At 66.7% G+C, this 54,958-nt stretch carries 61 protein-coding genes and 6 pseudogenes (2 of these 67 cut by a window edge); 22 read left to right on the forward strand and 45 right to left on the reverse strand.

Annotation, left to right across the window (positions count from 1 at the left end; translation table 11 throughout):
- The 4 genes in view from ACQ86A_RS00925 to ACQ86A_RS00940 are tightly spaced (at most 22 nt apart) and all read right to left on the reverse strand, a layout consistent with a single transcriptional unit that may run on beyond the window.
- Window positions 1-487 carry the beginning of a flagellar hook protein FlgE gene (locus ACQ86A_RS00925; RefSeq protein WP_431278779.1) on the reverse strand. Its footprint begins 683 nt before the window's first position, so the window shows 487 of its 1,170 coding nt (coding positions 1-487); it begins with the start codon at window positions 485-487; the stop codon falls past the left edge of the window.
- 22 nt (window positions 488-509) lie between these two features.
- Window positions 510-956: a flagellar hook assembly protein FlgD gene (locus tag ACQ86A_RS00930; protein WP_431278780.1), complete on the reverse strand. Its 447-nt coding sequence runs from the start codon at window positions 954-956 to the stop codon at window positions 510-512.
- 19 nt (window positions 957-975) lie between these two features.
- Window positions 976-2,466: a flagellar hook-length control protein FliK gene (locus tag ACQ86A_RS00935; RefSeq protein ID WP_431278781.1), complete on the reverse strand. Its 1,491-nt coding sequence runs from the start codon at window positions 2,464-2,466 to the stop codon at window positions 976-978.
- Window positions 2,463-3,146 (reverse strand): C40 family peptidase, encoded by a 684-nt coding sequence (locus ACQ86A_RS00940; RefSeq protein ID WP_431278782.1) that lies wholly within the window; start codon window positions 3,144-3,146, stop codon window positions 2,463-2,465. Before ACQ86A_RS00940 ends, ACQ86A_RS00935 begins: the two co-directional genes overlap by 4 nt.
- A gap of 215 nt (window positions 3,147-3,361) precedes the next feature.
- On the opposite strand from ACQ86A_RS00940, the gene ACQ86A_RS00945 reads away from it, so the two are divergent.
- The gene (locus tag ACQ86A_RS00945) at window positions 3,362-3,535 is read left to right on the forward strand and encodes a hypothetical protein (RefSeq protein WP_431278783.1); all 174 of its coding nucleotides are present in this window, start codon (window positions 3,362-3,364) and stop codon (window positions 3,533-3,535) included.
- A gap of 40 nt (window positions 3,536-3,575) precedes the next feature.
- On the opposite strand, the pseudogene ACQ86A_RS00950 reads toward ACQ86A_RS00945, so the two are convergent.
- The 12 genes and pseudogenes from ACQ86A_RS00950 to ACQ86A_RS01005 form a co-directional block, all read right to left on the reverse strand.
- Window positions 3,576-4,903 (reverse strand): annotated as a pseudogene (locus ACQ86A_RS00950) (FliI/YscN family ATPase).
- Between the two features lie 8 nt (window positions 4,904-4,911).
- Window positions 4,912-5,508, reverse strand: a complete 597-nt coding sequence (locus ACQ86A_RS00955; RefSeq protein WP_431278784.1) for a FliH/SctL family protein — start codon at window positions 5,506-5,508, stop codon at window positions 4,912-4,914.
- Complete coding sequence (fliG, locus tag ACQ86A_RS00960; protein WP_431278785.1) at window positions 5,498-6,514, reverse strand: flagellar motor switch protein FliG; 1,017 nt, start codon at window positions 6,512-6,514, stop codon at window positions 5,498-5,500. The genes ACQ86A_RS00955 and fliG overlap by 11 nt, the downstream gene beginning before the upstream one ends.
- A pseudogene (gene fliF / locus ACQ86A_RS00965) lies at window positions 6,511-8,108 on the reverse strand (flagellar basal-body MS-ring/collar protein FliF). Before fliF ends, fliG begins: the two are co-directional and overlap by 4 nt.
- Entirely contained in the window at window positions 8,108-8,422 is a 315-nt protein-coding gene (fliE, locus tag ACQ86A_RS00970; protein WP_431278786.1) for a flagellar hook-basal body complex protein FliE, read from the reverse strand. Before fliE ends, fliF begins: the two are co-directional and overlap by 1 nt.
- Complete coding sequence (locus ACQ86A_RS00975; RefSeq protein ID WP_431278787.1) at window positions 8,422-8,814, reverse strand: flagellar basal body rod protein FlgC; 393 nt, start codon at window positions 8,812-8,814, stop codon at window positions 8,422-8,424. Before ACQ86A_RS00975 ends, fliE begins: the two co-directional genes overlap by 1 nt.
- Window positions 8,814-9,155 (reverse strand): flagellar basal body rod protein FlgB, encoded by a 342-nt coding sequence (locus tag ACQ86A_RS00980; RefSeq protein ID WP_431278788.1) that lies wholly within the window; start codon window positions 9,153-9,155, stop codon window positions 8,814-8,816. The genes ACQ86A_RS00975 and ACQ86A_RS00980 overlap by 1 nt, the downstream gene beginning before the upstream one ends.
- 393 nt (window positions 9,156-9,548) lie before the next feature.
- A complete protein-coding gene (locus ACQ86A_RS00985; protein WP_431278789.1) occupies window positions 9,549-9,869 on the reverse strand; it encodes a hypothetical protein in 321 nt (106 codons plus the stop codon).
- Complete coding sequence (gene fliS, locus ACQ86A_RS00990; RefSeq protein WP_431278790.1) at window positions 9,856-10,314, reverse strand: flagellar export chaperone FliS; 459 nt, start codon at window positions 10,312-10,314, stop codon at window positions 9,856-9,858. Before fliS ends, ACQ86A_RS00985 begins: the two co-directional genes overlap by 14 nt.
- A complete protein-coding gene (gene fliD / locus ACQ86A_RS00995; protein WP_431278791.1) occupies window positions 10,311-11,693 on the reverse strand; it encodes a flagellar filament capping protein FliD in 1,383 nt (460 codons plus the stop codon). Before fliD ends, fliS begins: the two co-directional genes overlap by 4 nt.
- A gap of 92 nt (window positions 11,694-11,785) precedes the next feature.
- Window positions 11,786-12,619: a flagellin gene (locus tag ACQ86A_RS01000; protein ID WP_431278792.1), complete on the reverse strand. Its 834-nt coding sequence runs from the start codon at window positions 12,617-12,619 to the stop codon at window positions 11,786-11,788.
- Window positions 12,620-12,709: 90 nt separating this feature from the next.
- On the reverse strand, window positions 12,710-13,525 hold the full coding sequence (locus ACQ86A_RS01005) for a sigma-70 family RNA polymerase sigma factor (RefSeq protein ID WP_431278793.1): 816 nt from the start codon (window positions 13,523-13,525) through the stop codon (window positions 12,710-12,712).
- A gap of 392 nt (window positions 13,526-13,917) precedes the next feature.
- On the opposite strand from ACQ86A_RS01005, the gene flgN reads away from it, so the two are divergent.
- The 4 genes from flgN to ACQ86A_RS01025 are packed head-to-tail and all read left to right on the forward strand — an operon-like array spanning window position 13,918 to window position 17,107.
- Entirely contained in the window at window positions 13,918-14,409 is a 492-nt protein-coding gene (gene flgN, locus ACQ86A_RS01010) for a flagellar export chaperone FlgN (protein ID WP_431280500.1), read from the forward strand.
- 9 nt (window positions 14,410-14,418) lie between these two features.
- A complete protein-coding gene (gene flgK, locus ACQ86A_RS01015; protein ID WP_431278794.1) occupies window positions 14,419-15,843 on the forward strand; it encodes a flagellar hook-associated protein FlgK in 1,425 nt (474 codons plus the stop codon).
- Between the two features lie 2 nt (window positions 15,844-15,845).
- The gene (gene flgL / locus ACQ86A_RS01020) at window positions 15,846-16,730 is read left to right on the forward strand and encodes a flagellar hook-associated protein FlgL (RefSeq protein WP_431278795.1); all 885 of its coding nucleotides are present in this window, start codon (window positions 15,846-15,848) and stop codon (window positions 16,728-16,730) included.
- Window positions 16,727-17,107 (forward strand): flagellar assembly protein FliW, encoded by a 381-nt coding sequence (locus ACQ86A_RS01025; RefSeq protein ID WP_431278796.1) that lies wholly within the window; start codon window positions 16,727-16,729, stop codon window positions 17,105-17,107. Before flgL ends, ACQ86A_RS01025 begins: the two co-directional genes overlap by 4 nt.
- 42 nt (window positions 17,108-17,149) lie before the next feature.
- On the opposite strand, the gene ACQ86A_RS01030 is transcribed toward ACQ86A_RS01025, so the two are convergent.
- A complete protein-coding gene (locus tag ACQ86A_RS01030) occupies window positions 17,150-18,262 on the reverse strand; it encodes a serine hydrolase domain-containing protein (RefSeq protein ID WP_431278797.1) in 1,113 nt (370 codons plus the stop codon).
- 223 nt (window positions 18,263-18,485) lie between these two features.
- Here ACQ86A_RS01030 and ACQ86A_RS01035 point away from each other — a divergent pair, with 223 nt between their 5' ends.
- The 4 genes from ACQ86A_RS01035 (at window position 18,486) to ACQ86A_RS01050 (ending at window position 20,678) form a co-directional block, all read left to right on the forward strand.
- A complete protein-coding gene (locus ACQ86A_RS01035) occupies window positions 18,486-18,782 on the forward strand; it encodes a DUF2470 domain-containing protein (protein WP_431278798.1) in 297 nt (98 codons plus the stop codon).
- A gap of 99 nt (window positions 18,783-18,881) precedes the next feature.
- The gene (locus tag ACQ86A_RS01040) at window positions 18,882-19,295 is read left to right on the forward strand and encodes a DUF4383 domain-containing protein (protein ID WP_431278799.1); all 414 of its coding nucleotides are present in this window, start codon (window positions 18,882-18,884) and stop codon (window positions 19,293-19,295) included.
- Window positions 19,296-19,330: 35 nt separating this feature from the next.
- Complete coding sequence (locus tag ACQ86A_RS01045) at window positions 19,331-19,906, forward strand: hypothetical protein (protein ID WP_431278800.1); 576 nt, start codon at window positions 19,331-19,333, stop codon at window positions 19,904-19,906.
- A 124-nt stretch (window positions 19,907-20,030) separates the two neighbouring features.
- Window positions 20,031-20,678, forward strand: a complete 648-nt coding sequence (locus ACQ86A_RS01050) for a heme oxygenase (biliverdin-producing) (RefSeq protein WP_431278801.1) — start codon at window positions 20,031-20,033, stop codon at window positions 20,676-20,678.
- Window positions 20,679-20,691: 13 nt separating this feature from the next.
- On the opposite strand, the gene ACQ86A_RS01055 is transcribed toward ACQ86A_RS01050, so the two are convergent.
- Complete coding sequence (locus ACQ86A_RS01055) at window positions 20,692-21,048, reverse strand: FHA domain-containing protein (RefSeq protein ID WP_431278802.1); 357 nt, start codon at window positions 21,046-21,048, stop codon at window positions 20,692-20,694.
- A gap of 39 nt (window positions 21,049-21,087) precedes the next feature.
- Window positions 21,088-22,368 carry an ATP-dependent DNA helicase gene (locus ACQ86A_RS01060; RefSeq protein ID WP_431278803.1) on the reverse strand — a complete coding sequence of 427 codons (1,281 nt, stop codon included), beginning with the start codon at window positions 22,366-22,368 and terminating at the stop codon, window positions 21,088-21,090.
- A 90-nt stretch (window positions 22,369-22,458) separates the two neighbouring features.
- On the opposite strand from ACQ86A_RS01060, the gene ACQ86A_RS01065 reads away from it, so the two are divergent.
- Window positions 22,459-23,532 (forward strand): hypothetical protein, encoded by a 1,074-nt coding sequence (locus ACQ86A_RS01065; RefSeq protein WP_431278804.1) that lies wholly within the window; start codon window positions 22,459-22,461, stop codon window positions 23,530-23,532.
- Window positions 23,533-23,547: 15 nt separating this feature from the next.
- On the opposite strand, the gene ACQ86A_RS01070 is transcribed toward ACQ86A_RS01065, so the two are convergent.
- From ACQ86A_RS01070 to ACQ86A_RS01135, 14 genes and pseudogenes are all read right to left on the reverse strand, one after another.
- On the reverse strand, window positions 23,548-25,458 hold the full coding sequence (locus ACQ86A_RS01070) for a cytochrome c oxidase assembly protein (RefSeq protein ID WP_431280501.1): 1,911 nt from the start codon (window positions 25,456-25,458) through the stop codon (window positions 23,548-23,550).
- 252 nt (window positions 25,459-25,710) lie between these two features.
- Window positions 25,711-25,998: an HU family DNA-binding protein gene (locus ACQ86A_RS01075; protein WP_431278805.1), complete on the reverse strand. Its 288-nt coding sequence runs from the start codon at window positions 25,996-25,998 to the stop codon at window positions 25,711-25,713.
- Window positions 25,999-26,233: 235 nt separating this feature from the next.
- Window positions 26,234-26,539, reverse strand: a complete 306-nt coding sequence (gene rpsN, locus ACQ86A_RS01080; RefSeq protein ID WP_431278806.1) for a 30S ribosomal protein S14 — start codon at window positions 26,537-26,539, stop codon at window positions 26,234-26,236.
- A gap of 4 nt (window positions 26,540-26,543) precedes the next feature.
- The gene (gene rpmG / locus ACQ86A_RS01085; RefSeq protein ID WP_085367414.1) at window positions 26,544-26,711 is read right to left on the reverse strand and encodes a 50S ribosomal protein L33; all 168 of its coding nucleotides are present in this window, start codon (window positions 26,709-26,711) and stop codon (window positions 26,544-26,546) included.
- Entirely contained in the window at window positions 26,711-26,947 is a 237-nt protein-coding gene (gene rpmB, locus ACQ86A_RS01090; RefSeq protein WP_431278807.1) for a 50S ribosomal protein L28, read from the reverse strand. The genes rpmG and rpmB overlap by 1 nt, the downstream gene beginning before the upstream one ends.
- A 175-nt stretch (window positions 26,948-27,122) precedes the next feature.
- The gene (locus tag ACQ86A_RS01095) at window positions 27,123-27,509 is read right to left on the reverse strand and encodes a Fur family transcriptional regulator (protein ID WP_431278808.1); all 387 of its coding nucleotides are present in this window, start codon (window positions 27,507-27,509) and stop codon (window positions 27,123-27,125) included.
- Between the two features lie 9 nt (window positions 27,510-27,518).
- Window positions 27,519-28,442, reverse strand: coding sequence for a metal ABC transporter permease (locus tag ACQ86A_RS01100; protein WP_431278809.1), 924 nt, complete (start codon window positions 28,440-28,442; stop codon window positions 27,519-27,521).
- The gene (locus tag ACQ86A_RS01105; protein ID WP_431278810.1) at window positions 28,439-29,305 is read right to left on the reverse strand and encodes a metal ABC transporter ATP-binding protein; all 867 of its coding nucleotides are present in this window, start codon (window positions 29,303-29,305) and stop codon (window positions 28,439-28,441) included. The genes ACQ86A_RS01100 and ACQ86A_RS01105 overlap by 4 nt, the downstream gene beginning before the upstream one ends.
- A complete protein-coding gene (locus ACQ86A_RS01110; RefSeq protein ID WP_431278811.1) occupies window positions 29,302-30,216 on the reverse strand; it encodes a metal ABC transporter solute-binding protein, Zn/Mn family in 915 nt (304 codons plus the stop codon). The genes ACQ86A_RS01105 and ACQ86A_RS01110 overlap by 4 nt, the downstream gene beginning before the upstream one ends.
- Before the next feature lie 97 nt (window positions 30,217-30,313).
- A complete protein-coding gene (locus tag ACQ86A_RS01115) occupies window positions 30,314-30,736 on the reverse strand; it encodes a GNAT family N-acetyltransferase (protein WP_431278812.1) in 423 nt (140 codons plus the stop codon).
- Window positions 30,737-30,759: 23 nt separating this feature from the next.
- A pseudogene (locus ACQ86A_RS01120) lies at window positions 30,760-32,180 on the reverse strand (dihydrolipoamide acetyltransferase family protein).
- A 29-nt stretch (window positions 32,181-32,209) separates the two neighbouring features.
- A complete protein-coding gene (locus ACQ86A_RS01125) occupies window positions 32,210-33,175 on the reverse strand; it encodes an alpha-ketoacid dehydrogenase subunit beta (protein ID WP_431280502.1) in 966 nt (321 codons plus the stop codon).
- 416 nt (window positions 33,176-33,591) lie between these two features.
- Window positions 33,592-34,728 (reverse strand): pyruvate dehydrogenase (acetyl-transferring) E1 component subunit alpha, encoded by a 1,137-nt coding sequence (gene pdhA / locus ACQ86A_RS01130; RefSeq protein WP_431278813.1) that lies wholly within the window; start codon window positions 34,726-34,728, stop codon window positions 33,592-33,594.
- Window positions 34,729-34,732: 4 nt separating this feature from the next.
- Complete coding sequence (locus ACQ86A_RS01135) at window positions 34,733-35,842, reverse strand: histidinol-phosphate transaminase (RefSeq protein ID WP_431278814.1); 1,110 nt, start codon at window positions 35,840-35,842, stop codon at window positions 34,733-34,735.
- 87 nt (window positions 35,843-35,929) lie between these two features.
- Between ACQ86A_RS01135 and ACQ86A_RS01140 the strand changes: the two genes are divergently transcribed.
- Together ACQ86A_RS01140 and purB are read left to right on the forward strand one after the other, a co-directional pair.
- Window positions 35,930-36,319 (forward strand): phage holin family protein, encoded by a 390-nt coding sequence (locus ACQ86A_RS01140; RefSeq protein WP_431278815.1) that lies wholly within the window; start codon window positions 35,930-35,932, stop codon window positions 36,317-36,319.
- 87 nt (window positions 36,320-36,406) lie between these two features.
- On the forward strand, window positions 36,407-37,786 hold the full coding sequence (purB, locus tag ACQ86A_RS01145; protein ID WP_431278816.1) for an adenylosuccinate lyase: 1,380 nt from the start codon (window positions 36,407-36,409) through the stop codon (window positions 37,784-37,786).
- A gap of 34 nt (window positions 37,787-37,820) precedes the next feature.
- On the opposite strand, the gene ACQ86A_RS01150 is transcribed toward purB, so the two are convergent.
- Both ACQ86A_RS01150 and ACQ86A_RS01155 read right to left on the reverse strand, forming a co-directional pair.
- A complete protein-coding gene (locus tag ACQ86A_RS01150; protein ID WP_431278817.1) occupies window positions 37,821-38,120 on the reverse strand; it encodes a hypothetical protein in 300 nt (99 codons plus the stop codon).
- Window positions 38,117-38,704: an HdeD family acid-resistance protein gene (locus tag ACQ86A_RS01155; RefSeq protein WP_431278818.1), complete on the reverse strand. Its 588-nt coding sequence runs from the start codon at window positions 38,702-38,704 to the stop codon at window positions 38,117-38,119. The genes ACQ86A_RS01150 and ACQ86A_RS01155 overlap by 4 nt, the downstream gene beginning before the upstream one ends.
- Before the next feature lie 140 nt (window positions 38,705-38,844).
- Between ACQ86A_RS01155 and ACQ86A_RS01160 the strand changes: the two genes are divergently transcribed.
- Window positions 38,845-39,552, forward strand: a complete 708-nt coding sequence (locus ACQ86A_RS01160) for a Pr6Pr family membrane protein (RefSeq protein ID WP_431278819.1) — start codon at window positions 38,845-38,847, stop codon at window positions 39,550-39,552.
- On the opposite strand, the gene ACQ86A_RS01165 is transcribed toward ACQ86A_RS01160, so the two are convergent.
- Window positions 39,539-40,072, reverse strand: coding sequence for a hypothetical protein (locus ACQ86A_RS01165; protein WP_431278820.1), 534 nt, complete (start codon window positions 40,070-40,072; stop codon window positions 39,539-39,541). The two genes, ACQ86A_RS01160 and ACQ86A_RS01165, sit on opposite strands and share 14 nt — an antisense overlap.
- A gap of 105 nt (window positions 40,073-40,177) precedes the next feature.
- Between ACQ86A_RS01165 and ACQ86A_RS01170 the strand changes: the two genes are divergently transcribed.
- Complete coding sequence (locus tag ACQ86A_RS01170) at window positions 40,178-40,573, forward strand: nuclear transport factor 2 family protein (protein ID WP_431278821.1); 396 nt, start codon at window positions 40,178-40,180, stop codon at window positions 40,571-40,573.
- Window positions 40,574-40,616: 43 nt separating this feature from the next.
- On the opposite strand, the gene dnaB is transcribed toward ACQ86A_RS01170, so the two are convergent.
- The 7 genes and pseudogenes from dnaB to ACQ86A_RS01205 all read right to left on the reverse strand — a co-directional run bounded on the left by dnaB (window position 40,617) and on the right by ACQ86A_RS01205 (window position 46,869).
- A complete protein-coding gene (dnaB, locus tag ACQ86A_RS01175) occupies window positions 40,617-41,990 on the reverse strand; it encodes a replicative DNA helicase (protein ID WP_431278822.1) in 1,374 nt (457 codons plus the stop codon).
- A gap of 498 nt (window positions 41,991-42,488) precedes the next feature.
- Window positions 42,489-42,941 carry a 50S ribosomal protein L9 gene (rplI, locus tag ACQ86A_RS01180; protein ID WP_431278823.1) on the reverse strand — a complete coding sequence of 151 codons (453 nt, stop codon included), beginning with the start codon at window positions 42,939-42,941 and terminating at the stop codon, window positions 42,489-42,491.
- A gap of 11 nt (window positions 42,942-42,952) precedes the next feature.
- Entirely contained in the window at window positions 42,953-43,216 is a 264-nt protein-coding gene (gene rpsR, locus ACQ86A_RS01185; RefSeq protein WP_055897232.1) for a 30S ribosomal protein S18, read from the reverse strand.
- Between the two features lie 66 nt (window positions 43,217-43,282).
- Window positions 43,283-43,779 (reverse strand): annotated as a pseudogene (locus ACQ86A_RS01190) (single-stranded DNA-binding protein).
- A gap of 4 nt (window positions 43,780-43,783) precedes the next feature.
- Complete coding sequence (gene rpsF, locus ACQ86A_RS01195; protein ID WP_431278824.1) at window positions 43,784-44,173, reverse strand: 30S ribosomal protein S6; 390 nt, start codon at window positions 44,171-44,173, stop codon at window positions 43,784-43,786.
- A gap of 188 nt (window positions 44,174-44,361) precedes the next feature.
- Window positions 44,362-45,189 carry a hypothetical protein gene (locus ACQ86A_RS01200; RefSeq protein WP_431278825.1) on the reverse strand — a complete coding sequence of 276 codons (828 nt, stop codon included), beginning with the start codon at window positions 45,187-45,189 and terminating at the stop codon, window positions 44,362-44,364.
- A 255-nt stretch (window positions 45,190-45,444) separates the two neighbouring features.
- Window positions 45,445-46,869: a CCA tRNA nucleotidyltransferase gene (locus ACQ86A_RS01205; RefSeq protein ID WP_431280503.1), complete on the reverse strand. Its 1,425-nt coding sequence runs from the start codon at window positions 46,867-46,869 to the stop codon at window positions 45,445-45,447.
- Window positions 46,870-47,007: 138 nt separating this feature from the next.
- Here ACQ86A_RS01205 and ACQ86A_RS01210 point away from each other — a divergent pair, with 138 nt between their 5' ends.
- A complete protein-coding gene (locus tag ACQ86A_RS01210) occupies window positions 47,008-47,883 on the forward strand; it encodes a DUF6049 family protein (protein WP_431278826.1) in 876 nt (291 codons plus the stop codon).
- A gap of 148 nt (window positions 47,884-48,031) precedes the next feature.
- Here the strand turns inward: ACQ86A_RS01210 and ACQ86A_RS01215 are convergent, their stop codons facing one another.
- Window positions 48,032-48,334, reverse strand: a complete 303-nt coding sequence (locus tag ACQ86A_RS01215) for a hypothetical protein (protein ID WP_431278827.1) — start codon at window positions 48,332-48,334, stop codon at window positions 48,032-48,034.
- Between the two features lie 27 nt (window positions 48,335-48,361).
- Here ACQ86A_RS01215 and ACQ86A_RS01220 point away from each other — a divergent pair, with 27 nt between their 5' ends.
- From ACQ86A_RS01220 to ACQ86A_RS01250, 7 genes and pseudogenes are all read left to right on the forward strand, one after another.
- Window positions 48,362-49,036 (forward strand): DUF6049 family protein, encoded by a 675-nt coding sequence (locus tag ACQ86A_RS01220; RefSeq protein ID WP_431278828.1) that lies wholly within the window; start codon window positions 48,362-48,364, stop codon window positions 49,034-49,036.
- The gene (locus ACQ86A_RS01225) at window positions 49,003-49,176 is read left to right on the forward strand and encodes a hypothetical protein (protein WP_431278829.1); all 174 of its coding nucleotides are present in this window, start codon (window positions 49,003-49,005) and stop codon (window positions 49,174-49,176) included. The genes ACQ86A_RS01220 and ACQ86A_RS01225 overlap by 34 nt, the downstream gene beginning before the upstream one ends.
- Window positions 49,169-50,791, forward strand: a complete 1,623-nt coding sequence (gene murJ, locus ACQ86A_RS01230) for a murein biosynthesis integral membrane protein MurJ (protein WP_431278830.1) — start codon at window positions 49,169-49,171, stop codon at window positions 50,789-50,791. The genes ACQ86A_RS01225 and murJ overlap by 8 nt, the downstream gene beginning before the upstream one ends.
- 74 nt (window positions 50,792-50,865) lie before the next feature.
- A complete protein-coding gene (gene trxB, locus ACQ86A_RS01235; protein WP_431278831.1) occupies window positions 50,866-51,843 on the forward strand; it encodes a thioredoxin-disulfide reductase in 978 nt (325 codons plus the stop codon).
- A 13-nt stretch (window positions 51,844-51,856) separates the two neighbouring features.
- A complete protein-coding gene (gene trxA, locus ACQ86A_RS01240) occupies window positions 51,857-52,183 on the forward strand; it encodes a thioredoxin (RefSeq protein ID WP_431278832.1) in 327 nt (108 codons plus the stop codon).
- 131 nt (window positions 52,184-52,314) lie between these two features.
- A pseudogene (locus ACQ86A_RS01245) lies at window positions 52,315-53,636 on the forward strand (PLP-dependent aminotransferase family protein).
- A gap of 23 nt (window positions 53,637-53,659) precedes the next feature.
- Window positions 53,660-54,615 (forward strand): annotated as a pseudogene (locus tag ACQ86A_RS01250) (D-alanine--D-alanine ligase family protein).
- A 34-nt stretch (window positions 54,616-54,649) separates the two neighbouring features.
- Here ACQ86A_RS01250 and ACQ86A_RS01255 read toward each other — a convergent pair.
- Window positions 54,650-54,958: the end of a ParB/RepB/Spo0J family partition protein gene (locus ACQ86A_RS01255; RefSeq protein WP_431278833.1), read on the reverse strand. Its footprint extends 621 nt past the window's final position; 309 of the gene's 930 nt are visible here — the last part of the coding sequence; its start codon lies beyond the right edge, outside the window; the stop codon is at window positions 54,650-54,652.

Here is a 54,958-nt window from a genome sequence, read left to right on the forward strand (position 1 = left end):
CGGGGGCAACGGCCTTCAGCGGGATCGTCACGTCGCCGAGCGCTCCGCCCTGCTGCACGACACCGTTCACGGCGTTCCAGCCCTGGAGGATGGCTCCGCCGGGGCCGACGAGGCGGCCCTGTGCATCCGGGTCGAAGGATCCGTCGCGGGTGTACTGGGTCTGGCCGCCGACGTTGACGACGAAGAAGCCGTCGCCGTTGATCATCATGTCGGTCGGGCGTCCGGTCGCCTGTGCGGCGCCCTGGGTGAAGTTGGTCGCAATGCCGGCAACGAGAACGCCGAGGCCGATCTGCGCCGGGTTGGTGCCTCCCGTCTGAGCGCCCGGACCGCTGGCGCCCTTCACGAGCTGGGAGAGCGTGTCTTGGAACTGCACGGCGCCGGACTTGAAGCCGGTCGTGTTGACGTTGGCGATGTTGTTGCCCGTCACGTCGAGCATGGTCTGGTGCGAGCGGAGGCCGGAGATTCCGGAGTAGAGCGAGCGAAGCATGTTCGTGCCTTTCTGTGGTGGGTCAGACGGTGGTGGCCGGCGCGGGGCTCACCACGCCGGAGATCGAGTCGAGGGGGATCTTCTGGTCGCCGACGGTGACGACCGGAACGGATCCCTCATAGGAGACGGAGGTTGCGAGGCCGCTCTTCGTGGCGCCGTCCTTGTCGAGGTAGTTCACGGTGTGGCCGACGAGGTTGGCCGCGGCCATACGCATCTGGAGGGCGAAGTTCTCCGTGTTGGTGCTGTCCATGCTGGTCATCTTCTCCATCATCGCCAGCTGGGTCGTCTGCGCGATCATCTGGTTGGTGTCCAGCGGAGAGCTCGGATCCTGGTTCTGCAGCTGCGTCACCAGCAGCTTCATGAACGCCTCGCTGTCGAGGCTCTGGCTGGGCGTGCGGGTCGGCTGCGTCACGTAGATGCCGCTGGCGGCGGCGGTGTCGCTCGATCCGGATACGGGGTCGACGGCCATGGTTGCTTCCTTCTTTCGCCTAGACGACGAGGTCGATGGTGTGGACGGGCTCGCCCGGGCGGTGCGCCCGCGGCTGCGTCTGGTCGGGGTCGACGGATGCGCGGGGCGCGTTCTGCGCCCGGCCTCCGTTCGCGTTCTGCTGGCCCTGCGACAGCCAGGCCGGACGTTCTTCACCGTTCGGCGAGGGCTGGTTCTGCGACGACAGGTCGAGGGATCCGCTGAGTCCGGCACCGGACAGGTCGCGCCGGAGGTCGGGCAGGATCGAGCGCAGCGCATCCCGGCCGCCGTCCGTCGGCGCGAACAGCTCGACGCGCACCCCCTCGGCACCAACGTGCGCGCGAACGGTGACAGGCCCGAACGCTTCGGGCGTGACGTGCACGGTCATCACGTGGTCGCCGCGGCCGGCCGAAGCGAGGGTGAACAGCGGTCGTGACAGCTGCGAGGGCAGGTCGGGCGCGGTGTTCGCCGGCGCTGAGGCGGGTGCGGATGCGGCGGTCGGGGATGTAGGAGCGACCGGCTGCGCGGGCGCTACGGTCGGCGCGGTGGCGGTTGGCGCAGGAGCTGCGACGGTCTGTGTCGTTTGCTGCTCGCTGCGCGCTGCCGGGACGGGCTCCGCCGACATAGAACTGGACGCGGATGCAGACCCGCTGACAGCCGTCGACGTGGCGGAAGCCGCTGTCCCGTTGGCATTGGCGGAGGTCGTCGGCGCGGTAGCAGCGGCAGACACCGCAGCCGGAACGAGAGCCGGCGCGCTTGGCGCAGGCTTGGTCGCGGCGGATGAGTTCTGGTCACCGTCCTGTGCGCTCTGCCCGCCATTCCCGCCACCGGATGTGTCGCTCGACGCGGTCTCGGCGGACTGGAGTCGACCCGCAAGCGCATCGAGCCCTCCCGAGGCGCCATTCGTTGCGCTGGCGACAGGAGCGGTCGATGCAGTCTTGGCATCCCCCCGGGCGACCGCGGGAACAACCGCAGCGGGTGCGGCGGCAGCGGCTGCGGCGGCATCGTAGGGCACCGCAGGGATCGCGGTGCTCGTTGCCGGATTCGCCTGACCGGCGGCCGGCACCGAGGGAGCGGCCGCCTCGACAGCGCCGGTCGTCGACGGAACGGGCGAGGACGGCGAAGCGGAACCTGTTCCGGTACCAGCGATCGCCGCGGAGAGTGCAGATGCGGCCGCAGCCGCCGCGGGCGTCGCCGTGGCGGAAGCCGGCGCTTCCAGAGTCGGTGTCGCGTCGGCCGACGAACCGGCCGCGGCAGACGCATCCTGAACCGGCTTGTCGTCGCGTGGCGCGCCCGCCGACTGCGATCCCGTCGCCGTGTCGTGCGGCCGCTGCTCGCGGTGCGCATCCTTCACCGCAGGCTTACGCTTCTCCCCCGCCGCCGGACCCGACGGCTCTGACGCGCCCTTGAGGAACTCGCCGAACGAATCGCCTGCAGAGGCTTTCCGAGCGCCCGCCCCCGATGCGTTGTGCGCAGCGGGCGCTTGAGTCGGCGCCGATACCACGGGGCTCACAGTGAGGCTCCCGACAGCATCGATTGGAACAGCGACTGCAGCGCGCTCGCCTGAGCGTTCGACAGTCCGGACCCGAAGAGTCCCGAGGCGCTCGAAGCGGCAGCGCTGGCCGTCGCGGTCGACGCCTGCGGCACCACCCGGCGAATCGTGTCGATCTGAGAATCGTCCATGTACGCCTCCACCAGTCGCACGTCTTTGCCCGGTCGGGGCGCGTGAATCACCTTGTGATCTCCGGCGTAGATCAGGATGTGCTCCCCACCGCCCGTGACGATGAGGTCGCCGGGCTGCGCCTGCGCGAGCGACGGCACCTCCGTTCCGAGCTTCGCCTGGCCGGAGACCAGTCGCGGAACGTCGATGCCGAGGTCCTTGTAGACCCGCTGCACCAGTCCCGAGCAGTCGATGCCCGCCGAGGTCGTTCCGCCGAAGACGTATGGCACGCCGAGATACTTCTTCGCGTCGGCGACCACGTCGGCCCCGGTGACGGTTCCGTCGCCGAGCGTGCTGCTCGCATCCGTCGTGCCGAGGGCTCCCGCGAGCGCGTCCGCGAAGTCCGTCGCGCTCGTTCCGGAGGTCGCCGACGAGCTCGTGCTGCTCGTCGAGGCGACCTTGGTCGGGTTCTCCAGCTGCACCAGAGTGGACTGGATCTGCGCGATGCGGCTGAGCGCATCCGTGACCGTCATGCTTCTCCCCTTCGCGCTCGCGCACCCAGGCGCCCGTGGCGACCTCGTCGATGGCGGCCTGTTCCGTGGTCAGGTCGTGGGCGGTGACCCCGGCGATGTGCCGGGTCTCAAGCTTCTCGAGGCCGACCGCGCGCGCCTTCGCCGCGCTGAACGCGGCTTGCGCCTGCACCGCTTCGCCCTCGGCTCGCTCGCTCAGCGCCGCGAGATCCGCGAGCATGCTGCGACTGGATGCACGCGCAGCGGCCACCGCGAACAGCGAGTTCGCGTCGGTCGCCTCGAGCGAGACATTGTGCAGCGCGGCGATGGCCCGAGCCTGGCGCTCCCCGACGTCGCGACGCAACGCGTTGGCGGCGGCGAGATCGCTCGCCGCGTGGTCCTTCTCGATCTGACGCAGCCGGAGCAACCCGGCCAGCGGGAACGTTCGAGCCATCACACACCTCCGAGCTGGGCGACGAGCGCTTCGAGCCGGATCCAGGCGTCGGCCGTGTTCGCGGGGTCGCCGAGGTTCTGGCGCAGGAACGCGTTGATGGCGTCTTCGTGCGCAACAGCCGCATCCACTTTCGGATTGCTGCCGGGCTTGTACGCGCCGACGTCGAGCAGGTCCTGCGCAGCGACCTTGGCCGCCAGGATGCTCCGCAGCGCCACCGCCGCCGCTCGCTGCTGCGGTGTGGTCACCCGCGAAGCGAGCCGGGAGATCGAGCCGAGCACATCCACCGAGGGAAGTGTCCGACGACGGCCAGGCGCCGATCCATCACCACATGCCCGTCGAGGATCGAGCGCGCAGCGTCGGCGATCGGCTCGTTGTGGTCGTCGCCGTCCACGAGAACCGTGTACATGCCGGTGATCGAGCCGACCTCGCCAGTGCCGGCGCGCTCGAGCAGCTGCGCGAGGAGCGAGAACGTCGAGGGCGGGTAGCCGCGCGTGGCCGGCGGTTCGCCGACCGAGAGGCCGATCTCGCGCTGCGCCATCGCGACGCGGGTGAGGGAGTCCATCATCAGCATCGCGTGCGCGCCCTGGTCCCGGAACGACTCTGCGATCCGCGTCGCCACAAAGGCGGCGCGCAGCCGCATGATCGCGGGCTCGTCCGAGGTCGCGACGACGACGATCGAGCGAGCGAGACCCTCGGCCCCGAGGTCGTCTTCAAGGAACTCGCGAACTTCGCGCCCGCGCTCCCCCACCAGGGCGATGACCGAGACCTCGGCCTCCGTTCCGCGGGCGATCATCGACAGCAGCGACGACTTGCCGACACCGGAGCCGGCGAAGAGTCCGAGGCGCTGACCGCGGCCGACCGTCACCATCGTGTCGAGCACGCGCACGCCGAGGCCGAGCGGGGTCTGGATGCGAGCCCGGCGCATTGCCTCGGGGGCCCGGTGGTCGAGCGAAACGTAGGTGTCGGCCTCTATCGGACCCTTGCCATCGACGGGACGGCCGAGCGCGTCGATGACGCGCCCGAGCATCCCGCGCCCTGTCGGAACGAGCATGGGCGTGCGGACCGCACGCGCCGGTGCGCCTGCAGCGATGCCGGTCAGGCGTCCGAATGGCATGCACCGGATGCGGTCCTGCGTCGTCGCGACGACCTCGGCGTGCACTCCCGGGTTCTCACCGATCGTGACGAGATCACCGATCGCAGCGTCGATCCCGCTCAGCTCGGCGCCCAGACCGACGACGCTCGCGACCCGGCCGACGCGTTCGGGACGTGCGGCGGCCGCAGCGGCCGTGATCCGGCTACTGAAGACGGTCTCGACCTCTCTGGCCATGAGCGCAGTCATCCGAGGGCCTCACGGGCACGGTCGAGGGCGGTCCGGATGCGCGCATCCAGCCACCCTTCCGGCAGCTCGCCGATCGCATCGCCAGGAGCGAGCGCCGGGTCGGCGACGAAGCGGAGCTCGCCCTGCGGGACGATCGGCGACAGCACCTCGAGGTCGTCCGGGTTGAGCCGGACGACTCCGACCTCTCCCGCAACCTCACTGTCGAGCACGCGGGCGACCGCGGACCGGGCAGCGGCGAGCCGATCGCTCTGTGCGCTCCCGATCACGGCTTCAGCCAGCTCGAAAGCGGCGGCGATCAAGGCCTGTTCGGCCTCCGCAAGCACCGGCACGGTGCACTCGGTGAGGTCGACGGCGGCCGAGCGCAGCGTCGAGGCGACGTGCGCCAGACGAACCGTCGCAGCCTCGTTCTCGAGCACGCGCTCGGCCTCGGCCGCGTCCGCCCAAGCCGCCTGCTCGACGGCCGCGGCGCGCAGGCCGTCGGCATACCCCGCGGCGAACCCGCGAGAGCGGGCCGTCTCGGTGGCGGCATGCAGCTGATCCGTCTCGGCCAGAACCGGGATCGGCATACGTGCGAACACGACGTCATTCGACATAGGTGTCCTCGTCGGTGCGCTGCACGGTGATCGCGCCCTCGGCCTCGAGGTCGCGGATGGCGCGAACGATCTCGGCCCGCGCATCCTCGACCTGCGACAGACGCACCGGCCCGAGCACGCGGATCTCGTCTTCCAGGATCTCTTTGTTGCGCTCCGACAGGTTGGTCGTGATGATCTCGATGACCGGCTCGCTCGCGCCCTTCATGGCCACGGCGAGCAGCGCCGCATCGATGCCGCGCAGCACCTGCTGCACATCGCGGGCTTCGAGCTTCACGATGTCGGCGAAGGTGAGCATGCGCGAGCGCACTTCCTCCGCGAGCTCGGGGTTGCGACGTTCGAGGGCTTCGAGCAGGGCCTTCTCCATGCTGGCGTCGGCCCGGTTGATGATCTCGACCAGCGGCTGCACTCCGCCGACCACATCCGACTCCCGGGAAGAGACCACGGCACTCGCGCGCTGCTTGAGGGTGTCCGCGACGACGCGCACGGCATCGGGGCTCGCGCTGCCCATCGTCGCGATCGCGTGCGCGACCTCGGTGCGAAGCTCCTCCTCGAGTCCGGAGAGCACTCGGGAAGCGTGGTCGGCGCGAAGGTGCGCGAGGATCAGCGCGATCGTCTGCGGCAGCTCCCCCGCCACCAGCATCTGGATCTGACCGGGCTCGACCGTGTCGAGGAACTCGAACTGCTTGCCGGCCATCGTCGACGCCACGCGGTTCATCACACCGACGGCCTTCTCGGCGCCGAAGGATGCTTCGAGCAGCCCGACCGCGATGTCGCGGCCGCCGCGGGTCGTCATCCCACCCCGCACGGTGATGTCGTGGAACTCGCTCATCGCCCGCTCAGCGATCGCGGGGTCGACGCGGCGCAGCCGCAGGATCTCCGCGGTGATCTCGTCGGCCTCGGTCTCCGAGAACTGCTTCATCACCTGCGCGGCGCGCTGCTGATCCATGTTCATCAGCACGACCGCCGCCTTCTGGGCGCCGGTCAGCGGGGTCTTGAGGTCGTTCATGCGTTCTGCCGATCCTCCATGAGGCTGCGGAGGAACTCAGCCGTCTTCTGCGGGTCCCGCTCGGCGAGCGCCTCGATCTCGGCGCGGCGGCGGTCGGCCTCGACCTCGGCCGGTGCCGGAGCATCCGGAACCGGGTCGAGCTGCATGGGCACGGTCGGCGCGGGCTGCTCGATCGGCATCGCGAACGGAGTTGCTCCGAACGCCAGCGATTCGGCGTCTTCGGCGAGTTCGGCCTGCTCGGCGGCGCGCTTGCGGCCCCGGCGGAAGAGTGCGAACAGGATGATCGCCGCCGCCACGATGGCGCCCGCGATGACGGAGGTGCGGATGATTCCGCTGAGCTGGTCGGCCGCTGCCGCATCCTTGGTCGCCTGGAGTGCCTTGGCCGCCTCAGTAGCGCTCGCCTGGGAGAAGTTGACCATCTCGACACTCACAGAGTCGCCGCGCTTCACATCGATGCCGGCCGCAGCGTTCACGAGGTTGCGCACCTCGGTCGCGCTGATGCCGTCGACCGCGTCCTTGTTCAGCGCCACCGAGACGGTCTGACGGTTGATCGTGCCGGCCGGGATGGTGCGCTGTTCGGTCACCTTGTCGATCGCGTTGTCCTTGGTCGACGACTGCGAGTTGAAGGTGCCGTCGCCCGTGGTCCCGTTCGGTACCGCGATGTTGTCGGGACCGAGCACTCCTGCGGCCGAGCCACCGGAGCCGGTGTACGTCTCGGTGTTGGTCGTCTCGCTCAGCGAGGGCGCATCCGTCGGGGTCGTGAAGGACTCTTCGGTGCGCTGTGCAGACTCCTTACTCAGGTCGGCCGCCACGACGACGGTCGCGTTCCCCGGGCCGACGACCTTGTCGAGCATCGCCTGCACCGCGGAGCGAACGCGGGTCTCGTAGTCGCTCGCCTGCTTGTCCGCTCCCCGACGGCGCCCGTGCCCACAGCGCTGAGCACGGTTCCGGATGCGTCGATCACCGCGACGTCCGTCGGCTGCATGCCCGTGATCGCCGCGCTCGTGAGGTGCACGATCGCCTGCACCTGGTCTTCGCTCAGCGTCACGCCGTTCTGGGTCTCGACGAAGACGGACGCCGTCGGGTCCTTCTTCTCGGAGACGAACACCGTGTCTTCCGGGATCGCGAGGCGGACGGATGCGGTCTTCACGCCCTTCATGGCGCCGATCGTCGCCCCGAGCTCACCCTCCATCGCGCGCTTGTACGTGACGGACTGCTGGAACTCCGAGGAGGTGACGCCCATCTTGTCGAGCAGCGAGTATCCGCCCGTGCTCGACGACGGGAGGCCTGCCGACGCCGCCTTCAGTCGCTCGTCGTAGACCTTCTCCTGCGGAACGAGGATCGTGGCGCCGCCGTCGGCGAGCTGGTACGAGACGCCGTCGGTCTTGAGCTGGTCGACGATGCTCGACGCATCCGTCGCCTGCAGTCCGGAGAACAGCGGGGTGTACGAGGGCTGAGCCGCCCACATCGTGAGGCCCGTGATCCCCAACGCGACAACGGCGACGCCGATGATGGCGATCGTGCGCTGGGCGAAGGAGAACCCGCGGATCGTCTCACCGATCCGACGGAAGAAGCTCGTGACCTGCTGAGGCATCAGGCCTGCATCCTCATGATCTCGTTGAACGCGTCGACGGCCTTGTTACGGACGCCTGCGACGAGTTCCAGCGTGACCTGAGCCCGTGAGGATGCAATCGTCGCGTTGTGGATGTCGTCGAGGTTGCCCGTGACCGCCTGGATGGAGAGCTGGTCGGAGGTCGACTGCAGCTGCTGCAGGTTGTCGACGGCGCCCGTGAGTGCGTTGCCGAAAGACGCTCCGCCGGTGGCGGAGGTACCGGATACACCGGACGCTGCCGACAGGGCGGCGGTGGGGTCGACTGCGCTGACGGCGCCGATAGCGGGGATGGTCATCAGTTGCGTCCGATCTCGAGGGCTGCCTGGTACGTCTCTTTCGCACGGTCGACGACCGCGGCGTTCGCCTGGTAGCCGCGCTGCGCCATGATGAGGGCTCCCATCTGGGAGCCGAGGTCGATATCCGGGTACCTGACGTACCCCTTCTCGTCCGCGATGGGGTTGTCGGGCTCGTAGACCATGCGGCCCTCGGCGCTGCCGTATGCCGCGCCCGCCACGTACGCTCCGGACACGCCCTCGCCCTCCTGCGCCACGACGTACCGCGCCTGGAAGGCGGCGCCGTCGGTGGGCTTGGCGGTGTTGATGTTCGCCATATTGTCCGAGATGGCGTCGAGCCACTTGCGGTGCAGGGTCAGGCCCGTACCGGCGATGCCGATCGCGTCGAATGTCATCAGCTCGTCCTCAGGGCCGCGCGGATCGCCGTGAACTGGTTGCCGGCCGCCTGGGAGGCGAACTGGAAGCGCAGCACGGTGTCCACGTTGGACAGGGTCTCGGTATCGAGGTTCACGTTGTTGCCGTCGAGCCGGGTGGGTTCGAGGGAACGCGCCGTCGTGGCGGATGCGTGGCCGTCGCCCTGGGCGACCGACTGCGCGAGCGCATCCTCGAACGACACACGCTCGGCGGTGTAGCCCGGGGTGTTGACGTTCGCGATGTTGTTGGCGATCGCGCGCTGGCGGGCGGCGAGGCCGTCGAGAGCGCTGGCGAGCGCCGCGCTTGTCACGGATTCGAGCACTTGGACACCCCATCGGAAGTCGTCAAATGGCTTCGGCCCATCCATGGCCAGTTCGGCGAGCGATCCGTGCTCGAAGACTGCTATCGGCAGCGCGGTCCGGATGGTTAGGGACGGTTCGAAATCGTTCCGAGAATCGGCCCGCATCGGGCGCAGATCGGCCGTTTCCCCACAACGTCATCCACAGCTTCTGGCACGGTGTGAATTACACGTCGGTAATTTCGAAGAGACTTTCGAAGGTCACGATTCGAAAGATAAATAGCCGATCAGAGGGCTTTTACCGACCGACACGCCCGTGTGATTTCTCACAGCCCGCGCGTGTCCTCCACACGTTTCTGGTGATCATCCACCGCTTGTCCACAACGTTATCCACAGGTAGGAACAGATGAGGAGAAGTCAGCCGATCAGGTCGAAGTAGACCGGGTGCGCTCCGGGCTCCGCGGGCGGTACCGAACGCACGGCGGCGAGGTGCTTAGCGGTCGTCTGACGTACGTCTTCGAGGTAGCGGATCGTGTGCAGCTGGGCCTCGAGAAGGCGGGCCGCGCGCTCCACCAACTCGGGCGGGATCGGCCCGAGGGCGATCGGTGGACGCCACGGCACGGGGTCGATCTGGGCGACCGCCCGCTGGAGGTCGAGTTCGACGCGACCCAGAGCATCGTGCCAGTCGCGGACGACCTCGGACTCGGCCTCCTCGGCCCACAGCTCACGCGATTCCAAGATCACGAGCCTCCCCGGTCGACGAGCCGGACGAATCGTAAGACGTGCTCGCACTCGCCGCCGGCAGCAGCGCTGCGGCCTCGTGCCAGGTCTGACGGAGGGGCTCGATGAGCGAGCGGGCTTCGCTCACCTTCGCGACATCGCGGTCGATGTTGCCGCTGACGATGAGCTCCGACACGTAGATGTAGAGCTGCAGTAGACCATCGGCTCCGCTCCAGGCGTCGAGCCGCAGGGATCCCGAGAGTTCGTCCACGATCTGGTCGGCGTGCCGCAGGTTCTCCCATGCGACGGCCCAATTCTGCTCGCCGAGCGCTGTCTCGGCACGCGAGAGGTCGAGCACCAGGCGGTCGTAGAGCATGGTCAGCAGGCGTACCGGCGACGCCGAGAGCACGGCGTCGCGGTTGTATGCGGAGAGTTTCGCGACAGCGCCATTCATCAGGGTCATGACGAACTCGTAGAGAGCGATGCGAGCTGTCCCGTCAGCCACGACGACTGCGACTGCAATTGCTGCAGCTGCACTTCGAGGTTGGCGTAAGTCTTTTCGAGGGTCGACCGCCGGTCGGCCAAGCGCACGTCCCAGTCGGCGACCTGGTCGCTGAGACCCTTGACCGTCTTCTGCTCACCGGTGATCTTGGTGGTGACCGTGCCGTCGTGCTTGTCGCTGATCAGGCCCGCCGCGTCCGCGACCCGCGCCGCCACTGCCTGGACCGCGGCCTTCGTCTTGTCCGGATCCTTAGCCATCGCGGCGGCGAAGACGTCCTTGTCCAACGAGATCGAGCCGTCGCTGGCCACGACGATGCCGTAAGTGGAGGGTGAGATGCCGTCGATCGGCGCCTGCGCGGCGGCGGTGAGCTTCTGGTCCGCGTCGCGGACGGTCAGGTCGCCGGCGAAGGTGCCCGCCGTGACGACGGTGCCACCCGTGGAGTTCGTCGAGGTGGTCACCGCCTGCTGCTGGCTGATGAAGCTCAGGATGTCGTTGATACTGCCGACCAGTGAGCTCGCGACGTTCGTGATCGAGGCGTCGTCGCGGGCGATGGTCAGGGTGACAGGGGTGGTGGATGCGGTTGTGACCGAGACGGAGACGCCCGGCAGCACATCCGTGAAACTGTTGGTCGACGAGGTGACCACCTGCGCTGCGCCGGTTCCGGCCCAGAGCGTGAGTTGCGCATCCTGAGCCGCCCGCACCTGTGCGGCACCGGGCTCGGTGAGCAGATTCGTCGCCGTGCCGGCCGTGACGTCCGCGGGCGTTCCGCGGTACGCGGTGAACGACCCGGTCGCGCCGGTCTTGGTCGAGGAGAGCTGCAGGCGATAGAGCGGCTGACCCGAGGGGTCGAGTCCGGCTGAGACGCGGGTCGCGCTGACGCCGACGCCCGCCTTGTTGATCGCGGCGGCCACATCGGCGAGGGATGAGCTGGTGGCGGTGACCTGCGTCACCTTGCCGTCACTGCCGACGAACGTCAGAACGGGCGGCTGGTCGGGCCACTGCGTGAGCGGACCGGTCACGGTCACCTGGGACTGTGCGACCTTGTCGACCGTGAAGTCGATGGTGCCGTCGGTCGCTCCGGGACCAGCGGTAGCGGTCACGCTGGTGGAGCTGCTCGAGGCGGTGTGCAGGTCGACGCCGGCCGGCTTCGCGAGCTTGCCCGCGGAATCCGCGAGCGCTGCGACCTTGGAGTTCAGGGACTGCAGCGCAGTGATGTACGTGGTGGAGTCGGTGACCTTGTTCTTGAGGAGAGTCTGCGGGATCGCCTCCGCCTGCATGAGCTGGTTGATCAGCGACGTGGTGTCGAGCCCACTGATGAGCCCGTCGACGGCCATTCCCATGCGGTTCTCCCTCCTCGGTGTTTCGGCGGTGCTGGTGGATCAGTGGTGGCCAGGATGCGCTTTTGGGGCTGCGCATCCCGGCCACCTCACTGCTAGCGGAGCAGCTGCAGAACGCCCTGGCCGGACTGGTTGGCCTGAGCGAGCATCGCGGTGCCCGCCTGCGACAGGATGTTGGAGCGGGTGTACTTCACCATCTCCTCGGCCATGTCGGTGTCGGTGATCCGCGACGAAGCGGCCGACAGGTTCTCCTTGGACACGTTCAGGCTGCGAATCGTGCTCTCGAAGCGGTTCTGCACAGCACCGAGGTTGGCGCGAGCGGTCGACACGGCCGTGATCTGGGTGTCCAGAGCAGCGATCGAGGTCAGTGCGTTCGCGGAGGTGTCGAAGGTCAGCGCGCCGACGGCGGTGGCGACGGTCGCCACGTTCGCGCCGGACAGGTCGACCGCGATCTGGTCGTTGGCGGCAACGGAACCCGCACCGACCTGGAAGGTCAGCGTGGCGTTGGAGCCGTCGAGCAGCTTGATGCCGTTGAAGTTCGCGTCGCCCGAGATGCGGGTGAGCTCCTTCGTGAGCTGGTCGACCTCGGTCTTGATCGCGGTGCGCGAGTCGGCGTTGTTCGAGTCGTTGCCGGCCTGCACAGCGAGGTCACGCACACGCTGCAGGATCGAGTGGACCTCCGTCAGCTGACCTTCAGCGGTCTGCACGACGCTGATGCCGTCCTGAGCGTTGCGGGCGGCGACGGTGAGGCCACCGACCTGCGACTTCAGGCCCTCGGAGATGGCCAGGCCGGCCGCGTCGTCAGCCGCACGGTTGATGCGGAGGCCGCTGGACAGCTTCTCGAGCGACTTCGAGAGGTCGCTCTGCGTGTTGTTCAGGTTGCGGTAGGCGTTGTTGGCCGTGATGTTGGTGTTGATCTGCATACCCATGATTGCTTTCCTCCATGATTGGGTTCTTCGCCGCCCATCCGTGGGCGACATGGTGATCTATCGACCGCTTTGCAGCGTTCGTTAGAAGATTCAGGATGCGTTTCGCGCGGATGTGGTCGGGTGCGGTGCAAGCCGGGCCACGTTGGACACTGCGTGCTGGGCGAGGCGCGCCAGATATGCGCTGCGGCGGGCCTGCGAGGTCTTTGCCTCGATGACGGCCGGGTCGCCCTCGTCGGCGTAGTGCGTCGCCATTCCCTCGCGCATGAGGCGGATGGCCTCCGAGCGCTGCTGCGAGACGGCGGAGTGGGTGATCCCGAGCTCCTCGGCGATCTCGGTGACCGTGCGGTCGTCGAAGTAGATGGCCTGAACGATGGAGCGCATCCGTTCGGGCAGTGCCTCGACCGCGGCACGAACGTACGCGGTCTGCTCGGTGGCGAGCAGCGCATCCTCGGGCGACACGGCTTCCGAGACGAGGAACGACTCCGTCGTCTCGTCGAGAGTGCTCACGGTTCGGGATGCGTCCGACAGGCCCGCGGCGGCGGTCTCACGGTCGACTCCCAACGCGTTGGCGATCTCTTCGACCGTCGGCGTGCGTCCGAGTCCTGCGGTCAGGCTCTCCTGCACCGCCATGGTCTCTTTGATGCGCTTGCGAGCCGATCGGGTCGCCCAGTCGCTCGCTCGCATCTCATCGGCGAAAGCGCCGACGATACGGGTGCGGGCGTAAGCGCCGAACGGGATGCCAAGCGTCGGATCGAAGGCGTTCGCCGCGGTCACGAGGGCGACAGCCCCCGCCGATGCCAGGTCGTCGCGTGACAGATGCGTCGCGCGGGCGCACAAGTCGGAGACCAGGTAGCCGACGAGCGGCAGGTTCTCTACGACGAGCGTGTTGCGTTCAGTGCGGTTCACGCGGGCGACCCCTGTCCTTCTTCGCCGAGCACACTCCGCGCATCGTCGGGTGAACGAAACGTTGGGTGTTCTCGGGCGGTGCTGTTGATGTCCGGCCAGGGTTCGGGTGCCGGACAAGTGCTAGGAATCTTTCTCGGTGTTCACGGTAACAATCCAGGTGCCGCAAACACTTGCATTGCATGCCCCCACTACGGGGCAGCACCTACCCCCAGTAAGCGGGCTAGGTGTCGGAATGAGAAAAGCGATAGGGAGTTCAGCGATTTCCCGGTTCGTCGCCCCTAACATCGTCCCCAATGGTGCCGATGGTTGTTCTCGACGGCGAGTGACCCGCTAGCCGAGAAACCCGAGGGGACCAGGTGCGCACTTCGACTGACGAGGTAGTGGGGAGCGACATGGCCGCGAGCGAACTGTCCGCGCAGTTGTGGAAAGAACGCGAGCTGCTCGAGCTGCTGCTCTTCAAGCTGGAGGAGGAGCAGCTGCTGCTCACCGCCGGCAAGTCGCGCTGGATCTCCCATGCCACCCGAGAGGTCGAGCAGGTGATGGAGCGGATGCGCTCCGTCGGTCTCGCCCGCACCGTCGAGGTGGCCAGCCTCGCCGACGAGTGGGGGATCAGCCCCGACTCGTCCTTGCGCGAACTCGTGGCCGCCGCACCCGACGGCATCTGGGCCGACATCTTCGGCTCGCACCTTGCGGCCATGACCGAGCTCACCGGGCAGATCGCCGACGTGCGCGACACGAACGAGCGCCTGCTCCGCGAGGCGGCCCGGTCGACGCAGGAGACGATGAGCGGCCTGGCCGGCGGAGGCGACCCCGGGATCTACGGCGCGAGCGGCGAGAACCGGCCCGGCGCATCCGGGGCCCGGTTCTTCGACACGGAAGCGTAGGACCGACCTGTGAGCACCTTCAGCGGCCTCAACACCGCGTACACCGGCCTCGTCGCAGCCAAGACGGGCCTCGACGTCGTCGGCCAGAACATCGCGAACGCGGGAACGGCCGGCTACACCCGGCAGCGCGTCGTCACCTCGGGCGTCCCTGCCCTCAACTCGGCAGGGCTGTTCACGGGCGGCGTCCGTCCCGGTCAAGGCGTCAGCGTCGACGGCATCCAACGCCTCGACAGCGCATCGCTCGACGCCCGTGTGCGCACCACGACAGCGCTCTCCGGATACTCGGGGGCACGCGCCGACGCGCTCTCGACCCTTGAGAACTCGCTCAACGAGCCGGGCGCCAACGGTCTCTCGACCCAGCTGCAGAAGTTCTGGTCGGCATGGGGGGATGTGTCCAACCAGGCCGGCGAGGCGGCTCCTGTCGGCGTGCTGCTCGGCCAGGCCTCCACCCTCGTCACGCAGATCGGCGCCGGCTACCAGGCGGTCGACGGACAGTGGTCGGCTCTGCGCACCAACGTCGACGGGATGGTCAACGACCTGAACGCCGCTGCGAGCGAGGTCGCAGACCTCAACGGTCGCATCCGGTCGACGCTCGCCGCCGGTGGGTCGGCCAACGAGCTGATGGACCGTCGCGACATCCTGACCACCCAGATCGCCAACCTCTCGGGCGGCGTCGTGCGGACCACTGACGACGGGTCGGTCGACGTGCTCGTCGGCGGCAATGCACTCGTGTCGGGCACGACCTTCAACCCGGTCAAGGCCGTCGGCGCCCAGCGGATGGCCGACGCGACCGGCAGCCCCGTGCAGCTCGAGTGGGCCCACCGCCCCGGATCCGCGATCGCGATGGAGGGCGGCGCGATCGCCGGCGCCCTCTCAACCCTGGCTCCCGCGGATGCGAGCGGCACCGGCGGCGTGCTCGCCGAAGCGGCCGCGAGCTACAACGCCTTCGCCGTCTCGATCGCCCAGCGGGTCAACGACGTGCACCGCACCGGCTCGACTCCGGGTGGCACGACGGGCCTCGACTTCTTCGCCATCGACCCCACCAAACCCGCCGCCCTGGGGCTCTCGGTGGTCCCGACGGGAGTCGGGCAGGTCGCCACGGGAACTCCGGGCGCGGGCGGAGGCGACGGCAGCATCGCCGACGCGATCTCCCAGCTCGGCACAGGCCCGAATGCCGTCGACAAGCAGTGGGCCGACTTCGTCGTCCGCGTCGGCGTCGCCAGCAAGACCGAACAGCAGCAGTCCACGCTGGCGGACCTGGCCACCAGCGGAGCCGTCAACGCCCAGCTCTCGAATTCGTCCGTCGACCTCGACGAGGAGAACATGAGCCTGCTCGCGTTCCAGCATGCATACCAGGGCGCTGCTCGCGTCATGACCGCCGTCGACGAGGCCCTCGACGTGCTCATCAACCACACCGGATTGGTCGGGAGGTAGTCGTGTTCACCCGCGTCACCAACGCAACTCAGGCGCTCAACGCCCAGCACAACCTGCAGGCGAACCTGCAGCGGCAGGCCCAGCTCTACGACCAGGCAACGAGCCGGCGGCTGATCACCAAGCCGTCGGACGACCCGACGGCCACGGCGAGCGCCCTCGGCGTCCGCTCCGACCAGAGCGCCAACGCGCAGTACTCGCGCAACGTGAACAGCGGCGACGCTTGGCTCACCACCGCCGACTCCACCCTGACATCGGTCGAGAGCATCCTGAACCGCGTTCGCGACCTCACGGTGCAGGGGGCCAACGACGGAGCCACGTCTCCGGAAGCGAAGGAAGCGATCGCGACCGAGCTCGACGGCCTGAAGAAGAGCCTGCTCTCCCTCGCGAACACGAGCTACCTCGGTCGCAACATCTTCGCCGGCAACTCGAATGCCGGCGTCGCCTTCAACCCCGACTACAGCTACACCGGGGTCGCCGGGAGTACAGTCGAACGCAGGATCGGCTCCGACACGACGGTGCGCGTGGACGCTGACGGCGCGGCAGCATTCGGCACGGGCGCGACCTCGGTCTTCGCCCTCATCGACAACACCGTCAACGACCTGCGAACGGGCGTCAATGTGGGGCCGAGACTCGCAGAGATCGACGATCGGATGAAGGCAATCGTGGGAGAGCACGCAGAGATCGGCGGACGGCAGACCCGCATCGACAAGGCCAAGGACACCCTCGCCGTCACCGCCAACTCGCTGGAGGCGCAGCGCTCCGGCATCGAGGACGTCGACCTCAGCAAGGTGCTTCTCGACCTCAAGACGCAGGATGTCAACTACCAGACGGCGATCGCCGTCACCGCCCGGGTGCTCCAGCCCACTCTGATGGACTTCCTCCGATGAGCGCCCTCGACTTCGTGACGCCGCCTCCCGGCCTGGAGCCGTTGCGCGAATTCGAGCTCAAGGCCGTGCCCGGTGCCGGCGGGCTGTACACGATCCAGTCTCTCGAACGGCCCGAGATCCGCATCTTCGCGATCGACGCGTCCCTGCACCTTCCGGGCTACTCCCCCGAGGTTCCGGATGCGAGCGCCGCCGAGATCGGCGTCTCGAACGCCGACGAGGTGCTCGCCCTCGTCATCGTGAATCCGTCGCGCGACGGCAGTACGGTGAACTTGCTGGCACCCGTGCTGATCAACCGGGCGACGGGTGCGAGCCTCCAGCTCGTGCTCGACGACGACTTCCCCGTGCGCGCAGAGCTCGCGGCACTCGCGGGAGCGTAACCGCACCGCGCTACTGCGCCCGCTACCTGCCCCCGGTACCTGTTACTTGGCCGGCTCTGCCGGCGGGCAGACGGTGCTCGCCTTGATCGCGGCCACGGCCTGCTCCTCCGACCATGGCAGCCCGGTGACGACCTTGGCGCCCTTCGCCTTGGCCGGCGCCTTGGCGACGATGGAGACGAGTCGCTGGGCGAGTGCCTGCACGAAAGCCTCACCAGAGGTCGAGTTGTTGAGGGCGATGACGACGGTCAACCCCGAGGTCGGGTCGCTCAGCACGGCCGAGAGGTAACCCGGCATCGCACCGACGCTCCCGCGAAGCGGTCCGAGCATCGTCACGCCGAGTCCGTACTTGTGCCAGCTGGCGTCGACGGAGATCCCGCTGGACTGGGCCTTCGCCGACTTGTCGCTGAGAAGCGAGCCTGTGGCGAGCGCCTGCGCGAAGGTCTTCAGGTCGGCGACGTTCGAGACGACTCCGAACGCCGTCGATCCCATCGACGGTGACAGACTGCTCACATCCACGACTGTTCCGCAGATCGGGGCACCTGCCGCATCGAGGGCCGTCGCGTACCCGGCAGGATGCTTGCCGGGAAGGTCGAACACCGACGATGAAGGCAGGGAGGTCGACGGCATCCCGAGCCGACCGAAAACGTACTTCTGGTAGAGATCCTGCCAACTCGACCCCGTCGCGTTCTCCAGAGCCATGCCCAGCAGCACGAAATTCGTCGCAGACATCCCGAACTTCTCGCCGGGCTGGCCGACCGCCGGAGCGGCCAGCCCATCGCTCACGAGCTCGAGCTCGGGCCATTGCCGGGTCGGGTTGTTCACGAACTGCGTGTTGAGCGCGCTCACGTAGTCGCCGATGCCGGAGGTGTTCTGACACAGCTCCCGCAGTGTCACCCCATCGACGCCGACGAAGCCGGGGAGGTACTTGGCGACCTGATCGTCGAGCCCGACCTTGCCCTCATCCACGAGGCCGAGCAGCACGGTGCACGTCATCGGCATGGTGTTTTCCGCGATGCGGAACGTCATGGCCGACGACACGGGAACCGAGCCTTTGGCGGTCGTGGTCCCGAGGCCTTCGACCCAGCTGCCCGACCAGGGAGCCCACACGCCTACCATGGCTCCGGATGCGCCCGCCTGCTTCATCGCATCCGTCACCGCCCCCTCGAGCTTGCCCTTGACGTCGCTGGGGAGTCCCCCTGGGCCTGCGCGGGAAGCTGGTGCCCTCCGCTCGCGTAAGAGGTGCAGGCGGTCAGAACGAGGGCAACGATGCTCGCCAGAACGGCGACGGTGATCCGTCGGGTCCCACTCGCCGGTCGGCGCATATGCCACCCCCGATGGTCGATAGCTCGTAGCGGGATTCTATCCGTAGCATCGAGTTATGCCGACCTTCGAACCCGAAGTGGTGGATGCTGTCCTCCGCCACATGAACTCCGACCACCGCGACGACAACCTGATCATCGTGCGCGCAAACGGCGTGCCCGATGCCGAGAGCGCGACGATGATCGCCCTCGACGACCGGGAGGGAGTCTGGACGGTTCGGGCGCACGGAGTCGATTCGGAACTGCGCGTCGCCTGGACCGTACCGGTCGCCGAGCGCGCCGACATCCGGAAGGCCGTCGTATTCCTCTACCGGGATGCGTGCAAGCAGCTCGGGGTCGTGCCGCGCTCCGAGTAGCGATCGCCCCGAGAACGAGAACCAATCCGCCTCCGGCGACTCTCCGAACTACCTGGTGAGCACGACGACCGTCGTGGTCACCACTAGGAGGGAATTGCCATGCGTAACTCACCGAATCGCCTGGTCGCCACGATTTTCGGCGCCGTTTACATTCTTGTCGGCCTGCTCGGCTTCGCCGTCACCGGCGGCGTCGGCTTCATCGCGACCAAGGGAGGGCTGCTCCTCGGAATCTTCGAGGTCAACCCGCTGCACAACATCGCCCACCTGCTGATCGGTGCTGCACTGCTGATCGCAGGCCTCACCCGGGTCGCGGCCGCGAAGGCCACCAACACGACGATCGGCGCGGTATACCTGCTGCTCGGTATCGTCGGCTTCTTCCTCGTCGGAACCGGAGCGAACATCCTGGCGCTCAACACGCCTGACCACTTCCTGCACCTCGTGAGCGCCATCGTGCTCCTCGGTGTCGGCCTCGCCGCGGACAAGACCGTCCGCTCGAACACGGCCGTCGCCTGACGACCGCCGCGGTCAGCCTGCAGATGAGTACCGTGATGGGGACACCCCTGGGGGCGCCCGAGACCACGACCGCGAGCGTTCGACCGGAGTCGTTGCCGACGACCCTGACCGTCGCTCCGGCCGTGCGGGCCTGGCTGGCCGTGGCTGCGCTCGGCGCGGGACTGTTGCACGCAGCTCTCGCGGCGAGCGCCCCACTCCCGGCCCTGGTCGTCCTGGCGACGATCGGGGCCGCGGAGCTGGCCTGGGCGGTGTTGACGCTCGCACGTGAACGGCCCCCCATCCTGAAGGCCTCGCTCTTCCTCTCGCTTGCGCCCGTCGCGGCCTGGGCGGGCGTCGCGACCATCGGCGCCACGTCGGAGGCGGGCACCATCCTCGCTCTGCCTCCCCTGCCCCTTGCTGTCGCGTCGCTCCTGAACGTCGCGGTCGCACTCACCATCGCCATCGTTCTCCGTCGCGGGCGACCCGCCGCGCAGAACACCGGCGCCGGCCGCTTCGTCGCCGCCCTCGCACTCAGCGCCGTCGCAGTCTGCGCGGTGACTATCCCTGCACTGTCCGTGACGGATGCGGGCGTCGGCGCGGTCACGGTACACCTGCAGCACGAGGGTCACTGAGTTCGGCCCACGAACCTGGGGTGCGGAGCGGGGAGCAACTGCCGGGCTTCGCATTCTGCGCCCGCTCCCCTTATGCTGAGGATGTAGTTAGGCAAGCCTTACCTCATCCGACCTCAGGAGCATCGTGGCTGACGTGATCCCCTTCTCCCAGGCCCTTCGCGAGCGCACTCGCACCGACCACGGGTCGAGCGAGGGCGCCGGATTCATGCAAGACCTCATGAGCGGCAAGGGCACCCGCGACGACTACATCGCGCTGGTGGCGCAGCACTATTTCATCTACGAGGCCCTCGAAGCCGCTGCATCCCGGATGCGCGACGACGCCGTCGCCGCGGCCTTCATCTCCCCGAAGCTCACCCGCCTCCCGGCGATCACCGCCGATCTGGCGTTCCTCCTCGGTCCCGACTGGCGCGAACGCATCGCGCCGTTGCCGACGACCGTACGGTACGTCGACCGCATCCACGAGGTCGGCGGCACCTGGTGCGGCGGCTTCATCGCCCACCATTACACGCGCTATCTCGGCGACCTCTCGGGCGGCCAGATCATCCGCACCCTCATGCAGCGCCAGTTCGGATTCGAGACCAACGGGGTCGGGTTCTACCTCTTCGCCGAGATCGCCAAGCCCCGCGAGTTCAAAGACGTCTACCGGGCGCAGCTCGACGCGGTCGATTGGGACGATGCGGAGCGCGATCGGGTGATCGACGAGGTCATCCTCGCCTACCGCTTCAACACCGAGCTCTTCGACGATCTCGCCGAGGCGAAGGCCGCCGCTTAGTCCCGACGCAGCGCTAGAGCGACCGCGTCAGCGCGAAGGATGCGCGGCCGAACCGCACGACCGAGCCCGGGTCGACCTCGTGCCGGGTGTTCGGATCGCAGGAGTACGCGCCGTCGCCCGGGTACACGATCGTCGTGCCGTTGGAACTGCCGAGATCCATCACCCAGAAGACGCCCTCGTACTGCCCGAACGCCAGATGGGCCCGCGACACCGATTTCGTCTCGTCGGGGATCGCGATCAGTTCGACGTTGTCGGGGTCGTCCATCTCTGTCCCCGGGACGTGGACCGAGGGGATGCGCCCGATCACGCCGTTCCCGCGCGTCTCGACACGCTGACCGTCGCTGAACTCTAGCACGAACGCGTCCGTCACCTGCTCCTCCTCGGGTTCTCGGGTATCGCGGTTCTCGGACTACCGAGGACGCGAGCGCATGAAACGCTCCACGTCAGGATCGACCATGATGTCGCTCGGCCGCAACGGCCGGCTCAGGTAGAGACCGTCGAGCGAGGTGATCCTGCTGAGCGCCACGTATGTCTGCCCCGGACTGAATGCCCGGTGTCCCAGGTCGACGATCGCCGAGTCGTACGTCTTGCCCTGCGACTTGTGGATGGTGACCGCCCAGGCCAGCCGCAGCGGGAACTGCGTGAACTCGGCCACCACATCCTTCGTCAGCTTCTTGGTGGCGGGGGAGTACGAGTACTTGAACTTCTCCCAGATCGCCGGCTCGACCTCGTGGATTTCGCCGTCGACGTCCACATAGACGTTCGAGTCGATTCGCGTCACCGTGCCGATCGTGCCGTTCACCCAGCGTGGGCCGTCTTGCTGGCCCGTGTCGTTGCGCAAGAACATCACCTGGGCGCCGACCTTCAGCTCGAGCTTCTCGTCGGCCGGATACGTTCGGCCGCCGAAGTCGCCGCTCACCTCAGCCTTGGCGGTCAACGCGCGGCCCGGCAGCCGCTCGAGAGCCTGCGCGTTGATGCGGTTGACCGTGTCGTTGCGGGTGGCCAGCGTGATCGTGCCGTCTTCCGGAGCCGGGCGCGCCCCGGTCTCGTTGAGCCGGTCGGCGATCTCCTTGGTGACCTGACCGTGCCGCACGGCGTTCAGCATGTACTTGAAGTCGGATTCGTGCTGTCGGTGAACCTCCACCAGCTCGACGATCTTCAGGTCGGCCTCGTCCCAGACCTTCGCGTCGAAGAACCACATCGACCGGTACGTGTCGGTGAAGTACGCCCTCTCCTCCGGATCTCCCGGAACCGGCGCGAGCTGATAGGGGTCGCCGAAGAGCACCACTTGAACGCCCCCGAAGACCTCCTTCGGCCGTTGGCGGGCCTGCCGCAGGCTGCGATCCATCGCATCCATCAGGTCGGCGTTGACCATCGAGACCTCGTCGACGACGAGCGTATCGATGCTGTTCAAGAGCTTGCGCAGCTCGGCGCTCTGCTCGATGTCGTGGTCGGCGATCACGCCGATCGGCAGCCGGAACAGGGAGTGCACGGTCTGGCCGCCCACGTTCAACGCCGCCACCCCGGTCGGCGCGCTGATCACGAGCGACTTCTCGGTGTTCCACGCCAGATGGTTCAGCAGCGTGGACTTTCCCGTGCCCGCGCGTCCCGTGACGAACACGTGCTCACGAGTGTGCTCGATCAGGTCGAACACGGCCTGCTGCTCGGGAGTGAGGGAGAGTCGGCTCATCCGAGTTCCTTCCTCGCGCGACCTGCCGAACTACTCTAACTCGGCGCAGGATGCCCGAGGACGTTGTCCACAGGACCCTAGGATTGCACCATGGTCGGGGATGAGCAGGGCGACGCGCCTTCGCATCCTCTCGCCGCTTTGTCCGCCCGCACCCGGGCCATCCTGATCTGGTCCGGCTTCGCGCTGCTCCTGATCCTCGCCTTCATCGCGGCCGTCGGTGCCGTGCAGCGCACCTTCTACAGCGCGGGCGGTTTCGTCTCCTCCTACGTCGGTGCCCTGGCACGGCAAGACCTGGCGGCGGCGATGACCATGCCCGGCGCCAACCCGACGAGCGCTTCACTCAAGGCCCAGGGCCTCCCCGCCCAGCCGTCTCGCGAACTGCTGCGCACCGACGTGCTACCCAAGCTCCAGAACATTCGCGTCGTCGCTGACGACGATCTCGGAACGGGGGAGCACCTGGTCGAGGTGCACGCCGACGCCGACGGGCATCCTGTGACCGCGCGATTCAGCGTGCGCCAGACCGGGGCCGTACTCGGGATCCTGCCTACGTGGCGCTTCAACCAGACCCCGTTGGCCGTGGCGCACGTCACCGTCGAGCATGCGGACACGTTCACCATCGCCGATCACACCGTGGATGTGCGCGCCACCTCGAAACAGCCGACGGGCACGTTCACGCTCAGTGCCGACTACCTGCTCTTCGCTCCCGGGCTCTATCAGCTCGGCCACGCATCCCGGTACCTGGATGCGAAGGCCGTGGACTTCACCGCGGGATCACCCGGGCGAGTCGTCGATGCGACGGTGGTGACGAATCCCAACGCCGCATTCGTCGCGCAGGTCGACAAGCAGTTGCACACCTACCTCGACGGATGCGCGAAGCAGCAGGTACTCCAGCCCGCCGGATGCCCGTTCGGCGTCAGCATCGACGACCGTGTTCTCGGGCTGCCCACCTGGTCGATCGCCCAGTACCCGCCGGTCACGATCGTGCCAGGGGAGAACACCTGGACGATGCCGTCGTCGCGGGGAGTCGCTCATCTCTCGGTACGTGTGCAGTCGCTGTTCGACGGGAGCATCGATCAGCGCGAATCCGACGAGCCGTTCCAGCTATCCGTCTCGGCTATCACGATCTTCGACGACGGGGCCCTCGACCTCACCGTCGCTGACTGACCCTCACCCGCGCGATCAGCGCGAAGCGCCGTCCCGCGCCGCGAGCCTGGCGAGACGCTCGTTGTACGCGTTCAGCTCGGCATCGCCGGTGCGATCGGCATTGCGGTCCCGCCGCTTCGTCTCGCGTTCGTCGCTGCGGCTCCACTGGATGGCGACCACGATCGCCAGGATGACCGTCGGGATCTCGCCGACGCTCCACGCGATCCCGCCGCCCGTCTGCTGATCGACGAGCGGTGTCGCGCCCCAGGTGCGCCCCATCGCCCCGAACCAGTCGGCGAGCAGCAGCCCCTGGTTCGTCATGATGGACAGTCCGAAGAAGGCGTGGAACGCCATCGTGCCGAGCAGTAGCAAGAGCCTGAACGGGTAGGCGAGGCGGTACTTCACCGGGTCGATGCCGATCAGCGACTGCACGAACAGATACCCCGTGATCAGGAAGTGCGTGATCATCCACTCGTGACCGACGTGATCGGTCGTCGCCCAGCGGAACAGCGGCGTGTAGTAGAACAACCACAGTGAACCGGCGAAGAGGAGCGCGGCGACGATCGGATTGGTGATGAAGTTGGCGAACCGCGAGTGCACGGCGAGCAGGATCCACTCACGACCACCGCGAGACCCGTCGGTGCGCTTGCGGATCGCGCGCAGGGCGAGCGTCACCGGCGCGCCCGGTACGAGCAGCAGGGGCACCATCATCGTGAGCACCATGTGCGCGAGCATGTGCTGCGAGAACAGGTACTTCTCGTACACGTTGATTCCGCCCGAGGTGATGTAGAACAGCAGCACGAGCCCCAGCACCCAGAACACCGTGCGGTGGATGGGCCACTTGTCTCCGCGTTTACGCAACCGCCAGACGCCGGCGAGGTAGAAGAAGAGCGCGAACGCGCATCCGAGAACCCAGAGCAGGTCGAAGTTCCACGAGGTGAACATCGTTCCGAAGGTGAGCTCGGGCGGCAGCTTCTGGCCCGTCAGGATCTCGGCCGGAGTCGGGGATGCGCCCAACTTCTCGGCGACCGGGGTAGCGGTGCGCGCGAGCGCCGCAGCCACTCCGGACGCGATGCCCATGAACGCGAGCTCGGCCGTGACCAGCCACCAGAAGGTGCTGCGCTTGCCGTTCGCCTTGAGGTGTCCGATGAGGTACCGGCGCTGGAACACTCCGAAGAGCCCCAGGGCGCCGAGCGCTGCGACCTTGATGAGCACCAGGATGCCGTACGGCGTCGCCAGCTGCGCAAGCGTGCCCACCCGGAGCTCGGCGTTCACATACCCGGATGCGGCCACCACGATGAATGAGATCAGAGCGAGAGATGAGTAGCGCTCGAGCACAGTCACGAGACGGCCCCCGTCGAGCGTGCGTCGCACGATGACAATAGTCAGGAGACCGCCTAGCCACAGCGCTGCGAAGAGCACGTGGAGACCGAAGGAGGTGACGGCGGCGTCATGGCCCGCCGCATCCGCGCTGTGTCCCTGCTGGGCCATCGGCACGATCGACGCGACGGCCAGGGCTGCTACGAAGACGAGTGCGGTCTGGTTGCGCACGGCGAAGCAGAGCACGGTCACGGCGGCCGCGATCAGGGTGATGCCGAGCCAGGCCTGGCCGAGCGACACGCTGGTGATGAAGGAGCTCAGACCGTTCGTGAAGGTCGTGTCGAATGAGAGCGGCACGTTGGACACGCTCACGAACGTGAAGAGGCCGGTGATGGCGCTGGCGACGGTCATCAGGGCCGCGGCACCGGCGGCGAAGTCGAGGGCCTTGCCGTACTCGGGACGGTCCGGGCTGAAAGCGAAGCACGCGAGCACCAGCGAGCCGATCACACCGGCCACACTGAGGTTGACGATCAGTGTGGAGGCGGGCAGCCCCCACCGGATGAGCGCCCCCGGGTCGAGGAGCTGCGGTGCGTCAGCGCCGCCGCCGAAAGCCAGGGCCGCGATCATCGCGACGACGGCGACGATCAGCAGCACGGCAGGGCCGGCTATCCGGGCGATTCTGGGCACCCGACAAGCCTACGTCCCACCCGCTGAGAGCCCGCCCCACCAGCGCAATCGACTCCAGCCTAAATCCCCTTATGCGCGTGCTTTTAGCGGGATTTCGGCCGGACTCGATTGCGTTGGGCCGGGCGGGAACGACGAAGGGGACACCGCGTGCGCGGTGTCCCCTTCTCAAGCTGTGCCTCAGTAGAGGTGAGACTACTTGACGGCAGCCTTGAGCTTCGAGCCGGCGGTCAGCTTGACGCGGTGGCCGGCCGGGATGTTGATCTCGGCGCCGGTCTGCGGGTTGCGGCCGGTGCGGGCAGCGGTCTCGGTGCGCTCAGCAGCGAGCCAGCCCGGGATGGTGACCTTGCCACCGTTGGAGACGGTGTCCGCGACGGTAGCGAAGAAGGCGTCGAGCACGCCACCGACGGCAGCCTGGCTCTGACCCGTCGATGCGGCGATAGCGGAAACGAGCTCGGTCTTGTTCAGCGACTTGTCAGCCATTGAGTGTCCTCCTCGGACCTTTTGCTGGTTCTCCAGCTTTTCTTGATGGAACGGTTGAGGCCACGCGGGCCGTAACGTTTGGTCGTCTTGACCGCCTCGAATGTATCAGAAACCCGCGGAAACACGCGGATTCCCGGCCTATTTCACGATTTACCCAGGCTCGAACGCGCCCAGAACGCGCGAGAGGGCATCCGGCCGAAGCCGAATGCCCTCTCGTGAGTGCGTCGTGCGCTGTCTACCAGCTGGACTTGGTGATACCGGGCAGCTCGCCACGGTGCGCCATGTCGCGGAAGCGAACGCGCGAGATGCCGAACTTGCTGAGGTTTCCGCGCGGGCGGCCGTCGACGGCGTCGCGGTTGCGAACGCGGATCGGCGAAGCGTCGCGGGGAAGCTTCTGCAGGCCCTGGCGGGCCGCTTCGCGCGACTCGTCGGTGCCGTTCGGGTCGACGAGGGCCTTCTTGAGCTCGAGCCGCTTCGCGGCGTAGCGCTCAACGATTACCTTGCGCTGCTCGTTCTTGGCGATCTTGGACGTTTTAGCCATGTGTTTAGCGCTCCTCTCGGAAGTCGACGTGCTTGCGCACTACGGGGTCGTACTTCTTGAGCACGAGACGGTCGGGGTTGTTGCGACGGTTCTTCTTGGTCACGTAGGTGTAACCGGTGCCTGCCGTCGAACGAAGCTTGATGATCGGACGAACGTCCTGCTGCTTTGCCATTAGATCTTCTCCCCACGGGCCAGGAGGTCCTTGACCACGGACTCGATGCCACGGGCGTCGATGACCTTGATGCCCTTGGCGCTCAGGGTCAGGGTCACATTACGGCGAAGCGACGGAACGAAGTACGTCTTCTTCTGAATGTTCGGGTCGAAACGACGCTTGGTGCGTCGGTGCGAGTGCGAAATTGCGTGACCGAAGCCTGGAACGGCTCCCGTCACCTGGCACACTGCTGCCATTGTCTTCTCCAATACCGCGGAGCCGAATGCTCCGCCCAAGGTCACTTGTCGGCACGCTCAACACCCTCGATCCGAGGATTTCAGGGGTTTGCGTACGATCTGAATGGGAGAGGCCCACTCAGCCAAACATCAATACTACGTGACGCAAGGCCCCCGGCCAAATCAGTCGTGGGACTCAGGATGCGCGCGAGCAGTTCTCGCAGAGCCCGAACACGTCGACGACGTGCTGCGCCTGGGTGAAGCCGTGGGATGCGGCGGCCGCCTGAGCCCACTGCTCGACCGCATCCGCCTCGATCTCGACGGTGAGTCCGCAGTTGCGGCAGATCAGGTGGTGGTGGTGACCTGTGGTGCAGGCGCGGTAGAGGCTCTCGCCGTCGGGGGACTGCAGCGAGTCCGCGTCGCCCTCGGTCGCCAGGTCGGCGAGCGCGCGATAGACCGTGGCGAGACCGATGGGGGAGCCGGTCTCGTGCAACGACATGTGCAATCCTTGCGCGCTGATGAAACCCTCCGTCGAGGTCAATGCCTCGCGGACGGCTTCTCGCTGCCAAGTGTTGCGTTTCACAGTTCCAGGCTATCCCGCCTGGCTCACGAGAGGCCGTGAGTCCGCGGCGGCGCCACGACTCCCACGTCGGCCGCTGCGAGCGCCCCGTCGCGCACCGACGATCCGGCACACCACATAGATGACGAACGAGATCGTGGTGACGTACGGGCTGATCGGCAGGGATCCGCCGAGCGCGAGCATGATGCCTCCGACGACCGAGACGAGCGCGAATCCCACGCTCCACAGCGGCACCGCCAGCGGCGACGACGAGATGCGCATCGCGGCAGCAGCCGGCGTGACGAGCAGCGAGAGAACGAGGAGCGCGCCGACGATCTGCACGGACACCGCCACCGCCAGCCCGAGGAGCACCATGAACGCGATCGACACGAACCGAACCGGTACGCCCCTGGATGCGGCGACGTCCGCATCCAGGCTGTCGAACGTCAGCGGCCGCCAGACGAGCAGCAGGCCGACCACGACGATCGCGCCGATCACGATCAGCGAACCGAGCTGCGGGTCGTCGACCGATACGATCTGGCCGGTCAGCAGGCCGAACTTGTTCGCGCTCCGCCCTGGATACAGCGCGAGGAACAGGATGCCGAGCCCCAGCCCGAACGGCATCAGCACGGCGATGATGGAGTTGCGGTCGCGCGCCTTGGCGCCGAGCACGCCGATGAGGATCGCGGCGATCAGCGATCCGGCGAGCGATCCCAGCACAACGTTCGCACCGATCAGCAGCGCGGCCGCAGCCCCGGCGAATGACAGCTCGCTGATCCCGTGCACGGCGAAGGCCATGTCTCGCTGCATCACGAAGACGCCGATGAGGCCGCCGACGATTCCGAGCACCGCACCGGCGAAAATCGAGTTCTTGACGAGCGCCAGCAGCTCGCCGTAGTTGGCGAAGTTGAAGAGCTGCGACCAGAGGTCGGGCGAGTCGGCGAGGTGGGCGATCACAGTGCGGGCTCCGGATGCGCGGTGCGCGCGTGCTCGTGGTGGTCGTGGGTCTCCGCATCCGGAATCCCCACAACGACGATGCGTCCGCGGCTGCGGATGACGTCGACGGGCGTCCCATACAGGTCGGTCAGCACGTCGCTGCGCAGAACCTCGTCGGGAGTGCCCTCACGGAACCGGCCGCCGGCCAGGTAGAGCACCTTGTCGACCATCCCGAGAACCGGGTTCACGTCGTGCGTGACGAAGACCACAGCGCTGCCGTGATCGCGCCGGCGCCGGTCGATCAGCTCGCTCACACCGCGCTGGTGCTGCAGGTCGAGCGAGAGCAGCGGTTCGTCGCAGAGCAGGAGCGCAGGGTCTCCGGCAAGCGCCTGACCGACGCGCAGCCGCTGCTGCTCGCCGCCGGAGAGGCTCCCGACCGGGTCGTTGGCGTAGCGCCGGGCCCCGACTGCGTCGATCAGGCTCTCGACCTGGGCCCGATCGGCGCGCGTCGTGAACGGCAGCCCCCAGCGGTGCCCGTTGACACCGAGCGCGACGAGATCGCGTGCGCGCATCGGCGTGCCCGCGGCGATGAGCTTCTGCTGCGGGATGTACCCGATGCGCCTGTCGCCGCGCCGCACGGGGTGGCCGTCGAACTCGATCGTTCCCGAGTCGAGCTGCTGCTGGCCCAGGATGGTCTTCAAGAGGCTGGTCTTGCCCGAACCGTTGGGCCCGAGCACCGCCACGAACTCACCGGCGTGCACGTCGATGTCGAGCCCGCTCCACAGGGTGCGGTCGCCGAATCCGAGATTCGCGTTCCGGAGGCTGAGAACGACTTCGCGCTCCGACGGGGGAGTCACGAGGCCGAGCGGCTCGGTGTCCGTCATGCGGCGAGCGCCTTTCCGATGGCGTCGAGGTTGGCCGTCATCCAGCTGATGTAGTCCTTGCCGCTCGGAAGCGTCTCGGTGACCGGCACCACAGCGACGCCGTCTGACTTCGCAGCCGACAGGACCTTCTCCGTCTCGGGGCCGCTGGTCTGCGCATTGTAGGCGAGCAGTTTCACGCTGCCGCCGGAGATGAGGTCGAGCGTCTCCTTGAGAACGGCGGGGGACACATCCGTGCCCGCCTCGATCGCAGCGCTGAAAGCCTCGGGCGTCTTGTTCTTGAGACCGATCGCGTCGAGCATGTAAAGCGGCACCGGCTCGGTCACAGCCGCACCGGCGCCCGCATACTGCTGCTTGAGTTCGGCCTCGCGGTTCTGCAGGCCGGCCAGCTTCGCTGTGAACGCTTCGCCGTTCTGCTTGAACGTCGTGGCTTGGGATGCATCTGCCTTCGACAGCACGTCGACCAGCTTGTCCGTGAGCTTCTGCACGGTGGGGAAGTCGTACCAGACGTGCTCGTTCAGCTCACCATCGGCTGCCTTCTTGCCGGAGAGGTCGACGACATTGATCACTGTGGCCTTCTTGGTACCCCCGGCCTTCAACATCGTGTCCATGAAGTCGTCGTAGCCGCCGCCGTTCTCGATCACGACGTCGGCCTTCGAGAGCGCCAGTTGGTTCTGGGCGCTCGCCTCGAACGAGTGCGGGTCCTGGCTTGGGTTGTTCATGAGCGAGGTGACCTTGACCGCATCCCCCGCGATGGTCTGGGCGATGTCTCCGTAGACATTCGTGCTGGCGACGACGGAGAGCTCGCCGTCGGTGGTCCCGGATGCGCTGGTCGAGCATCCGGTCAGTGCGAGTGCCGCCATCAGAGCGGCGGCGGGGAGTGCGGCGAGCGAGACGAGGGAACGCGTCTTCATGCAGGGGGACCTGTCTAAGTCGATGGGAGTGCCCGACTGGGTACTCTACGACTGTAGAGCTTATTGATAATGATTGTCAAAACCAGTGCGGAGCGCTTCAATCGAAACGCACGAACGCCCGGAGTATTCCGCCGTGGGCCTCGCGCACGTCCTCGTATCCGAGCGACTCGTAGAACGCCTTCTGTCCGGGGTCGTCGTCGGTGATCAAGACCTTCTGCCGCACATCCGGATACGCGTCGAGAAGCGCCGAGACCAGCTGTCGCCCCAGGCCGGTGCGCTGTTGGGCGGGCTCGACCAGTACATCCTGCAGATACAGGATGCTCGACGCGTCGGTCACAACGCGAGCGAGACCCACGAGACGACCGTCGAGGCGTGCCGTGGCGATGCGACTCGACCCGGCGAGCGCGGCCAGCAGCCGATCCGGGTCCTTCGTGTATGCGCTCCAACCGACCGAGTCGTACAGGGCGAGCGCCTCATCCCGTGCCACGGATGCGGGCTCAACGATCGCAATGTCGACCATCCCCATAGCCTAGGGACCGCGCCTCAGTCGAGCAGCAGCGCAGGCTCTTCGATGATCGATGCCACGTCGGCGAGGAAGCGCGAGGCGACGTCTCCGTCGACCACCCGGTGATCGAACGAAGCGCCGAGCGTCGTCACGAAGCGGGGGCGAACCTCGCCGTCGACGACCCACGGCTTCTGCTTGATCGTGCCGAGCGCGACGATGCCGACCTCGCCCGGGTTCAGGATGGGCGTGCCCGTGTCCATCCCGAAGACGCCGATGTTGGTGATCGTGATGGTGCCGCCCGCCATGTCGGCCGGGGAGTCTTGCCGTCACGCGCGGTCAGTGTGAGTTGCTCGAGCGCACCGGCCAGGTCGAGCAGGGACATGTCCTGCGCTTCCTTGACATTCGGCACGATGAGCCCGCGCGGCGTCGCCGCGGCGATCCCGAGGTTCACATAATGACGGACGATGATTTCCTCGTCGGTCCACGACGAGTTGACGGTCGGGTTTCGGCGCACGGCCCAGATGATCGCCTTCGCCATGATGAGCAACGGCGACACCTTCACGCCGGCGAAATCCGGGGAGTTCTTCAGACGCTTGACGAACTCCATGGTGCGGGTCGCATCGACGTCGACGAAGAGACTCACGTGGGGAGCGCTGAACGCGCTCGACGTCATCGCGTTCGCGATCGCCTTGCGTACACCCTTCACGGGGATGCGGTCCTCGCGGTCGTTCGGCCACTCCGGCGTCTGGATGTTGCGGAACACGCTCACCTGCGTGGCCTCCCGCAACACGTCGTCGCGGGTCACGTCGCCGATCGGCCCGGTGGGCGTCACAACGCTCAGGTCGACTCCGAGGTCTTTGGCCAGCTTCCGGATGGGCGGCTTGGCGATCACGGGAACGCCTGCCGCGACGGCGACCTCCGGGCGCACCGTGAGCGAGGTGGCAGCGGGCGCAGCCGTCTCCGACTGCACGGCGGGAGCACTCACGCCGGCGGGCGCGCTGGTTCCGGACGCGGCCGGCGCCGACTGCGTCACATGCGTTCCGGGATGCGTCGCCCTGCGGCGACGGCTCGACCCGTGTCCGGATGCTCCGTACCCGACGAGCGGCGCGTTCGCCGGCTCCGCGGTCGGTGCGTCCTCGTGCGACACGCTGGCAGCGGCATCCGCTGCCGCCTCCTGCACCTCCGTGACCGGTTCTGCGACCGGCTCGGCCGTACTGCCGGCGTTGGAGACCGTGATGATCGCCGTTCCGACGTCGACCGTGTCTCCCTCGGAGACGAGGAGTTCGCCGACGACGCCCTCGAAGGGCGAGGGCAGCTCGACGAGCGATTTCGCCGTCTCGATCTCGACGATCACCTGGTTGACCGCCACGGTGTCGCCGGGGCCGACCTTCCACGAGACGATCTCCGCCTCGGTCAGGCCTTCACCCACGTCGGGGAGGAGGAACTTCGAATCGCTCATGGTGCCACTTCTTTCAGTCGGCCGGTCGGTCAGTATGAGAGGCTGCGATCCACGGCCTCGAGCACGCGGTCGGCGTCGGGCAGGTACATGGCCTCCACCTTCGACGGCGGGTACGGGGTGTCGAAGCCCGATACGCGGATGACCGGCGCCTCAAGCGAATAGAAGGCGCGCTCGGCGATGGTCGCGGCGATCTCGGAACCCACGCTCACGTTGCCGTACGCCTCTTGCACGACGACGAGGCGGCCCGTCTTGCGCACCGATTCGAGAACGGGCTCGTAGTCGATCGGAGAGATCGAGCGCAGGTCGATGACCTCGAGGCTTTTTCCCTCCTCGGCGGCGAGATCGGCAGCGTGCAGGAGCGTCGATACCATGGCGCCGTAGGCAACCACCGTCACGTCGGTTCCGACGCGGGCGATGCGAGCCGAGTGAAGCGGGGAGGCGTTCTCGGCGAGGTTGATCTCGCTCTTGACGAAGTAGCGGCTCTTCGGCTCGAAGAACAGCACGGGATCGTCTGAGGCGATGGCCTCCTGCATCATCCAGTAAGCGTCGTGCGAGTTGCTCGGGCTGACGACGCGCAGTCCTGGGGTGTGCGCGAAATACGCTTCCGGGCTCTCCGAGTGGTGCTCGATCGACCCGATGTGGCCGCCGTACGGCACACGGATGACGATCGGCATCGTGATGCTGCCTTCGTGGCGGTTGCGCATCCGGGAGAGCTGGGTGGTGATCTGATCGAACGCCGGGAAGATGAACCCGTCGAACTGGATCTCGCAGACCGGTCGGTAGCCCCGCATCGCGAGGCCGATGGCCGTGCCCAGGATGCCCGACTCGGCGAGCGGCGTATCCAGCACCCGCTGCGGTCCGAACTCGGCGTGGAGTCCCTCGGTCACCCGGTAGACACCACCGAGCGGTCCGATGTCCTCGCCCATGAGCAGGACCTTGGGGTCGTTCGCCATCGCGTCGTGCAGGCCTTTATTGATGGCCTTGCCCAGGGGCATCGAGACGATGGGGTTCGCCGGCGTCTGCGGGGCCTCGGCAGCCGGAGCCGGGGAGACGGATGCTACGGCCGGCTCAGCCTCGCCGCCGGCCGTTTCGACACTCTCGACGGCAACGGCCTCGTCACGCGCGTCTACGACCGACTCCTCGACGACGTCGGCCTCGATCTCGTCCTCTTCCTCGAACTCCGACTTGGGAGCGAAGGACGATGGGTCGGTCTCGGCCGCGTCGTCTTCGGCGAACGCCGCGGCGGGCGTGTACGCCGGTTCCGGCTCGACGACCTCAGCTTCTTCGATCGGTGCATCGTCCGAAACAGATGCTTCCGTCTCGTCGACGAGCTCGGCCTCGTGTACCTCGAGGTGTGCATCCGCGTCGCCGGTGCGATCGACGATCACGGGAAATCGGTGGTTCAGGTCGCTCATGCGCGCTCCTCGTCGAAGGACGCTTCGTAGTTCTGCGCCCATTCCTTCTGCTCGGCAATCAGCGGATGCGGTTCGGCATAGACGTTGTCGAAGATCGCGTCGAGGGGCGGCGGGGTGACCTCCAGCAGGCGGCGCCGAGCGTCCGCGGCGAGATCCGCGGCCTCCTCGTCGACGGATGCGAAGAACGACTCCCCGACGCCGAGGTCGGCAAGGTATGTGCGGTAGCGCGCGATCGGATCGCGGGCGATCCACGACTGCAGCTCTTCCTCGGTGCGGTACTTGGTGGGGTCGTCGGCCGTCGTGTGGGCGCCGACGCGGTAGGTCATCGCCTCGATGAGAGCGGGGCCCTCGCCTGCGCGAGCCTCGTCGAGCCATTTCGCGGTCACCGCGTAGCTCGCGAGAACGTCGTTTCCGTCGACCCGGGTTCCAGGAATGCCGAAGCCGCTGCCGCGAAGGTACAGCGGGGTGCGCGACTGGCGCTCAACCGGCACCGAGATCGCCCACTGGTTGTTCTGCAGGAAAAAGACCTGCGGGGTGCGGTAGCTGGCGGCGAACACGAGCGCTTCGCTCACGTCACCCTGCGACGATGCGCCGTCGCCGAAGTAGACGATGACCGCTTCATCCTTGCTCGGGTCACCCGTCCCCGCCTTGCCGTCGAGCTGGATCCCCATGGCGTAGCCGGTCGAGTGCAGGCTCTGCGTGCCGAGCACCAGGGAGTAGAGATGGAAATTGCCGTTCTCCGCCGGGTTCCAGCCACCGAGCGTCACGCCGCGCAGCATCCGGAGGATGTCGACGGGGTCGAGGCCGCGGATCATCCCGACGACGTGCTCCCGGTAAGACGGGAAGATGTGGTCCTGCGGGCGGGCGGCATACGCCGAACCGACCTGGGCCGCCTCCTGACCGTGGCTCGGCACCCAGAGCGCGAGCTGGCCCTGACGCTGCAGGTTCGCGGACTCGTGGTCGAACTTCCGCACGACGACCATGTCGCGGTAGAACCGCCGATAGTCGCTCTCGGTGAGTCGTTCGAGGTAGGGGATGTACTCAGCAGCGGGATCGCTCGGCTGAAAACGGCCATCGGCCGTCAGGAGCTGAACGGTGTCGACCGGGCGCTGGTTATCGTTCGTGGCAGCCACCGTACTAACCTAACCGCTTGCCGGGGTGCCCATTTGGTAGGTTCCGCACAATATCCCCGGCCACTTCAAGGAGTTTCTCCACAGACTCCTCTTCACCCACGCTGATCCGGATGCCCTCCGGGGCGAAGGCGCGAACGGTCAGCCCGGCGTCGAAGAAGGCCTCGTTGGCGGCGGTCGTCTCGTCGCCGGTGGCGAGCCAGATGAAGTTGCCCTGCGCATCCGGAACCGTCCAGCCCTGCTCGATCAGCGCCGCGCGCAGTTCGTCGCGACGCATCGCGATGCGGGCCACGCGCTCCATGAGTTCCTCTTCGGCGTCGATGGATGCGAGTGCCGCCACGCGGGCGACGTCGGTGACCGATAGGGGGATGGCGGCGGAGCGCGCTGCGTCGAGTACCCACTCCGGTCCGACGGCGTACCCGACTCGCAGGGCAGCGAGCCCGTATGCCTTCGAGAACGTGCGCAGCACGACGAGGTTGGGGTAGCGGCTCAGCAGCGGGATGCCGTCGACGGACGTCTCGTCGGTCACGAACTCGTAGTACGCCTCGTCCAGCAGAACCAGCAGCGTCGCTGGGACCGCGGCCATGAACGCCTCGAAGTCCGCTGCGGAGACGATCGTTCCGGTGGGATTGTTCGGCGTGCACACGATGACGACGCGGGTGCGATCGGTGATGGCAGCCGCCATAGCCGTCAGGTCGTGGGACCCGTCTGCGCGGTTCGGCACCTGCACACTCGTGGCACCGGCGACAGTCACCAGCCCCGGATACGCCTCGAACGACCGCCAGGAGTACACGACCTCGTCGCCGGCACCTGCTGCCGCGCTGATGAGCTGCGAGAGCAGCGAGACCGAGCCGTTGCCCAGGTGCACCTGCCCCGCGGAGACACCGTGCCGCTCGGCCAGCTTCTCGCGCAGATCAAGTCCGCCGGCGTTCGGATAGCGGTTGAGGTCGCTGAGAACAGCGGCCACCGCATCCACCACTCCGGGAAGCGGCGGAAAGGGATTCTCGTTGCTCGACAGCTTGAAGCCGTCGGCGGGCGCGACCCGACCCTGCTTGTATGCGGGAACAGCCACGATCTCGGGGCGGAGGTTCACGCCACCGGCTTCGTTGGTACTCACAGACCCAACTTACCGGCGGCCGCATACCGGCGGGGGAATTCCTCCAGCCCCTCGTCTTGGTCGGCGACCCCTGCCATCATGGGCAGCATGAGATTCCTCCTGCGGCTGATCATCAACGCCCTCGCGCTCTGGTTCACCACGCTGATCGTCACGGGCGTCACCGTTCGCCCGTACGCGGAAGGAGAGCTGCCGACCATCCTCACCTACCTGCTGGTCGCTCTGATCTTCGGTCTGGTCAACGCGATCGTCGGCACGGTCATCCGCGTCGTCGCCTTCCCGCTCTACGTGCTAACCCTCGGACTCATCTCGCTCATCGTGAACGGCCTTCTCCTGCTGCTCGTCGCCTGGATCAGCAGCCTGATGGGCTTCGGGTTGTTCGTCGAGAGCTTCTGGTGGGGCGTGCTGGGTGCGCTGGTGCTGAGCATCATCGCCTGGCTGCTCGGCCTCATCCTGCGCCCGCTCACCCGGCGCTCGTAGCAGAGGGCGCTCGACCAGCCGTCTCGGAGTCGGCGCAGAGGCGCGCATGCGGGAGAATAGAACGTATCCCCACACGCAAGGAGCCTCATGACCGCCCTGCCTCCCCAGCCCCTGAGCCCCCTCGACGGGCGTTACCGCTCCGCCGTGCTCGGCCTCGGCGACTTCCTCTCGGAGGCCGGCCTCAACCGGGCCCGCGTGCAGGTGGAGGTCGAGTGGTTGATCTACCTGACGGGTCACCGGATGTTCGGTGCGAGCCCGCTCACCGAGCAGCAGATCGAGTCCCTTCGCGCACTGGCCACCGAATTCGGTCAGCCGGAGATCGACCGACTCGCCGAGCTGGAGGCCACCACAAAGCACGATGTGAAGGCGGTGGAGTACCTCGTGCGCGAGCGGTTGCACGCGCTCGGACTCGACCACATCGCCGAGCTGACCCACTTCGCGGCAACCAGTGAGGACATCAACAACCTCTCGTACGCACTCACCGTGAGCGCGGCCATCAACGAGGTCTGGCTGCCCAAATTCCGTGCGGTCATCGCCGAGATCCGCGACCAGGCCTTCGAGTATCGGGATGACGCGATGCTCGCCCGCACGCACGGCCAGCCTGCGACGCCGACGACCATGGGCAAAGAGCTAGCGGTGTACGTGTACCGGCTGGAGCGCATCCGGAAGCAGATCGAGGGCACCGAGTATCTCGGCAAGTTCAGCGGCGCAACGGGCACCTTCGCTGCCCACCGGGTTGCGGATGCAGAGGCCGACTGGCCGCGCATCTCGCGCGAGTTCGTCACCAGCCTCGGCCTCGACTGGAACCCTCTTACGACGCAGATCGAGTCCCACGACTGGCAGGCTGAGCTCTACAACCGCGTCTCGCACGCCAACCGGGTGCTCCACAACCTGGCCACCGACGTCTGGACGTACATCTCGCTCGGGTACTTCCGGCAGACGCCCGAACCGGGTGCCACGGGCTCGTCGACGATGCCGCACAAGGTGAACCCGATCCGGTTCGAGAACGCCGAGGCGAACCTCGAGCTGAGCTCGGCCGTGCTCGACTCGCTGGCCGCGACCCTCGTCACAAGCCGACTGCAGCGCGACCTCACCGATTCGACGACGCAGCGCAACATCGGCGTCGGCCTGGGGCACTCCCTGCTCGCCCTCGACAACATCCAGCGCGGGCTCGGCCAGATCGCGCTCGATCGCGACCTGCTGCTAGCCGATCTCGACACGAACTGGGAGATCCTCGGCGAAGCGATCCAGACCGTTATCCGCGCGGAGGTCACCGCCGGTCGCTCGCAGATCACCGACCCGTACGCCATGCTCAAGGAGCTGACCCGCGGCAAGCGCGTCGACCACGCCGGGCTAACGGAGTTCGTCAACAGCCTCGACATCGGAGAAGCGGCTCGTCAGCGACTGCTGGCGCTCACACCGCCGACGTACACCGGACTCGCGTCCGACCTGCTCGAGTACCTCTAGGCACCACTGGAGCCGCGCAACCGCTGGGTCGGTGTCAGTGACCCGATCCGGCGGGGCGGTCGCCGTTGTTCTGCTCTTCGATGTCGTGTACCTCGGCGGCGTTCGGCTTGAACGCCATCGCGAAGAGGGCCATGAGCACGAGCGACACGATGAACGCGATCCCGAGCGCGACGCCGGCGAGGATGAACTCTCGGGTCGCGATGAGCACGATGAGACCGACGAAGACGCCTAGGGCGCCGGAGATGCCGAGCAGTTCGGCGGGGAGGAAGCGGTCGCGCCGCGTCGGCTGAGCTCCCGCGGTGGCTCCGGCCTTGTTCTTGTCGCGCTTGCTCACGATCCGCTCCCGAGGTTGTGCTCTGCTTTCGTCGCGCGTGCGGATCCGCGGAGCGTGACGCCTCCGATGGCCTGGAAGACGCCGACGACGACCGCCCAGGCACCGAACAGCCCGATCGCGAGAATCGCATCCGACGGGATGAGCAGGAAGATGAGCGCGAGGATCGCGGTCAGCGCACCCGTGACGAGCCAATCGCGCGCGGCCGCATCCTTGGTGCGCGAACGGAAGCCGCTGTAGAGCTCGAGGAACCCGGTCAGAGCCGCCCAGACGCTGACGACGAAGAGGTAGAGGCCCAGTCCGCTGCCCGACAATGCGAGCGCCAGAACTCCGGCCAGCACGCCGATCGCACCCTGCACCACGAAGAGCGTGCGGGTGAGTCCCTCAGCGACGGTGAGGAGGCTCAGCACGGCGACGGCCACCCCCTCGACGATCGCGAAGGCGCCGAAGACGATGAGTCCGAAGGTCGGCGTGTGCGCGTCGCGGGTGAAGGTGATCACGGCGGCTGCGATCAGAGCGACGACGGCCCTGACGACAGGGACGACCCAGTACCGGGCGGACTTCTGGGCAGGAACAGCGGGTGCCACGTCGGCGACCTCTCTCAAAACAGGGATTCCGAACCAGTTTAGTCGCGTGCATGCTGCGCGTTTGCCGCGTACGACTCGCACCGATCAGTAGGCTCGCCCTGTCAGCCCGCCCAACGCACGACCGTCTAGAGGGAGATCGGATGCGGACCGGATTCGGCATCGCACGCGTGCTCTTCGCCGCGCTGGGAATCGCAGCGATCGTCACCCAGTTCGCGAGCAGTGTGGCGACGATCGCGAACAAGGGCGGCAGCGTCGGTGCCTTTGTTGTCAATTTCTTCAGCTTCTTCACGATCGACTCGAACGTGCTCGCCGCCGTGGTGCTTCTGATCGGAGCGTTCTTCGCCTTTGCGCGCACCGGAGACGACCCCGAGTGGTTCACCGTGCTCCGCGCCGTCGCGACCACCTACATGGCGACCACCGGCATCGTCTACAACTTGCTACTGCGCAATATCGCGCTGCCGCAGGGCCAGACAGTGCAGTGGTCGAACGAGGTGCTGCATGTCGTGATCCCGGTCTATCTGGTGCTTGACTGGTTCTTCGCTCCGGGTCGTACCCCGCTGCGGAACAACGCCCTCTGGTGGATCGTCGGGTTTCCGATCGTCTGGGCTGTCTACACGCTCATCCGGGGCCCGTTCGCCGGCGATCCCGTCACAGGCGTGATGCCCTGGTACCCGTACCCGTTCCTCAACCCGGCGACCTCGCGGAACGGTTACCTTTCGGTGTCGTTTTACGTGATCCTGATCGCCGTCGTGATCCTGGTCGTCGGTTTCGGCGTCGTTTGGATCTCGCGACGCTGGCCTGGTCGGAGGGATGCGCGAGCATCCGGAACCCAGGTCAGCACCGAATGAGTTGTGGCGACCGTCCCTCGGAGTCGACGACGCTCTGATCCTCCGTTTGGGACCAGAAGATCACCGCGGCGACAGCCGCCACGACCAGCAGGAATGCGCCGGTCGGAGTGATGGTGTCGGCGACAGGATCCTGGCCGGCCGCTGACGAGAGGACCCCGGCGACCAGGCCGGTCCCGCCGACGGCGGCGAACGCGATCGTGATCGCCCGTCGGACGCCCGTCAGGAGAGCGCTTCGGATTGCGAGCGCCACGACCGCTATGACCCAGGTCGTCGCGAGCATGATCGCGAGGGATGCGTCGAATCCGTCGCGCAGGAGCAGGCCGGGCGCGAGGTAGAGCGGAACTGACGTCAGAAGCAACATAACCCCGAGGCCCGCGTAGGAGAAAAGGCGAGCGCGCTCGGTGCGCAGCGCGTCGATCGATGGCGTCAGAGCCGGCCAGGTGAGGGCGACGGTGAACGCGACGATCGCCAGCGTTGTGGCTCCGACGCCCTGGAAGAGACTGAGAAGACTGACGTTCATGGTTCCATTCGACCGCAACTCAGGCGAATCCGGATCGTGCCCCAGGGTGAACCGTCGTCATTCTGGAGAATGACCCTGCGGGCTTGCCCTCGGCGTCTACCCTGAATGAGACGGCGTCTCTCGTTCTCACACCCGAAGGAGTTCATCATCTCCGAGCCAGTACTCGAACTCATGCAGGCCAACCTTCATCGCGTCTTCGACGAACGAGACGACCTAGCCCGTCGCCGCGCGATCGAGGAAACCTACATCCCCGATATCGCGTTCACCGACCCGGAGGGAACGGTTGTCGGATTCGACGCGATCGATGCAAAAGCCCGCGGACTGCTGGAGGGTTCGCCGGACTTCCACTTCACCGAGGCCGGACCGATACAGGTGAGCGGCACTCTCGGCTATGCCCCGTGGAACTTCGGTCCTAGCGGCGGCGATCCTGTGGCGAGCGGCGTGGACATTGCGCTGGTCAGCGACGGGAGGATCGTCGAATTGCACACCCTCGTCTTCTGAGCGCGTGGCGCTACGTCGGCGAGCCGCTCTCGGTTGCCTGCGCTTAGATCGGCGCCATGTCGGTGAAGCGCGAGAAGTGGCCCTGGAAAGCGACCGTGACGGTGCGCGTCGGGCCGTTTCGGTGCTTGGCGACGATCAGGTCGGCCTCGCCGGCGCGCGGATTGTCCTTCTCGTAGGCGGATTCGCGGTGGAGCAGGATGACCATGTCGGCGTCCTGCTCGATCGAGCCCGATTCGCGGAGGTCGCTCAGAGCGGGAAGCTTGTCAGCCCGCTGCTCGGGACCACGGTTCAGCTGTGACAGCGCGATCACGGGCACCTGGAGTTCCTTGGCCAGCAGCTTGAGGGCACGCGAGAACTCACTGACCTCTTGCTGGCGGCTCTCGACGCGCTTGCCGCTCGTCATGAGCTGCAGGTAGTCGATGACCACCATTTTCAGGCCGACGCGCTGCTTGAGGCGCCGGCATTTGGCGCGGATCTCGACCAGGGTCATGTTCGGGCTGTCGTCGATGTAGAGCGGGGCGTCGTTGATGCGGCCGCGAGTGGAGGCGATCGTCGTCCAGTCCCGACTCTCGACCTTGCCCTTGCGCATGCTCTGCAGCGGCACGGATGCTTCGGCCGAGAGCAGACGCATCGCGATCTCGCTGCGACCCATTTCGAGGGAGAAGAAGATCGTCGGCATGTCGTTGTGGATGGACGCCGCACGAGCGAAGTCCAACGCGAGGGTCGACTTTCCGAGTGCCGGTCGGGCGGCGACGATGATCATCTGGCCGGGATGCAGGCCGTTCGTCAGTTCGTCAAGCTCGGCGAACCCGGTCGGAACACCGGTCATCGAACCGTCTTTGTGGCTGGCGGCCTCGATCTCGTCGATGGCGACGGTCACCGCATCCGTCAGCGGAACGTAGTCCTCGGTCTCCTGCGAGCCGGTGACGGAGTAGATCTCCGCCTGGGCGTTGTTAACCAGGTCGAGCACTTCACCCTCGGCCTTGTAGCCCATCTGCGTGATGCGCGTTCCGGCTTCGACCAGTCGGCGGAGCAGGGCCTTCTCAGCGACGATGTTGGCGTAGTAGCCGGCGTTCGCCGCCGTCGGCACGAGGCTGGTCAGGGTGTGGAGATATTCCGCGCCGCCAGCCCGGGAGAGCTCGCCGACCTTGGTGAGCTCGTCGGTGACCGTGATGACGTCGGTCGGTTCACCGTGCGAGTAGAGGGAGAGGATCGCGTCATAGACGATCTCGTGCTTCGGGATGTAGAAGTCGCCTCCGCGCACGACCTCGACGACGTCCGCGACGGCGTCCTTGCTGAGGAGCATGCCGCCGAGGGCGCTCTGCTCCGCTAGGAGATCGTGCGGAGGCGTGCGCTCGTGGCCCCGGCTCTCGCCCGGCTCGCGCTGGTCTGCGAGTCCGAGATGGGCGATCGACACGGGTTCTCCTCTGGTGTTCGGCGCGCTTCGTGGACGCGCGGGTATAGCGCTCGTTCCAGTGAACCTCTATCACGCGACTCTGCGTGCAACGGCTCGCTGTCGAGACGATTCTCTGCCGATCCACCGACACGGGGTGCTCGGTGACCGGGTTCTCAGCCCGGCGTTCGTCGGCGTCGCTCCACACTATGAGCGCCGACCACTCCCCACAACTCGGCCTGTGGATAACGCTGGGGACAAACTGCGCGAAACGCCGGGTGGCATGTGCACAACCTGTGGGGGAATGTGTGGACAGTCAAAATCTTTTGACGAATATATCGCCGCTGACCTGCGGTTTTCTTATCCACACCCTGTGTGTAGAAAGTTCCCTCAAGGTTGTGTCGAACGTTGCCGCCCGGGCGAGTCGCCCTGTGTACAAAGCTGGGGGAAATTCGTCGATTTTGCGCGTTAAAGGTGTAGCGGCGGACCGGAGTCCGCCGCTACACTACCTGCTTCGCGAGCCTACTTGGCTGCGACCACCTGGAGGGTGATCGTGGCCGAGAGGTCGTCGCGGAGGCGAACAGTCGCCTCGTGATCGCCGACGACCTTGATCGCGTTCGGCAGTTCGATCTTGCGCTTGTCGAGCTCGCCGATGCCGGCGGACTTGACGGCGTCTGCCACGTCCGAGGTCTTGACGGAACCGAACAGGCGTCCCTCTTTGCCGGCCTTGACGGTCAGCTTGACCTTGGTCGCCTCGAGCTTGGCCTTGAGGTCCTGTGCCTCTTCGATGGTGGCGAGCTCACGGGCGGCACGAGCCGCCTTGATCTGCTCGATCTGCTTCTCGCCACCACGGGACCACGCGACAGCGAAGCCCTGGGGGATGAGGTAGTTGCGCGCATAGCCGTTCTTGACGTCGACGACGTCACCGGCCGAGCCGAGGCCGGTGACCTCGTGCGTCAGAATCAGTTTCGACATTTCCGTTGCTCCTAACGGCCCGAGCCGGCGTAGGGGAGGAGCGCCATCTCACGTGCGTTCTTCACGGCACGGGCGATGAGGCGCTGCTCCTGTACGGAGACACCGGTGATGCGGCGGGCGCGGATCTTTCCACGCTCCGAGATGAACTTCCGCAGGGTTGCGACGTCCTTGTAGTCGATGACGCCTACGCGGATCGACTTCGCCGGGGCGGCGTTCTTGCCGTCCTTGCCCTTGCGGATCGGCTTGCGGCGGTCGCCGCTCGACTTTCCAGCCATGATTTCCTTGCTTTCCGCCCTCACCGACACGAGATGGTCGGTGCGGGCTGCTGAATGTTGGTGACCCTAGAAGGGAGTCTCGTCGTTGAAGTTGCCCGGCGTGTTCCACACGTCCGCCCCCGAGGAGGAGTCAGCGGGAGCCGAAGCAGCCCAAGGCTCTTCTACCGCGCCGCCGGGTGCTCCACCCGGGCCACGCGACGACTGAGCGCGAGTGATCGAAGCGGTGGCGTAGCGCAGCGACGGCCCGATCTCATCGATCTCGAGCTCGATGCTCGTGCGCTTCTCACCTTCCTTCGTCTCGTAGGAGCGCTGCTTGAGACGACCCTGGGCGATGACCCGGGATCCCTTCGTGAGCGATCCGGCGACGTGCTCGGCGAATTCACGCCAGACGCTCGCACGCAGGAAGAGAGCCTCACCGTCCTTCCACTCGTTCGCCTGACGGTCGAACGTGCGGGGGTGGATGCGATGGTGAAGTTGGCAACCGCGAGCCCGTTCTGCGTGTAACGCAGCTCCGGGTCACTGGTGAGGTTGCCCACCACGGTGATGACGGTCTCGCCGGCCATCGGACTAGGCGCTTGCCTTGTCGGCGGCAGCGGCCTTGGCGGGAGCGGCAGCCTTGCGGGCGGCCTTCTCGTCGGCGAGCTTCGCAGCGGCAGCGACCTGAGCGATCGCCTCTTCAGCGCGGAGCACCTTGGTGCGCATGACGGCCTCGCTGAGCTTCAGCTGGCGGTCGAGCTCCTTGGTGGTGTCTCCGTCGGAGGTCAACTGCACGACGGCGTAGATGCCCTCGGACTTCTTGTTGATCTCGTAGGCAAGACGGCGGCGGCCCCAGATGTCGACGTTGTCGACGGTTCCACCCGCGTCGCGAACGACGTTGAGGAACTTGTCAAGGCTGGGAGCAACGGTGCGCTCGTCGATCTCTGGATCGAGGATGACCATCAACTCGTACTGATGCATGACTAACCCACCTCCTTTGGACTTAGCGGCTACAGACTTTCTGTAGCAGGAGGGTTCTACATCGGTTGCTCGGGCAGGATTCTGCCCAGACAACCTACCTAGCGTAGCGGATGCCTCATCCGGGCGCCAACCGGACGGCGATGCCCCCTCCCGCCGTGCTTGCGGCCGCTCAGCCTCGACCACGGTGCTCATGCCTTCACCCACTCCCCGAAGACGTCGGGCGAAAAGGCCGGGCGTCGCACCGGCTCGACTCCCGCCCTCAAGAGGATCGACCTCAGTCTGGGCGGGTTCCAGGCATCCTCCCACGTCCATCGTGCGACCGCCTTGCCGTGCATCCTGAGGCGATCTTCACGACGTCTCTCCTTCCAGACCGTGTCTGCCGAAGCGCCGTACCGGCCCGGATGGCTGCGCGAGTATCTGGCAAGCCCGTCGAATTCGCCGAAAGCGGTCTCCCACTCGAAGTCGGGATAGTCCGACCCGCCGTCTGCGGATTCGACGCGCGACTGGAGCAGGGGAGGGGCGAAGCCGAGCCGGTGGACCTGTACCCGGCTCAACGATTCACCCGGCGAACCCGACAGCGGATCGGCGAAGCTGACCGCCGCCAACGCCTTCGACCGCCCGCGCGCCCCGGCTTCGCGGCGCACCTGATCGAGCACATCGTCGCGGTCGGCTCCGCAGAACACCTCACCGTGCATCGACGTCACAGCCGGCTTGAGTCCTTGGTCGAGCGCCGCGACAGCGGCGACGAAGGACGCCTGCCGCGCGAGGTCTGCCAGCGTTCGGACGAGGCTCGTCACCATCCAGGAGCCGACGAGTTCGACGTCTTCATCGGGCACGTTCCACGGTCGCCAGGCGACTCCGTCTCGTGGGCGCACACGAGCACGCGGTGCGGCGAGCGCCTCGACGGCCGAAGGCCAGGCTCCCACGATCGGCAGACCCCAGACGACTGCAGCAGAGACGCCGGTGAATACCAGGTCGTCACGGCGGGCGCCGGCAGCGGCCACCATACTGCTCACGTGCCGCGTGCGCTCGTCTGCCGAAGTCTCATCGTCTCGACGAGCGGATGATCCGACGGGTGGCCGCCCGGCTCGCCCGTTCGGGACGAAAGAACGGCGAGCTCGCACAGCCTCCCCTCGATCGGTCGTGACGGTCGAGGCACTCAGTTCTACTGATGTATTGGTCATACCCCGATGCTTCCGACCCGCAGGCGGGCGAACGCCGACGTCGTCAGATCTGGGGATAACCCATCGTCCAGGCTCCCTGTGGAGTGGTCAGCGCCGCTGCCACCAGTCGAGCAGCCGGCGCGTGGCCTCCTCCTCGCCGAGCGGCCCCTCGTCGAGCCTCAGTTCGAGCAAATACCTCATCGCCTCTCCGACCTCGCGGCCAGGGGCGAGATTCAGGATGCTCATCACCTGTTCCCCGTCGAGGTCCGGGCGCACCGCATCCAGCTCCTCCTTCTCTTTGAGCTCGCGGATGCGACCTTCCAGATCGTCGTACGCGAAACCGAGTCGATCGGCCTTGCGCCGATTGCGGGTGGTCACATCGGCCCGCGTGAGCATGTGCAGCCGTTCGAGCTGGTCACCTGCGTCGCGCACATACCTGCGAACTGCTGAGTCGGTCCAGTGGCTGTCGCTGTAGCCGAAGAAGCGAAGGTGCAATTCGATCAGTCTGGCGACCGCGTCGATCGTCGCCTTATCGAACCGCAATGCCGTCAGGCGTCGCTTCGCGAGCTTCGAGCCGACGACGTCGTGGTGATAGAAGCTGACCAATCCGCCCGGCTCCAGCCTGCGCGTCGCCGGCTTTCCGATGTCGTGCAGGATTGCAGCGAGCCTCAGGATGAGGTCGGGCGCCTCATCCGGATGCCTGCTCTTCTCGTAGCCGATCGCCTGATCGAGCACCGTGAGGCTGTGCTGGTAGACGTCCTTGTGGTGGTGGTGCTCGTCGACCTCGAGGCGCAGTGCAGGGATCTCAGGGATGACCCTCTCGGCAAGTCCGGTCGAGACCAGGAGTTCGATCCCGCGTCGAGGCTCGTCGGTCAGCAGCAGCTTCGTGATCTCGTCGCGCACGCGTTCGGCGCTCACGATCTCGATGCGATCGGCCATCTCTTCCATTGCGGCCTCGGTAGCGTCATCGACGGTGAAGCCGAGCTGCGCGGTGAAGCGCGCCGCACGCATCATTCTGAGTGGATCGTCGCCGAACGAGATCTCGGGGCTACTCGGTGTGGTGATCGTGCGACTCAGCAGATGTTCCACACCGCCCGACGGATCGACGAGGATCACCTCGGGCACTCGCAGCGCCAGGGCGTTCACGGTGAAGTCGCGGCGGAGCAGGTCGCCTTCGAGGGTGTCCCCGAATTCGACGTCCGGTTTGCGGGTCGTCCCGTCGTAGCTGTCGGTTCGATATGTGGTGATCTCGACGGTCTCGTCACCGAAGCGAGCGCCGATCGTCCCGAACTGGCGGCCGATGTCCCAAACCGCGTCCGTGAGCGGTGAGACGACCTTCAGAATCTCGTCGGGGCGGGCGTTGGTCGTGAAGTCGAGATCGTTGACGGAGCGCTCGAGCAGCGCATCCCGAACCGGTCCTCCGACCAGCGCGAGCTCGTACCCGGCGTCGGCGAAGGCGCGCGACACTCGGGAGACCGTCGCCGACCGTGCGAGGTCGCCGAGGCGTGCAAGGGAATCGGCGACGCTCTGCATGGTGCCCCAGTTTACGGGCGTGCTCGCCGGGCTCTCCCAGGACCCGACCCCTAGAATCGTCGACATGGAGGCCGAAACGGGATCGCGCGGCGACGCATGAGCCGGTTCCGCCTCACCCTTTCGCAGGTGAATCGCCGTATGGGCGCGCTTATCGGCACCGCCATCGTGCTTGCTGTCCTCCCCACCACCGGAGCCACCGCGTCACCGCTGAACGAGCCCGTTTCCGTCGCGCGGAGCGTCGCTCCGACCGCCGCGGAGGCGAAAGTGACCGCCTCGCTCGCCACCGACAACGCGGGGGTCCTCTCGCCCGGCGAAGAGCTCACGGTCTCGGTAACGGTGACGAACGCGACCGAGACGGCCTACGAGCATGGAACCGCCTCGCTCTGGTTCGACCCCACTCCCCAGAGATCGCGCGCCGGGCTCGATTCCTGGCTGGCATCCGGCGACCCGGTGCCGAAGGCCGTAACCCTCGGCGAGGTTCCCGTCGGGGCGCTCGAGTCCGGCACCAGCACCGTGGTCCAGATCGTCGTGCCTGCCTCATCCATTCCGTTCGGCACCGATCCGGCTGAGACCGTCTTCGGGATCGGGGCGACGGTCACCGTCGGAACATCCACGACGGCGGATGCGCGGAGCAGCCTGGTCTGGAATCCGGGCGCCACCGCGTCCCCGTCAACGGTCGGCGTCGTGTTCCCGATCGTCAGCCCGTCCACCGGCAAAGGACTTCTCACCGCGGACGAGCTCACGACATACACGTCAGCGAACGGTGTGCTCACCCGCGACCTCGACGGACTCGAGCGTCACAGCACCGTGGCGATCGGCATCGACCCCATGATCATCGCCTCCATCCGTGCCCTGGGCAACGCGGCCCCTGCCACTGCGACGGACTGGCTCGTCCGTCTCTCCGAGCTGCCGAACGACACATTCTCGCTCGGTTTCGGCGATGCCGATCTGACAGGGCAGCTTCAGGCCGGGGTCACGACCCCGCTCGTCCCGACCTCCTCGCATACGCGCTGAAGGCGCAGAATTTCACACCGTCGCCGACGCCGGTCGGCGAACCGTCGACCGCGCCTGCGAAGTCGGCCACGAGCCCGACGCCCAGTCCGACCCCGACGGCCGGCACCGGTCCGGTGCTGCCGACGCTCGATGAACTCACCTCGTGGGACTACACGATGCAGGGCATCGCGTGGCCCGGCGACGGAACCGTGCGCTCGGCGGACCTCGGTCCGCTCGTCGCCGCCGGCTTCACGACGACCCTCATCTCCGGCACGAATACGAACGCGAAGACCCTCGACGCCACGAGCAATGCCGTCCTCCCGTTCAATGGCGGCAAGCTCGGGGTCGCCGATGCCGCCCTCTCCGAGTCCATCCGCCAGGCCGCGTCGGCACCGAGCGACGCGGCGTGGAACGCCGCGATGGCGAAGGTCAACGCGCAGCTGGAGCTGACCAGCAAGGAGGGCGGGGTCAAGAACCTCCTGCTCGCCTTCGACCGATCGTGGCCGTCGAGCGGAACGCAGTTGAAGCGCACCTCGACTCCCTCCTCACCGGTCCCTGGTCGACGCCGACCACCCTGCCTCAGACGCTCGCGGCTCCGGCGACGGATGGGCTCGCCCTGGTCGACGCGCAGCAGAGCGCAGAGCGCATCGCGACCATCAAGAGCCTGCTCGCCGACGAGGCAGACATCGACCAGTTCGCGACCATCCTCGACACTCCCGCGACGATGACGGGGCGGACCCGCGCCGAGCTCCTGACTCTTCTCGCTGTGTCGTGGCAGAGCCCACGAAACGACTGGGCGGCGGCGGTCAAGAGCAGCCACAAGACCACGACCGACACGCTCGATGCCGTCAAGATCGTGCCGACGGACAACGTCAATCTCGTCAGCGCACAAGGCTCCATTCCATTCACGGTCATCAACGATCTCCCGGATGAAGCCGCCAACGTCGTCTTGCGCGCCTCGCCCTCGAACAGCCGGCTCGAGATCGACCAGGATGTGACCAAGCGGATCCTCGCGGACTCACGAGCCACCCTGCTCGTTCCCGTGAAGGCCAAGCTCGGCAACGGACAGGTGATCCTCTCCTCAGCCTTTACAGTCCCACCGGCGTTCCCATCGGCACACCGACGTCGGTCACGGTCGAGGTGCACGCCGACTGGGAAGGCATCGGGGCGCTGATCTTCGGCATCCTTCTCGTGCTCCTCTTCGGTTTCGGGATCGTGCGCAACATCCTTCGACGCCGCGACCAGCGCCGCACCGAGCGCACCGACACGGACGAGACGGACGCAACACCTCCGGAGGACATCGAGCGTGGCTAGCATCGGACGCGCGAGCGCAATGCTCGCCTCAGGCACGCTCGTGTCCCGAGTCCTCGGGTTCGTGAAGGCGTGGCTGCTGCTGCAGGCGATCGGCGCCGTCGCCTTCGCCGCCAACCCATACGCGACCTCCACCATCGTCCCCAACAGCATCTACGCGCTCATCGCGCAGGGCATCCTGAACGCTGTGCTCGTGCCGCAGATCGTGCGCGCGTCGAGCAATCCCGATGGTGGCAGGGCGTACATCAACAAGCTGGTCACGCTCGGGATCATCATCTTCGGCTCGGTCGCGCTCATCGCGACACTGCTGTCCCCTGTGCTCATGCAGCTCTTCGGACTTCGCGGCGCTCAGGCCGAGATCGCCACGGCCTTCGCATACTGGTCGTTGCCGCAGATCTTCTTCCTCGGGCTGTACACACTGCTCGGCGAAGTGCTGAACGCCCGAAAGTCGTTCGGTCCCTTCACCTGGGCCCCGGTCGTCAACAACATCATCGGCATCGGGATGCTGCTCTTCTTCATCATCTCGTTCGGCTCCGACGCCGCCGGTAACCGCCAGGCGGACGACTGGAACCCGTTGATGGTGGCGATTCTGGCCGGTGGGGCGACCCTCGGCGTCGCCGTGCAGGCGTTCATCCTCTTCTTCTTCTGGCGCCGGGTCGGGCTGCGGTTCCGGTTCGACTTCGGCTGGCGCGGAGTGAACCTCGGGCACGCCGGTCGGGCCGCGGCCTGGACACTCGGTATGGTGATCGCCACCCAGATCGCCGGCGCCATCGAGACCAACGTCGCCAACTCGGCCGGCGAGCAATATGCCGGACCGCAGGTGATGAACAATGCCTGGCTCATCTTCATGCTGCCCCACGGCATCATCGCCGTCTCGATCGTGACCGCGTACTACACACGCATGGCCGAGCACGCGCACCGCAGAGACCTCGGGTCATTCCGTGCCGACTTCTCGAGCGGAGCCCGATCGATCCTGATGCTCATCGCGTTCTCGGCCGCAGCGCTCATCGTCGTCGCGCTGCCCCTGGCGAGCGTGTTCACGCCGCCGTTCTATCAGCAGCTCGGGCTCGTCCTCATCGCGTATCTGATCGGGCTCGTGCCATTCTCGATCGTCTTCATGGCTCAGCGCGCCTTCTACTCGCTCGGTGACACCCGAACGCCCCTGTACTTCACGCTCGCCCAGGTCGCCGTCATCCTCGTCGGAATGGTCGTGTGCCTCGGTGTCGCTCCCAACCTCCGCGCTGCAGCCGTCGCCCTCGTCGTGTCGATCGCCAGCACGATCCAGGCGGTGCTGGCGATCGCTCTGCTGAGCCGGCGAATCGGGGGAGTGGATGGGCGGCGCATCCTGAGTGGTCTGTGGCGCTTCACGCTCGCGGCACTGGCCTCGATGATCGCGGGCGCAGGCTTCCTGAGCCTCCTCGGCGGCGTGACTCCCGGTGCTTTTCCCGTGTCCGGGTTCTTCGCCGCGATCATCTCGATCGCGATCGTGGGCGTCGTGATGCTGATCGTGTATTTCGGGAGCTTGATCGTGCTCGGATCCGCGGACCTGCAGGCCGGCCTCGCGCCCGTTCTGAACCGTTTGTCCCGCCGCTCCGAACACACAGGTGAGAAGGAATAGCATCCGCTTAGGATGTGTTCTACACCTCAGCGGTTCCGTCCCGAACCGTTACAGATAGTGCAAGGAGCTCCGCTGTGCGGCAGATCATCATCATCGGTTCCGGCCCCGCCGGCTATACGGCGGCGATTTACGCCGCTCGTGCCAACTTGCGTCCGCTGCTGATCGCCTCCTCCGTCGAGGCGGGCGGCGAGCTCATGAACACGACCGAAGTAGAGAACTTCCCGGGTTTCCCGGAGGCCATCCTCGGTCCTGACCTCATGATGAAGATGCAGGCCCAGGCCGAGCGCTTCGGCACCGAGGTCGTGCTCGACGACGTCGTGTCCGTCGACCTCACCGGCGACATCAAGAAGGTCGTTCTCGGGTCGGGCGCCAAGCATGAGGCTCTCGCGGTGATCTTCGCCACGGGATCCGCCTACCGCAAGCTCGGACTCGAAGACGAAGAGCGCCTCTCCGGCCACGGCGTCTCCTGGTGCGCCACCTGCGACGGCTTCTTCTTCCGTGAGCGCGTGATCGCGGTCGTCGGCGGCGGCGACTCGGCGATGGAGGAGGCCAACTTCCTCACCCGGTTCGCCGACAAGGTCTACGTGATCCACCGCAAGGACACCCTCCGCGCCTCCAAGATCATGCAGGATCGCGCCTTCGCCAACGACAAGATCGAGTTCGTCTGGAACTCGGAAGTCGTCGGTATCAACGGCGATGAGACCGTGAAGAGCGTCACCCTGCGCGACACCGTCACCGGTGAGCAGAACGAGCTGGCCCTCCAGGGCCTCTTCATCGCCATCGGCAACGACCCGCGCGTGCACCTCGTGCACGGGCAGCTCGACCTCACTCCGGAGGGCACCATCGCGGTGGCCGGCCGGAGTTCCAAGACGAAGGTCGCGGGTGTGTTCGCGGCCGGCGACGTCATCGACCCGCACTACCGCCAGGCGGTCACCGCCGCGGCGTCGGGTACTGTTGCCGCGCTGGACGCCGAGCAGTACCTCGCCTCCCTCCCCGAAGACCTGCTGGCTCAAGCGGACACCAGCGATCTCGAACTCACCCCCACCGCTTAAGGAGAATCACACAATGTCGGCAGCACGTTCCGTCACAGACGCCACCTTCCAGGATGACGTCCTCAACAGCGAGAAGACCATCCTCGTGGACTTCTGGGCAGAGTGGTGCGGCCCCTGTCGCGCCGTCGGCCCGATCCTCGACCAGATCGGCGCTGAGCACTCGGACAAGATCGAGATCGTCAAGCTGAACGTCGACGAGAACCCGCAGACTGCGGCGAAGTACCAGATCACCTCCATCCCCGCGATGAAGGTGTACCAGGGTGGAGAGGTCGTCAAGACCGTCATCGGCGCCAAGCCGAAGCCCGCCCTCGAAGCCGACCTGGCCGCCTACCTCGCGTAGCCGACCAGTCCTTCCTGACCCGTCCGGCTACCAGCCGGGCGGGTCTTTTTTGTACCCGCACCACCCCGCCCGATTTCGGGCAGATAGCTCCACACAAATAGCATTGGCAAACGGCGTTAGAAGGAAGACAAGTGACTGATCAGGGCGGCCCGCTCTCGCGCGGCAACAATCTCGACCCGTGGTACCACCACTACGCGCAGCGTACGAGCGGCCTGGCCGCCAGCGAGGTCCGAGCCCTGTTCGCCGTGGCCAGTCGGCCCGAGGTCGTCTCTCTGGCGGGAGGCATGCCGTTCGTCTCCGCCCTCCCCGAAGACCTCGTGGTCGGTGCGATGGATCGGGTCATGCGAGAGCAAGGGCCGGTCGCCCTTCAGTACGGTTCCGGGCAGGGCGTCCCCGCTCTCCGCGAGCAGGTGCTCGACGTAATGGCGCTCGAAGGCATCTCCGCCAGCGCCGACGACGTCGTCATCACCACCGGTTCGCAGCACGCGCTCGAGCTCTTCAGCAAGCTGTTCATCGACCCGGGGGATGTGGTGCTCGCCGAAGGCCCGAGCTACGTCACCGCGATGGTTATCTTCCGCTCGTACCAGGCCGAGGTCGACCATGTTCCGATGGATGAGCACGGCCTCATCCCCGAAGCACTGCGAGAGCACATCGCGCGCCTTAAAAGCGCTGGTCGGAGGGTAAAATTCCTCTACACGATCCCGACGTTCCACAACCCTGCCGGCGTCACGCTGTCGTGGGAGCGCCGGCTGGAGATCCTGGAGATCGCGCGGGAGAACGACATCCTGGTTCTCGAGGACAATCCCTACGGTCTGCTGTACTTCGGCGACAAGCCTCCGGCGGCGATGCGATCTGTCGAGCGCGACGGTGTCGTGTACCTCGGCACATTCTCCAAGACCCTTGCGCCGGGTTTCCGGGTTGGCTGGGCGCTCGCGCCCCACGCCATCCGCGAGAAGCTGATCCTCGCTAATGAGGCGGCGGTGCTCAGCCCGAGCTCGTTCACCCAGCTCGTGGTCTCCGAATATCTCCGGGATGCCGACTGGAAGGCTCAAATCGACACCTTCCGTGGCGTCTACCGTGAGCGAAAGGAGGCGATGATCTCGGCCCTCGAGGAACACCTGCCTGAGCTGAGCTGGACCAATCCCAACGGCGGGTTCTATGTCTGGCTCACCCTGCCTTCCCACCTCGACTCGAAGGCGATGCTGCCGCGCGCCGTCACCGAGCTGGTCGCATACACACCGGGCACCGCGTTCTACGCCGATGGCAGCGGGCAGCAGAACATGCGTCTGTCGTTCTGCTATCCCACCCCGAGAACATCCGGGTGGGCGTCCGGCGTCTCGCGAACGTGATCAACGGAGAGCAGGATCTGCTCGACACCTTCGCAGGTACTGGCCGTCTTGCAGGGCGCAAGCCCGATCACAACAGCGCCAACCCGCCGACCGACCTGCGCTAGAACCTGAGACGAAAGGCCTGATCATGGCTGAAAAATCTGTACTTGACATCATGGTTCTCGCCGGCGGGATCTCGCACGAGCGAGACATCTCCCTACGGTCTGGCCGACGCGTCGTCGACGGCCTTAATTCCCTTGGACACAAGGTGACCCTCCGCGATCCGGATGCGTCCCTGCTGGGTTACCTCGTCGAGAACCGCCCCGACGTGATCTGGCCCGCACTCCACGGCGCGAGCGGTGAGGACGGCGCACTTCGTGCGCTCCTCGAGCAGACCGGCATCCCTTTCGTCGGCTCCCGGACCGATGCCGCGCAGCTCGCCTGGTCGAAGCCGACCGCGAAGACGATCGTCGCTCGTGCCGGCGTTGCGACGCCCGCCTCTGTCGCGCTTCCCAAGGAGACGTTCCGCGAGCTCGGCGCCAACAGTGTTCTCAATGCAGTGCTGTCCGGCCTCGGAACACCGCTCGTCGTCAAGCCGGCCAAGGGTGGATCCGCGCAGGGTGTGAGCATCGTCGATTCGGCCGAGGAGCTCCCGCACGCCATGGTCGACGCGTACACGTACTCGGACGTCGCCCTGATCGAACGCAAGGCTGAGGGCACCGAGGTGTCCGTCGCGGTCATCGACACAGGTGATGGCCCTGAGGCTCTTCCCGCGGTCGAGATCGAACCCGTGAACGGCGTCTACTCGTTCGACGCGCGTTACAACGCGGGGGAGACCCGCTTTTACGTGCCGGCTCGCCTGGATTCCGGGGTTCTCGCGCGAATCGCAGACACCGCCACCACCGTTCACGCCGCGCTGGGCCTTCGTCACCTGTCACGCATCGACCTCATCGTCGACGCCGAGGGGACCCCTGGTTCCTTGAGGCGAACGTGCTGCCCGGGTTGACCGAGACGTCGATCATGCCGCAGGCGATCGCCGCCTCGGGTAGGGATCTCGGCGATGTCTACGCGGCCTTGGCCATCGCGGCCATCGCCGATGAGTAGGCGGGCACGCACCTAGCGTGGCCCTAGCACCAGCTCAGCTGTAGCTGGGCTGCCCGATCTCGTCGAGAATCCGGTTGAGGTCTTGAATCGTGGCGAAATCGACCACGATCTGGCCTTTTCTTGACCCGAGAGTGATTTTGACGCGCGTGTTCAGACGGTCTCCGAGGCGCTCGGCGACCTCATCGAGGTGACCGCGGTGCTTGCCTGGCGTCGCCTTGCTGCGCACGGGCTTCGGCTGTTTGCTCGCTGCCGCTTCCGCCGCTCGCACGGACAGGTCCTCGTTGACGATCTTGTCGGCCAGGCGAGTCATGCTCTCTTCGTCGCCCGTCGACAGGATGGCGCG

Source organism: Leifsonia poae (genome assembly GCF_050632195.1).
GTDB lineage: Bacteria > Actinomycetota > Actinomycetes > Actinomycetales > Microbacteriaceae > Leifsonia > Leifsonia poae_C.

Bases quoted from the DNA above. Each gene is read 5' to 3' on its own strand.
- rpsF (WP_431278824.1), bottom strand. From the start codon at position 44,173: ATGCATCAGTACGAGTTGATGGTCATCCTCGATCCAGAGATCGACGAG.
- ACQ86A_RS01210 (WP_431278826.1), top strand. From the start codon at position 47,008: ATGGGCGCGCTTATCGGCACCGCCATCGTGCTTGCTGTCCTCCCCACC.
- ACQ86A_RS01115 (WP_431278812.1), bottom strand. From the start codon at position 30,736: ATGGTCGACATTGCGATCGTTGAGCCCGCATCCGTGGCACGGGATGAG.
- ACQ86A_RS01025 (WP_431278796.1), top strand. From the start codon at position 16,727: ATGAGCGCCCTCGACTTCGTGACGCCGCCTCCCGGCCTGGAGCCGTTG.
- ACQ86A_RS01205 (WP_431280503.1), bottom strand. From the start codon at position 46,869: ATGCAGAGCGTCGCCGATTCCCTTGCACGCCTCGGCGACCTCGCACGG.
- rpsN (WP_431278806.1), bottom strand. From the start codon at position 26,539: ATGGCTAAAACGTCCAAGATCGCCAAGAACGAGCAGCGCAAGGTAATC.
- ACQ86A_RS01060 (WP_431278803.1), bottom strand. From the start codon at position 22,368: ATGAGCCGACTCTCCCTCACTCCCGAGCAGCAGGCCGTGTTCGACCTG.
- ACQ86A_RS00975 (WP_431278787.1), bottom strand. From the start codon at position 8,814: ATGACATTCGACGCGATCGGCATCGCCGGTACGGGCCTGACCCTGCAC.
- ACQ86A_RS01125 (WP_431280502.1), bottom strand. From the start codon at position 33,175: ATGCCCCTGGGCAAGGCCATCAATAAAGGCCTGCACGACGCGATGGCG.
- purB (WP_431278816.1), top strand. From the start codon at position 36,407: ATGACCGCCCTGCCTCCCCAGCCCCTGAGCCCCCTCGACGGGCGTTAC.
- ACQ86A_RS01040 (WP_431278799.1), top strand. From the start codon at position 18,882: ATGCGTAACTCACCGAATCGCCTGGTCGCCACGATTTTCGGCGCCGTT.
- fliE (WP_431278786.1), bottom strand. From the start codon at position 8,422: ATGACCATCCCCGCTATCGGCGCCGTCAGCGCAGTCGACCCCACCGCC.
- fliS (WP_431278790.1), bottom strand. From the start codon at position 10,314: ATGACCCTGATGAATGGCGCTGTCGCGAAACTCTCCGCATACAACCGC.
- fliG (WP_431278785.1), bottom strand. From the start codon at position 6,514: ATGAACGACCTCAAGACCCCGCTGACCGGCGCCCAGAAGGCGGCGGTC.
- trxA (WP_431278832.1), top strand. From the start codon at position 51,857: ATGTCGGCAGCACGTTCCGTCACAGACGCCACCTTCCAGGATGACGTC.
- ACQ86A_RS00955 (WP_431278784.1), bottom strand. From the start codon at position 5,508: ATGTCGAATGACGTCGTGTTCGCACGTATGCCGATCCCGGTTCTGGCC.
- ACQ86A_RS00940 (WP_431278782.1), bottom strand. From the start codon at position 3,146: ATGACGGTCACGGATGCGCTCAGCCGCATCGCGCAGATCCAGTCCACT.
- rpsR (WP_055897232.1), bottom strand. From the start codon at position 43,216: ATGGCTGGAAAGTCGAGCGGCGACCGCCGCAAGCCGATCCGCAAGGGC.
- ACQ86A_RS01000 (WP_431278792.1), bottom strand. From the start codon at position 12,619: ATGGGTATGCAGATCAACACCAACATCACGGCCAACAACGCCTACCGC.
- ACQ86A_RS01140 (WP_431278815.1), top strand. From the start codon at position 35,930: ATGAGATTCCTCCTGCGGCTGATCATCAACGCCCTCGCGCTCTGGTTC.
- ACQ86A_RS00945 (WP_431278783.1), top strand. From the start codon at position 3,362: ATGCTGCGACTGGATGCACGCGCAGCGGCCACCGCGAACAGCGAGTTC.
- rpmB (WP_431278807.1), bottom strand. From the start codon at position 26,947: ATGGCAGCAGTGTGCCAGGTGACGGGAGCCGTTCCAGGCTTCGGTCAC.
- flgN (WP_431280500.1), top strand. From the start codon at position 13,918: ATGGCCGCGAGCGAACTGTCCGCGCAGTTGTGGAAAGAACGCGAGCTG.
- fliD (WP_431278791.1), bottom strand. From the start codon at position 11,693: ATGGGAATGGCCGTCGACGGGCTCATCAGTGGGCTCGACACCACGTCG.
- ACQ86A_RS01160 (WP_431278819.1), top strand. From the start codon at position 38,845: ATGCGGACCGGATTCGGCATCGCACGCGTGCTCTTCGCCGCGCTGGGA.
- ACQ86A_RS01065 (WP_431278804.1), top strand. From the start codon at position 22,459: ATGGTCGGGGATGAGCAGGGCGACGCGCCTTCGCATCCTCTCGCCGCT.
- rpmG (WP_085367414.1), bottom strand. From the start codon at position 26,711: ATGGCAAAGCAGCAGGACGTTCGTCCGATCATCAAGCTTCGTTCGACG.
- ACQ86A_RS01170 (WP_431278821.1), top strand. From the start codon at position 40,178: ATGAGACGGCGTCTCTCGTTCTCACACCCGAAGGAGTTCATCATCTCC.
- rplI (WP_431278823.1), bottom strand. From the start codon at position 42,941: ATGTCGAAACTGATTCTGACGCACGAGGTCACCGGCCTCGGCTCGGCC.
- ACQ86A_RS01075 (WP_431278805.1), bottom strand. From the start codon at position 25,998: ATGGCTGACAAGTCGCTGAACAAGACCGAGCTCGTTTCCGCTATCGCC.
- ACQ86A_RS01110 (WP_431278811.1), bottom strand. From the start codon at position 30,216: ATGAAGACGCGTTCCCTCGTCTCGCTCGCCGCACTCCCCGCCGCCGCT.
- ACQ86A_RS00930 (WP_431278780.1), bottom strand. From the start codon at position 956: ATGGCCGTCGACCCCGTATCCGGATCGAGCGACACCGCCGCCGCCAGC.
- ACQ86A_RS01105 (WP_431278810.1), bottom strand. From the start codon at position 29,305: ATGACGGACACCGAGCCGCTCGGCCTCGTGACTCCCCCGTCGGAGCGC.
- ACQ86A_RS01045 (WP_431278800.1), top strand. From the start codon at position 19,331: ATGGGGACACCCCTGGGGGCGCCCGAGACCACGACCGCGAGCGTTCGA.
- ACQ86A_RS01035 (WP_431278798.1), top strand. From the start codon at position 18,486: ATGCCGACCTTCGAACCCGAAGTGGTGGATGCTGTCCTCCGCCACATG.
- ACQ86A_RS01070 (WP_431280501.1), bottom strand. From the start codon at position 25,458: ATGATCGCGGCCCTGGCTTTCGGCGGCGGCGCTGACGCACCGCAGCTC.
- ACQ86A_RS01165 (WP_431278820.1), bottom strand. From the start codon at position 40,072: ATGAACGTCAGTCTTCTCAGTCTCTTCCAGGGCGTCGGAGCCACAACG.